Below are 46444 nucleotides of genomic sequence, written 5' to 3'. Positions count from 1 at the left end.
ACTTCGGTACCGGCAGAATAAGTCTGGCCGTCAACTTCAAAGCTCACTACGCTTAAATCTGAATCAACATCGCTGTCGTTATCTAATACGTTTCCGGTGGCGGCAGTATCTTCTGCAACGCTATTGCTGTCATTAACAAGTACAGACGCATCATCAACAGGCGTAACTTCAATCGTTAGTGTCGCGGTAACACCAGTATTGGTGGTATAGGTGATGACAGGGACTTGGCCATTCCAATTTTCATTTGGCGTGAACGTGTACGAGCCATCAGCGTTAAGAACTAAAACACCGTCATCCAGAGTCACTTCGGTACCGGCAGAATAAGTCTGGCCGTCAACTTCAAAGCTCACTACGCTTAAATCTGAATCAACATCGCTGTCGTTATCTAATACGTTTCCGGTGGCGGCAGTATCTTCTGCAACGCTATTGCTGTCATTAACAAGTACAGACGCATCATCAACAGGCGTAACTTCAATCGTTAGTGTCGCGGTAATGCCAGTATTGGTGGTATAGGTAATAACCGGAACTTGACCATTCCAATCTTCATTAGGAGCAAAAGTAAAAGAACCATCAGGATTGATAACGAGCACGCCACCTTCAAGCTCGATTTCTGTACCTGCAGGATAGGTTTGACCATCTACTTCAAAACTGACTACGCTTAAATCTGAATCAACATCGCTGTCGTTATCGAGTACATTGCCAGAAGCAACTTGATCTTCGTTAACTGTAATGACGTCATTTAATAAAATCGATGGGGAATCATTTTCGATAAGAATTTCTTCTTGAGTCACTGCTGTTGGGGCAGCAGTTTGTCCTGTCGTGTCGTAGCCTGCATTTGCAATTGTCTCGTCACCATCTCGTGTTACAGCAACATAACCAGAATCACCTTGGTTGGCAGTTGGGGTGCCAGCGGCAGTTTCTGGTAAATCTTCAGTTGGGTCTTCGCCAGATGCAATCAATGCCTGTAAGGCTTCTATTTCATCTAAAGATTGTTGATCTGCTGCTTGTCCAACAATGGCATCATCATTGGTATCAGCTGGTGTTATGAGTGATTCATCATTAGGAGTATTAGCACTATTAAAAATAGTACCGTCATCAAAAGTTATAACAAAACCAAGCTCATCACTGCTAGCGACTATTGCGCCTGCCGGAGCTGTCTGACCAAGTTGTAGTTCCTTGGTTTCATTGTTAATAGTTATTGTCACCGAACCTTCTGAAGCAGAAAGTATTCCATTCTTTGATGTAGTCATCGATCCCATTTGAAGCTCCCAACAGCTTTGATAAACTTAAAATATAATAGGTTAATATGCAAGAATCTGCGTATTAACCTATCAGTATTAGCATTAAAATAAATTTAGAAACAATCTACTAATAATAATATCATTGGTTGCTAAGATAGTCAATTTTTTGACGTTTAATAGATTGTTAACTAAACTGTTGAATTTAATATATAAAAAAGATCATTATAATGATTATTCTAACAATTTTATACGTTTTAAGTCATGAAAAGTTCACTATTTTGGATTAACTCTTCTGTCTTTATATCGGCCCAACAAACAAAAAGTTAACAAATTTAACAAAAAAAGCCTGCAAATTGCAGGCTTTAAGTGTGTACCAAATAATAAAATCACTGTTTACATGATATTAGCCGCGTTGCGATAGCTATGGGCCGCAGTAGAGTTTTCACCCAACTGTTCTTGTGCTTGCGCCAACGCGAGCCATGATTGATGAGTGGGTGCTATGCGACATACGTTTTGCCAATGAATTTTGGCTTGTTTAGTGTCACGGCTTTGAATGGCAAGTTTTGCTAGGCACATTTGATAGTCAGCATCATTTTCATGAGAGGTTTCTAATCGGCCGAGTAATTTACGTATATCTTGATCTTGTGCACTAATTAAATCTGGTATTGCCGAAAATAAAGCCGCCGATGGCGAAGCGTTAACTTGTTTATGAATTAACTTTATCGCTTGTTCTTTGTGACCATACTGAATAAGGCCATGAGCATAAGCTAATATTAATTCATCTTGTTTACGTTCTGACTTATTTAACCAATGCCAACATTTATTCAACTCTGCTTCAGAGGTTTTTGCTGCATTCAACATTAAAATATTGTTCGTTTTAGTGTTTAATTGACTCCACTCCGTTTCAGCTAACAATTGGCGCTTTTTCAAAATAGGTAACAGCAACTTTAATGCCTGCCAATCCTGTTGCTGTAGATATAATTCTTGAGCCAGTTTCAACACTGGGGCACTGCTTTTACTTGTGGGGCTGAGTGTATCTAGTATTGCACGGGCTTTAACGAATTCACCCTGCTTGATTAAATAACGAGTACGCGAAGTATATACCGCCGTTTTTGCGATAGGGTGGACCTCTGCTTGAGTTAAATAATGATCCCGCGCGGTGATATCACCTTGATAGTGTGCTGCTCTGGCCGCTGCAAATAAGTTTAATACTGGAATTTCACCTTTTTCAGCACCTTTAGCCATGGCTCGTTCTGCCGCTGGCCAATCTTCTTCTGCCAGTGCTAAAGCGCCGATTAAAGTATGTTTTTTAGCCGCTTTTCTTCGCCATTCTTCTGGAAGATATCGGCTGCTTAGTACGATATTTAATAGAAGGACGATTAACCACTCGAGTAATTGCAGCGCAAAATAAAATACAATTAATCCAATCACTCCTACTACTAAACTGGTTTCGACTTGGTAGTCGCCAATCGCGATATACACGTAACCACTTTGCCCAACAATAAGTGGACTGAGACACAGTCCAATTAAAATGAGCACCACATAAACTAGCGTCTTAATCATTGTGCAGGCTCCTCAGTAGGCATAATCTCACCATAGATAACGAGTTGCTGCAGTAGTGGCGATGCTTGAAATTTATTGAGTGTAATTTTGTCAATCTTAACCTTGGCAAGTTTATCTAAAGACTTAATCGTTGCTTTGGTCTTTGGATCCCTTAAATCAAAGTACTGTTGTAACCACTTGTCTGCTAAAGAAATAGACTGTTGATAATTCACTTGATCAAAACGGTACAATGCTAATTGTGCTTGCAGTAATTTGTTGCGAATGTTTTCGACCAAATACCACTGTTGATCCGGTGACAATAGCGGTTCTAAATCAGTAGTACGTTTACGGATAGTGATGAAGCCATCAGTTAAATCATGCCAAGTACGGGCCAGGTTCTGTTGCCAGTCGTCAATTGAGTCCGTTACTGGAGGGGTATTTTTGGTTGCAGCAAAATTTTCATCAACACGATTTAACGTTAATTGTGTTAAGCCATCGATAAGGATATCTAGGTCAAAAATAGTATTGGTTACGTCTGTGGTTTTTAATGCTTTAACGTTGGTGATGTCATCAGCTAAGGCCTTACGCAGAGATGTTAATGCAGGATCTTTCATGGCGCTGATGCGCTCATCTGCTGACTGTAATAAACCAATTGCAGTTTGTGGATCATTTTCTAACCACAGCTTTCGGCCCGCCATGCGCACTAGGTATTCCGCTTCTGATGCCATCCAATGGTTAGGACTGCGCTGGGCAATAATGGCGACGCGTTCTTGCAATTGTTTAGTTGATTGCTGCAGATCGGCCAACTTCGCATAAGCTTTGGTATCGTTTGACTGTTGTTGATCTAGTGTACCAATGCGCTTATTGGTTGCCATTGTCGTTTGTTGTAATTCATCTTTTAACGATTTATTTTGTGTTACTTGCTCAGTGAGACTTTGTTCCAACTGAGCTTGGTCATTGCCTTGTTGATCAAGCTGCAAATAGAGCCAATAACAAGCTGCGATAGCAATAATTGCCACGATTAAACTGAACAAGACTCCAAGGCGGATCCACCAAGAGCTAGGTTTAGCTTTGCGTCGGCTCTTATTTACAGGAGAATTTACAGGAGAATTCACAGAGGATTTTGCAGAGGGATTGGACTGATTATTATTGGTTTTGTCAGCAGACTGCTGGCTGGTCGCATTGCCTTTTTTGGCCTGTGCCGGATTGTCCGTTGGACTTGGCGCAGGAGACATAACGTTCTCATCCTTGTGTGCTGGCGAGTTTGGATCTTTTTTATTGTTTTCCATGAACAGTCCTTGAAAGCAAAAATACAACCAATAAAAGCAATATTAATAAATGCGTGTCGATGCAACATAACAATACAATAACAAATTATAAAGCAAGACTCGTTAGTATAGCTTGAGTATTGGCTCCATTTGCATTGGTAATATGGCTCAATCCCATTGCTTTAGCTTGTAACTCGACGCGATTACTGGGGACTATGATATGACATGCACGTAACCATGCAAATAATTCTTTTGGTACAAGCTCGATTAAATTGGATAATGTTTCACCACTGGTAATCACAATGGTATCTATCCCAAACGATTTCCAGTGTTGAGTTATCTCTTTGCCGTCAAGTTTTGGTAGCGCGCGTTGGTAGACCTGCCAGTAGCTCACATTGGCGCCACGTAGTTGTAACTGTTCAGCGAGTGTTTCTCGTCCGCCTAAGCCTCGAACAATAATAAATGATTGTTTTTCGACATGCTGTAATTGGGGCAGTGACAATAAGCCTTCGCTATCTTGACTGTCTTCTGGCGAGCTAACGGCATGGATATTATATTGGGCTAGGCTATCTGCCGTTGCTTGACCGACAGCAAAATAACGGCAATATGAGGGGAAATTGTTGTGGAGTTTTTTTGCCGCAAAATCGACGGCATTGGTACTAATAAATAATAAATTATCAGTTTGGTCTAGTACGGCGTTAGTAATCGATTCGTTTGTATCAATGATCGCTAAAAGTGGAGTAACAAGATAAGCAACATCTCGACGTGAGAGTTGCTCCTCCATTGCTTGATTGCGCCCGAGTGGGCGCGTTAACAAGACTTTCATCGTCTGTTATCTTGATGACAAAATATTAACGGGCATACACAGCATCTAAAATAGTTTTAGCGCCGCGACTGATTAAATCTTCCGCAAGAGATTTACCAAGCGCTATACCATCCTGCTTAGCGCCCGATACTGTGCCATGGACTATTTGGCTACCATCAGGATTACCGACTAAACCTCGTAAGGTTAAGGTATCACCGTTAATTTCAGCAAAAGCACCAATAGGGACTTGGCATCCGCCTTCTAAACGGGAATTCATTGCTCTTTCAGCAAGCACTCTATAACGGGTTTCTAAATGTTCAAGTGGCGCTAATAATGCCTTAACGCGCTCATCATCGGTACGGCACTCAATACCCACCGCACCTTGGCCATTAGCTGGAAGTGACTCTTCGGCAGAGATAAAACCTGCAATACGGTCATTCAATTTTAAGCGTATTAATCCTGCAGCTGCCAAGATAATGGCTGCGTAATCACCGCTGTCGAGCTTGGCTAAACGGGTGCCAACATTACCGCGTAAATCTTTGATCACTAAATCAGGGCGAGCGGCTCTAATTTGGCACTGTCGGCGTAAACTTGATGTGCCTACCACCGCGCCCTGAGGCAATTCGCTGATAGATTTATAATTATTTGATACAAAAGCATCGCGTGGATCTTCACGTTCGCAAATAACTTGAAGCCCTAACCCTTCTGGAAAGTCTACCGGCAAGTCTTTCATTGAATGCACTGCAATATCGGCACGATTCTCAAGCATGGCAACTTCAAGCTCTTTAACAAACAGTCCTTTGCCACCGATTTTAGCCAACGGAGTATCTAAAATGACATCACCTTTGGTGCTCATCGGCAATAGTTCAACGGTTAATCCAGTGTGAATGCGTTCAAGTTCAGCTTTGACAAATTCAGCTTGCCACATTGCCAGTGGACTTTTACGTGTTGCGATACGAATTATATTTTCAGACATTGTAGTAGATCCATCAGATAGCCTCATTGAGGTAATGCTATCATTGCTCAAGCGATGATGTAACAAATCGATGGCAATTGTTTGAAGTCTGTAGAGCTTATTCTGGGCCTAGATCCTCGATTAACTTCTGGCGAAACCAAAAAAAAGTGCTACCATTATCACTGTTTTGGCGAAAACGTGAGGTTGGTTGGCTTTATTGGTGGTAATTGTAATAATAAATTAGTTTCTTATAATTATTTGTTATTAACGGTTTGTTTTTAAGCGTTTGTATTAGCCAAAGTATAAAGGATGTGAGTCTTGACCGATAAAACGGCATATTATCAAAAGGATCTAGCTGAGAAACTAAATAGCATCAGATTGACTAGAGTGCTTAATGTGTTGCCTGATTTACAGCAACATTTATTTCATCTCATCCCATTTTTAATTCAATATAATCAAATAGATGTTTCTGACATTATTGATCCTAAGACGCCGTGTGGAATACACAATTTTATATTGTCAGACGCGATGATTTCAGCATGTGATGCCTTGAGTTTACCTATTTCGGAGGCTATTGATTCAAGTGCTACGGCTTTTGAAGGCATATATGCCATGGGTAGCACTGCCAGTTTTGGACAAAACCCGCAAAGTGATATAGATATCTGGTTGGTTTACAACAGTAATCTTACCCAAGACCAGCTTAACTTAATCGAATATAAGAACAAACTCATTACTGACTGGTTTGCCGGTTTTGAGTTTGAAGTTAACTTTTATCTTGTGCATCCCATGCAATTTAGAGAATGCAGCGCATTTGATAATTGCCAGTCAGTAGGCATAGAACACAGTGGTAGTAGCCAACATTGGCTATTGTTAGAAGAGTTTTACCGCTCTCACATTCGACTCGCAGGCAAAGTTGTTGCTTGGTGGCCCGATGCGGATAGTCAAGATACTGAATCTGATCCTAACTTACTGTATCTTGGCGATGTCAATTCATTGCCAGCAGCAGAGTATTTTGGCGCCTCATTATGGCAGCTTTATAAGGGCTTAAATAACCCCCATAAAGCCTTGTTAAAAGTATTATTACTGGAAACATATGCTTCGGAATATCCCCATACCACGCTAATAAGCCAACAAATTTGGCAATATTGTCAACAACAAGATTTTAGTGTTGAAAATGATGCCTATTTACTGCTTTATCAACGTATTGAAGCCTACTTGATTGCTCAGGGAGATAGTAATCGTTTAGAAATTGTCAGACGTTGTTTTTACTTAAAGTCTGGCGTTACGTTATCGTGTGTATCACCTCATAGTGCGACAGACTGGCGGGTTGAAAAAATTAACAGTCTCGTTAAGCAATGGGGGTGGAGCCATGAGTTAGTTGCCACATTGGATAATAGCCCTTATTGGCATGCCGGCCAGTTAAAATGGTTCAATCAGCAGCTCAGTGAACTGCTATTAGTCAGTTACAAGAATCTATTAAAATTTGCCTCGAAACAAACGCTAAGTGAACGTATGCGGGTTGAAGAACTCGGCTTGTTGGCGCGTAAATTACACACTTATTTTAGTCATGATGACCATTTGTTGCAGCCTCTAAATCGTTTATGGAGTTTATCGACCGCGGAAAAGTCGTTAACGATCCGCCATTGCTTAAAGACATCACGATTTTATTTATATCGTCAACCTTATGACGAACTGGATCAATTTCAAGTCGATACTCGTTATCAACAAAACGCCTTTGATAATCATGCTATACACGATGCTGACAACATATGCAGCCTAGTTGCGTGGTCAGTGATGAATGGTCTGGCAACTTCAGAGACTCATTGGTTTCAAGTTGGGCGCAATAAAATGCGCGCCGACAAGCTAGGCTACCTTTCGCGTAAATTGATCCCTATCATGCATCATGTGCCCACGGTGTCTAAGCGCGATTTATGTGAGCCATGGTTTTATCAAAAAATTGTGTTTATTGCGAATATGGATGGTGATCCGACGACTCAATGGTTTGGACCTGAATCGATGCTGGATCATGCAAATGCCACTGTTTTATCCCTAGGTCAAACTAAACAGAATATGTTGTCATCAGTTGCAATCGTTTGCTTAGACAGTTGGGGTGAATGGCAATGTCATCGTTTTAACGGTCACACCGCATTACTTGAAGCGATTTCATTTATTATATTGGGATTAAAGCGTTCGAATGAACAAGTTGATTTATCGATTATTAGTTGCTCAGCCAAGTTAAAGCAACAGATTTTCAATCAGCTCAAAACACTGCTGTTACGTTGTTATGGTTTAATGAAGAAGGCGGATCAGACGAATACATTGATGCATTCAATAACGATTGGTGATCAACGATACCGTCTGTATTTTAATTCTTTAGGGATGATGTATCGTAAACGTGACTCGATGGCTCATAAAAAGAGTGATGAAACTTATGTGTTGCCGCGGCCTGATTTAGCGGATGATCCTCATTCGAGTGCGCCATCGGTGATCTACCAATATACAGTGATGGGTGCGAAACAGTACTTTTTACATAAACGTAATCAAATGCTGGATGTGTATATCGCGGATGAAATTAATCAGCTTGAGCATTTACAATATCAACATACTCACATCAATGATTTTGTTGCCCAAGAAAGTCACTTATACGTATTTGACGAGAAAAAACAACGACATCCTGTTTTTAATATGCCGCAGTTTTTCCAACTTGTACGCATAGAAGGTGAATTAACCGTTATGCCCTTTGGTTTGTCAAAAGATGAGATGGGCTCAGCATTTTAAGCATAAGCCCAATATCAATCACTATTTAATAACTCACTCAATCGCTATCACAAACTCAAACAATGGGACATTTATGGGTTTATCTTGAGCACAATACCGCTTTGCTTGTTAATTGCATCAATCACGAAAGGCATAAATTCCAACCCATTACGGGTATCTAACCATTTTTCGTCATTATAATTAAAGTGATAGCCACCAGATTTCGTGGCTAGCCAAATTTCATGAAGCGGTTCTTGTTTATTGATGACGATTTGCGAACCATCTTCAAAAGCCAACTGCAAAACATTGCCGCTTGCATTGATATCGACATCGGCATCTTGCTCGTCAATTGCTTTTTCTACCGCGTTTTCTATCTCGGCAAACATTTCATCGGCTAATCGATGAAATTCAGTATCTGTAATAGCCATGTATTTCTATCCTTTGCTTTCTGCGTTATGAATGCGATTATAAGTCCATTATTAACTAGATGCACAGATGTTGAGAAAAATGAGACTGCTTTTATTTATTATGCTTGCTAGCCTATTCGTAACCGCATGTGGTCAAAAAGGGGTTTTGTACAAAACACCTGAGCCAGTGGTCAATAAAGTCGCCCCAAAATCTGCCAGCACAGATGTGCTAAAGCAAACAGAGGAACTCGACTCTCAATCCTCAATTTCACAACAAGAATAGCATTTATAAGGGACCGTATTTTGGATTACTTTTCTTATCAAAATAATTCACTATTCGCAGAAGACTGCGATGTAGCTAAATTGGCCAAGATTCACGGCACGCCGCTGTACATATATTCTCGTGCCACGTTAGAGCGTCATTGGCATGCCTTTAATAATGCCGTTGCTGATCATCCTCATCTTATTTGCTATGCAGTGAAAGCCAATTCAAATCTTGCGGTATTAAATGTATTGGCCCGTTTAGGCAGTGGTTTTGATATTGTCTCTGGCGGTGAGCTCTCGCGTGTACTGCAAGCGGGCGGCGACCCTAACAAAGTGGTTTTTTCTGGTGTGGGCAAAACCGTTGCCGAAATGGAGCAAGCTCTCAACATCGGAATTTACTGTTTTAATGTTGAGTCGAGTGCCGAACTTGAACAGCTCAATGATGTTGCCGGGCGATTAGGGAAAGTGGCACCTGTTTCGTTGCGAATTAATCCTGATGTTGATGCCGGTACTCATCCTTACATTTCGACAGGTCTTAAAGAAAATAAATTTGGCATCGCAATGGATGAAGCCGAAGTGGTTTTTGCCCGTGCGGCTCAATTAGCTCATTTACATGTTAAAGGGGTTGATTGTCATATTGGTTCTCAGCTCACTGAAATAAAACCTTTCTTAGATGCGATGGATCGCATGCTTGCGTTGATAGACCGTTTAGGTGAGCTAGGTATTGAGATAAAACATTTTGATGTAGGTGGCGGCTTAGGCGTGACTTATAACGCTGAAACCCCGCCACATCCCGATGCTTATGCTGCAGCATTACTTGAACGATTAAATGGACGTAAGTTAACGTTAATTTTTGAACCGGGTCGTGCGATTGCGGCTAACGCAGGTATTTTCGTCACTCAAGTGCTTTATTTAAAAGAAAACAGCGATAAGCGTTTTGCGATTGTCGATGGGGCAATGAATGATCTTATTCGTCCATCACTTTACAGCGCATGGCAAAATATTATTCCGGTACAACAAAATGATGCGCCAACGTTTGCTTATGATATCGTAGGCCCAGTGTGTGAGACCGGTGACTTTTTGGGTAAAGACAGGCAGTTAGCGGTAAAAGCGGGTGACTTCTTAGCGGTTCGCTCTAGTGGCGCTTATGGTTTTGCGATGGCCTCAAATTATAATTCTCGCCCAAGAGTCGCTGAAATTATGGTTGATGGTGGTGATGATTTTGTTGTTCGTCAGCGCGAAACGCTACAACAACTTTGGCAAGGCGAACATTTATTGCCATAGGCAGTAAGCTAGCGGCATAACGTTTTATAAGGAAACTTTTGTGATCCATTTCACTAAGATGCACGGACTGGGTAATGACTTTATGGTTGTTGATGGCGTAACACAAAATGTGTTTTTTTCGCCTGAGCAAATTCGCCGTCTTGCAGATCGCAATTTTGGGATTGGTTTTGATCAACTACTGTTGGTCGAGCCGCCCTATGATCCTGATTTAGATTTCCATTATCGCATCTTTAATGCCGATGGCAGTGAAGTTGAACAGTGTGGCAACGGTGCTCGCTGTTTTGCTCGTTTTGTTCGAAATAAAGGCTTAACCCAAAAAAATAAAATTCGCGTGAGTACTAATTCAGGCAAAATCACTTTACGGATTGAGCGTGATGGTAACGTGACAGTCAATATGGGTGTACCTGTTATCGAGCCAAGCCAAATTCCGTTTAAAGCCAAAAAAAGCGAAAAAACATACTTACTACAAACCTCAATGCAAACTTACCTATGTGGCGCTATTTCAATTGGTAATCCACACTGTGTCATCGACGTCGAGGATGTGCAAACCGTGGCCGTTGATGAAATTGGTAGTATGTTAACCCGTCATGAGCGCTTTCCTAAAGGCGTGAATGTGGGCTTTATGCAAGTCATTACCCCTGGACATATTAAATTACGGGTATATGAGCGTGGTGTGGCAGAGACGTTAGCTTGTGGTACAGGAGCCTGTGCCGCTGCAGCGGTTGGGCAATTACAAGGTAAGCTTGATAAGCAGGTGAGAGTTGACTTACCTGGTGGTAGTTTAGTGATCAATTGGGACGGTGAGGGTAAACCTCTGTGGATGACTGGACCGGCTGAACACGTATATGACGGACAAATACAATTATGAGTGACATTACCACTGAAGCCAGTTTAACCAATGAGGCCACTGACGATACTGTTAGCAGCGCTCAAGCAAAAGATATTAATTCAATTGGCCAAGATCTTGGTGCCGATATGATGGTGAGTATGCAGCAAGCGCCGTTTGATGAAATGTTGATCCGCGAATACTTATTGGATAATCCTGACTTTTTTAATCGCTATCCTGAGCTGTTAGTCGCCATGCGTATACCGCATACTGAACGCGGCGCGGTATCATTAGTTGAACGCCGACAAGAGCTATTGCGTCAACGAGTGGGTCAGCTCGAAGAAGAAATTACTTCGCTAATGAATATTGCGACTCATAACGAGAGAATATTTAAATTTAATACTGAGTTATCGTTTAAAATGCTTGCGAGCCAAGACTTGGGTGAGCTGCGTCTAGTGCTGTCAGAGGGGTTAAAAACCGAGTTTGGCTTTAGTCATGTCAGGTTGATTACTGTGCACGATATCGACAGTGAATTAGCTAAGATTTGGCGTCATCGAGTCCAAAACGGTTATTACTTTGGCCGGTTAACCCAGTCAGAATCTAAACGTTTGTTTGGTAGCGAAGTCGGCTCTGTGGCATTAACTAAATTATCTGATGAAAATGGTCAGGTGATATTTGCCATCGCAAGTAAAAATCCAACCCATTTTCATCCCGACATGGATTCGTTGTTATTTAGCCAATTGCGTCGTTTGCTGGACCATATGTTGCCGCAACTGTAATCGTTAATGCCAAGTGTATTGTTTAGGATACACGGATTAGGTCAATCGTTTGTAACCACTTAGTCGCCATTCTAATTTGAGATGTTGGTATCAAAATGTAATCTAAATGCTCAGTACTAAGTCATTTATGCTTAGTTCAAGGCAAAAAAGCGTAGTTTAGTGTGTTAAACGAGCATTTTTCAACAATGAAATAGGCTTAAATGGCGACGGCCTGAGTCGTTACAATCTGGGAGTACCTTGATGAAGCCAACAGACTGGCAAACGATATTTAGCCAACATTTGACCTCAGAAAGACAGCTTTCAGCCTATACCGTGCGTAACTATATGTTTGAACTGCGTCGAGTTGAAGCCATCTTAACGGAACCAACCAACCTCATAGATGCCACTCGTGAACAACTGCAATCTGTACTGGCAAGGTTACATCGTAAAGGATTGAGTCCTCGATCCTTGTCTTTGTGTTTGTCTGCCTTAAAACAGTTTTTTGATTTTTTATTGCGCGAAGGTGCCGTAACGGTAAACCCAGCACAGACATTAAGTGCGCCAAAACAAAATAAACCCTTACCAAAAAATATGGATGTGGATGCCGTTAGTCATTTATTGTCCATAGCGGGCGATGATCCTTTGAGTTTGCGTGACAAAGCCATTATGGAATTATTTTATTCAAGTGGCTTACGTTTAGCCGAGCTAGCCAGCTTAGATCGCGCTGACATCAAGTTTGATCAACGTGAAGTTAAAGTCATGGGTAAGGGCAGTAAACAGCGTGTTGTGCCTATTGGTAAGCTAGCCTTACAGGCATTGACCGCTTGGCTGAATTGCCGTAATCAACTACCTTGCGCTGAAGTCGGAGAGGCGTTATTTGTCAGCAGTCAAGGCAAACGATTGTCTCATCGTAGTATTCAAGCGCGTATGGCTAAGTGGGGACAAGAGCAAGCCATGGCGGTCAAAGTTCATCCGCATAAGTTGCGCCATTCGTTTGCAACCCATATGCTTGAATCAAGCCAAGATTTACGTGCCGTACAAGAATTACTCGGTCATGCTAACTTATCGACGACACAAATTTATACCAGTTTAGACTTTCAACACCTTGCCAAAGTGTACGATAACGCGCATCCAAGAGCGAAAAAAGACAGGGGGAAATAATGATATCGCCATTGCCTAAAGCTTCAATAATCCAATATCAGCGTCTACAAACGTTTAGCGCGATTAGTTTTGACTTAGACGACACGCTGTACAATAACCTTCCTTATGTAATGCATGCCAGTGAGCAACTGTTTTGGTTCATTAATCAAACCTATCCCGCTACAACAGCATGGAATGTCGATCAATGGCAGCAACTCAAACATGCGCTGTTTACGCTACACCCAGAGTTAGCTCATGATACCAGTGCCGCCCGCTATGCCATGTTGCACCAAGGTCTTTTACACTTTAATTATAGCGAAGTTGAAGCCAGTAAAGGGGCACAAGATGGGATGACCTGTTTTCATCATCATCGTAGTAATTTTACCATTGATAATAATGTGATGCAGCTGCTAGAACGTCTCAGTCAACGCTACCGACTTATCGGTATCACCAATGGTAATGTCGACACCCAACGTATTGGGTTAGATAAGGTGATGCAATTTGTATTACACCCAGGTCATGGTGTTAAAATGAAACCTGCAGCCGACATGTTTACCCTCGCTTGCCGCCAGTTAGATATTAGGCCGTCGGCGTTATTGCATGTGGGCGATCATCCGCTGTCCGATATTGCTGGGGCGAAAATGGCGGGCTGCCAAAGTGTCTGGTTAAATCCATGTATGCAGCAACGGCATAAAAAAGCACAACCGGTATTACCGCATATTGAAATCAACCAATTGGATTTACTGCTCGAGTTACTTTAGCGCGGATTTAGCCTTTTAGGTCGATACCTGCTTTAAGGCTCATTTGTTCCACTTGCTCGCGGCTAGCATGCATATCAGCATCACCTACACGAAAGTAGGTGCCGCTATAAGGATCGGTGCCGACGTAGATAGGTCTTATTTTTACGTCGACGCAGGGTACATGGATGCGAATAAGCTTTTTAGACATGATTTCGATAATTTGCACATCAGTCGGCGCTAAAATATTGTGACTGATTTTTTTCGGATTTTGTAAAATTGTCCAAATTTCACTGAGCATCGGCATCGGATTAACAATCCCTTCAATCGTAAAATCACCATGCTGTTCTTTTACGCCTAAAATAATTTCACCGCCTAAGGTATTGGCAAAAGCGCTGTAACTTTCCCACATGCCTTCGGGCAAAGTACCCTTGCCGTCTCGTCCACCCGCTAACTTAAACTCTACTTGGGCAGACTCATGTAAATTGGCGATGTCGTCTAGGGCAAATGTTGGGTAATGATGAGGGGACATACTGACTCCATAATATTGCTGGCAATGTTACTGTATGAAGTTTCGCTAAAAAAAGGAAGCAAATCCGCTTGGGTTAAGTCGGCGTTGCTTCTCAAGAAGGGGATTTGAGCAAATTATAGCGCTAATGTTTTGGGGAACAATAGGGTGTTTTCAACATCAATATGAGTTTGTAAGTCGGCATCAAATTCAGCCAAGGTGCGATAACATGCTTGCCATGTGTGGCAAACGCCTGCAGGAATAGTGTAGTCATTGGTTAAGCGTCGAATAGTATGAAGCATGAGGTCGGCATTATCATGCTCGTGCAACATCATGTTAATCGGGTTGCCAATATGGCCAAAACAGCCATTGACAGGCTGACCTAAGCTGAGGGATTTAATCGCTGGAAACAGGATCTGTTCTTCTTTCATCAAGTGGGGCATTAATTCATCAATTAGCTCGCGTACACATTGCGCCAATGGTTTGATCTCATCATGATCATCACCATGAGCACGAAGCATTTTTTCGGTGTACTCAATCAATAATGGCGCTGTTTCACGGATATACCTATGGTGAGTCGCTTCAATATGATCGATTAAATCAACCAGCGATAATAGTGATAACTGTTCAGTTGTTTGCGGTGTTGACATGAGCCACTCCAAAGATGCACATAATTTACATGTATATTATATGCATCTTTGAATGGCTTCAATTTACTCGCAATGGTTTTGTTAGCTGGTTCACATATTCGGTGCCAATTTATACATTATTGAGTAGACGATTCAGCGCTATTTAATCTGGTTGCACTAGATTGATTTGGCTTGTTTTAGTTTAACGACAACGGAACAAGGCGATAATTATGGCTAATTGATATGTAAATAATTGTTTGGGTCCACTTCACATACCAACAAACCCTTGTTGGTATGTGGCTGCAGTTATGTCATCAACGGCAACCAGCATGTCAACAATGCAGATGTAGATGAGCATTTTTCGAGAATTTATCTGGCGTGCAATAGGCCGTCGATCGCCGCGTTACACTAAAGGCGATATCGCGCTATAGGTTATTGACAACATTTCGGGGGGCTCTTCGTTAAGCCTGTGAGTTGCTTAGCACATTCACTTAATCACCGACGAGGTGTATTATTGCTTTAAATCCGTAATGGCTAATTATTTGCTGTAAAGTTATCTTCAATATTAGTCGGTTAACCCCTGAAACCATTTAGTCGTAGGTTTTACATTGTCAGCAGAATATTCAGTTAAGCATATCCCTCACAGTTGGTTTGGACATTTGTATCAGCGCAGTGCCAATGCGCTTGAGTTAACGACAGAGGGCATCACCTTTATTTCAACTCAAGGGCAGTTTTTAGCACGATTTAGACAGACTCATCAATTGCTCAATGCTGGCCACCTATCGTGGCAGCAGTTAGATCACCCGCCAGTTTTTAGTGCCAGTTTACTCGGTAGCTTGCTAAGTGTGAATGCCGCCGGTACTTGTTATCAAATTCCATTTCTGAGCTATTTCGCTAAGTCTCAATTTAAACAACAAGTCGAATTACTCTGGGCCTTATCCCATGAAAACCAGTTATGTGATTTGATCTCTCGAATTGAAAAAGCAATATCGAGCCGCTATTTACGCCGGTCATTGGTTGACAAAATACGCCCGAGAATTGAGCGAGAATACCGCCGCTGGTTTCCCTGGAGTGACCGCGTCGAATTGCCCACAAAAACACGCGCGGCGTTAACTCAATTGCGCGATTTTTACCACTGGAATAATGCGGATGTGGAGCATATTCGTGAGCATTATATTCAATCTCAATTACTCGCGTTTGCTGACTTTTTCGATCATGTAGAATCAAACCCATTAACCGATAAACAGCGCCGTGCATGTATTATTGACGACGATAACAATCTGCTGTTAGCGGGTGCGGGAACCGGTAAAACCAGTGTAATGGTTGGCCGCGCGGGGTATTTAGTTGCCAGTGGCCAAGCTCAAGCGGATGATATTTTATTATTGGCTTATGGTAAAAAAGCCGCCAAAGAAATGGACCAGCGAATTAAACACCAGCTTGGCACCGATGATATTAAGGCGAGTACGTTTCATAGTTTAGGATTGAAAATCATTGCCGAGGTTGAAGGTGTTAACCCCAGCTTGTCACCTTGGGTAAACGATGAGCAGGCTAAAGATAAATGGGTGCACAATAGCTTACAAACCTTGATTGAAGATGAGCCTTATCGTAAACAAGTTTTTGACTATTTTAGTCATTTTTATTACGTGGAGAAAAACCCGTTCGAATTTACCACCGAAGGTGATTACTTTGAATATCTAAATGATAACGACATCCGCTCATTAAAAGGCGAAAGAGTGAAAAGCTTTGCTGAGCTGTATATCGCCAATTGGTTATTTATTAATGGCATTGAATATCAGTATGAAGCCAAATATGAATATGACGTCAGTACAGTTGATTTTCGTCAGTATCAAGCTGATTTTTATCTTCCACAACATCACGTTTACATTGAGTATTACGCTATCGATGGCGCCAATAATACTGCGCCTTATATCGATAACGCTGCGTATTTTGCATCAATGGAGTGGCAACGTCAGTTACATAAAAAACATCAAACTAACTGCATTGAATTATTTTATTATCAGCACAAAAAAAATCAGTTAATCAACAGGCTCGAGCAGGCCTTAACGGTATTTAAAGTTAACTATTCGCCATTGCCTGACGACGCCATATTGGCAACCCTTCATAAGCTAGGACGAGTGACTGAGTTGGCTAAACTGTTCAGTCAGTTAATCGGCTTATACAAAGCGGCTTGTGTTGATGAAAAAGGCTTAGAGCAGGTATTTGCCAATGCTGGCGATCCTCAACAAACCCGTAAAGCGTTTGAATTGTTGCAGCCCATTTTACAGCAATATCAGCAGCATTTATCTGCGAGCGGTGATATCGACTTTGAAGATATGATCGCTAAAGCGCTCGGTTATCTGCAAAGCGGCCAATATGTTAGCCCGTGGCGATATATTATGGTCGATGAGTTTCAGGATATTTCAGAACCTAGAGCGCGTTTAGTGCGTGCCCTGCGAGATTCGAGAGCGAATACGAGCAACACTGATACCTCACTATTTTGTGTTGGAGATGATTGGCAGGCCATCTATCGCTTCAGTGGTGCGGATGTCAGCTTAACGACTCAATTTTCGCGGTATTTTGGCAATACTACCGAAACATATTTAGACCTTACATTTAGATTTAATAACCGTATCGGCGAAGTAGCCAGTGCCTTTGTGAGCAAAAACCCTAATCAAATCAACAAAAATATTCATTCGTTAGTACAGGTTGTCGATCCTGCGATATCAATACTTCGCCGCGGCGCCAATGAGGGCGCAACCAAAGATGAACCGAGTAGCAATGCATTAGAGCAAGCCTTGAATGCGCTGTCTGTCCGCGTAGCTAAAGCCACTGATAAGCCCACAACTAAACCGACAGTATACTTACTGGCACGCTTTTGGTTTCAGCTGCCAGATAAAGATCTGCTGCGTCAGTTAACGGTTAACTACCCCATGTTAGTGATTGAGTGTTTATCGTTTCATGCATCCAAAGGTAAAGAGGCTGACTATGTGGTGATCATGGGGCTGACACAAGGCATACATGGGTTTCCGTCAAAAAAAATGACCCCACCAATACTCGACGCTTTCTTGCCTCAAGCTGAAGATTTTGAATTTGCCGAAGAACGGCGATTATTTTATGTCGCACTGACTCGAGCAAAGCATCGGGTTTACGTGTTAGCCGATATGACCAATGCCAGCCCATTTTTGGTCGAACTTATTCAGCAGCACTATGCCATTGAACAGAATGAATTCAGTAGGTCTTTGGTGCAAACACTGTTTGAGCAGATCAAATGTGCTCAATGTACTACGGGCACGCTAATACCGGGAACCGGCAAGTTTAAGTCATTTTTCTCCTGCTCACATTCTCCATTATGCGATCACAAACAAGCAGGCTGTGATCTCTGTGGCAGCCCAATGACTCGCAAACGCGCTAAAGGTTTCACTATTTGCTTAAACGATAATTGTGGTCACATGGCACCATTGTGCAACATATGTGGCGCTGATATGACCTTAAGAGAAAGTGCCCGTGGGGCTTTTTGGGGCTGTAAAAATTATCGAGGTAATAGTGGGCTCAGCTGTAGCCATACCATTGCTACAGAGAAAATCACTCGGCTACAGGCACATTAGTCATTAAAAAGGGATGTTTCTCATCGTCTTTAACGCTTGGTGATAAGTGGTGTGTCATTATGGGGGTAACGGATAAAACAAAACGGGCTTTCCATTGCTGGAAAGCCCGTTTCACTACAAAAACTTAGACGCTAAGTCTTAGTTCATGCCATATTTCTTTAATTTCTTACGTAAAGTACCACGGTTGATACCTAACATATTAGCAGCGCGCGTTTGGTTGCCACGAGTGTGTTGCATGATGATGTCTAGTAAAGGCGCTTCAACTTCGCACAATACCATTTCATATACTTCAGAAGCTTCCTGACCGTCTAACTGTGAGAAGAAGTTAGTTACGGCACGTTTAACTGCGTCACGTAATAACTGCGGCTTGATAGTGCCGTTTGCTGTTTCGATTTTGCCTACGGTAAGCTGGTGAACTTCTGTGTTAGTTGTCTGATCAAACATTCTATTCTGCTCTTTATTAAATTCTAAACTAATTCATCAAAATAACATTCTACGAAGGAATGTTGCTGGGCAGCGGTTTCAAGCCTATTGAAGTCAGCACGAAATTGACGCTGTTCCTCATGGTTTAGGTACCACCCGACATGCTTTCTAGCAAATCGGACACCTTTGTATTCGCCATATAAGTCACAAAGTTTCTTAAGGTGTTCAAGCATTACTGTGCGTTGCTCTTCTGCCTTAATTGGCGCTAACTTTTTACCTGTTTCCAGGTAATGTAGGATTTCTTTAAAAATCCATGGCCTTCCTTGTGCACCTCTTCCTATCATCAGGGCATCGGCGCCAGTGTAGTCAAGTACAAACTTGGCCTTCTCCGGTGTGTCGATGTCCCCGTTGGCGATAACAGGAATTGAGACAGTCTGTTTAATTGCTTTGATAGTGTCGTACTCGGCAAAGCCTTTGTACATGCATTGTCTTGTTCGGCCGTGAACGGCGAGCGAGGCAATACCACAATCTTCAGCAATTTGGGCTATTTCAACACCATTACGATGTTCAGGCTCCCAACCTGTGCGGATCTTTAACGTTACTGGTACATCCACTGCTGCGACCACGGCTTGTAAAATCTCTTTTACTAAGCTGGGGCTTTGCATTAGCGCCGAACCCGCAAATTTTTTATTCACTTTCTTTGCTGGGCAGCCCATATTGATATCAATGATGTGCGCACCTTGTTCAACGTTGAACTTAGCGGCATTGGCCATTAAATCAGGATCTGCACCTGCTATTTGTACCGAGCGTATCCCTTCTTCGCCAGAATGCATCATGCGCTGACGGCTTTTATCGCTGTCCCAAACATCGGGATTCGACGAAAGCATTTCTGATACGGCCAAAGCTGCGCCATAGCGTAAACAGAGATTTCGGAAGGCTTGATCGGTGACACCTGCCATTGGTGCGGCAATCAGCTGATTAGACAGTTGATACGGGCCAATTTGCATTATGTACTTCACCTTGCTCTCCAAAGGGGCGCTATAGTAGCCCTTTTTCACGGCTGTGAAAAGGTCAATAAATGACCTAAATGCAACTTTTTTGCTTGACTTTCATTAGCCGTCACATCTTTGACTAATAAATGAGGTTTTTCGACTATTTTTGAGCACTGGTGCGAGTTGCAGAGAGACTTTTTCTGTATCTAAGTGTCAATAATTGATGTTAATGACCTGTAAACGAGGACTGACGCACTCAATTATGGTTAATTGAGTGCGATTTTTCTGCGTGTTGGCTACTTACGTACCCCAGTTAAGCGGCTCCAGTCTTCCTTGTTGCTAACGGGATCCATGATGAACCATTGGCTGTAGAAGTCGGATACATCTTGGGCTTGTTCTTGTAATAAACCCGAGAGTGCTAGTTTGCCACCCACTCTCACTTTTTCGGCTATCAATGGCGCGAGTTCTTTTAATGGGCCGGCAAGTATATTAGCGACTAAGACATCGGCCTGTAGGTTAGCGGGTTGATCTTCTGGTAAATACAGTGCCAGTTTATCGACTACGTCGTTACGTTCAGCATTGGCTTTTGAGGCGTCAATGGCTTGATAATCAATATCAACACCAGTGACTTTCTTGGCACCGAGTTTAATGGCTGCAATGGCTAAAATGCCTGAGCCGCAACCAAAGTCGATGACTTCTTGGTTTGATAAATCAAGGCTATCTAACCATTCTAAACATAAGGCCGTTGTGGGGTGAGTGCCAGTACCAAACGCTAAACCGGGGTCGAGAATGACGTTAACGGCCGTCGGATCTGGAATTTTACGCCAGCTAGGACATATCCATAAGCGTTCACCAAATTGGATAGGGTGGAAGCTGTCCATCCATTCGCGTATCCAGTCTTTGTCTTCTACTTGTTCAATTTTATGCTGAAAACCTTTTCCTAGAAATGGCATAGATTCTAAAAATTCGATTGTCGGCGATAAATCTGTACCTGCATCAAATAATGCAATCATTACAGTATCTTGCCACAGCGGAGTTTCTCCTAGCTTGGGTTCAAAAATAGGTTCGTCTTGGCCATCTTCGTAAGTGATACAAATAGAACCTTGATCCATTAATAAGTCGCCAAGCATGTCGGCGTTATCGCGATGAGTGTGAATGCGTAATTGGATCCAAGCCATGGGATTTTCCTAACTGTGGTAAAAGTAATATCAAATTGGCGCTCATTATACGCAAGTTATTTTAAGATGCTCGTGTCCATGAGCGTTTATTGGTTTTTAGCTCGGCGCAAAGGGGCACTTTACGGTTAAGTTTATGGAGCAAAAAATGGCAATTGATGCAAAAGCATCTAGCCCGTAAATTTTTAAGCTAAAGAGTGGTCGCTTTTACTTGGATCACATTTCAGAATTATTCTTTCGATTATTTCAACTGCTGAATGCTAGTGACTATAGTTAGTTAAGTGTCAGTATTATTTGACTGTTTATTTGATTCTTTGTGTGATCGGCTTCTAACTCCAGCCTAATAGTAGGTGAGCATTATCACGGTTTGATTGTCGTTATTTGCAGCTATGCAACAACTCTTGATATGGTCAATGCTTGCTATTGTGCCTGACTGGAAGTGATGATTTATGGCTGCGAATTCTTTGCAAACTAAAGCCGGCAGTGGTGCCAATACTGCTAAAGGGTTTGCTAATCCCGTTTGGGCTGATCTAATAGATAAACTGCAAAGTCTATCTGGAGTGGTGCTTGGGCTTTTTTTAGTGATGCATCTGCAGTTTGAGTCGAGTCTTTTACTCGGTAAAGAAGCTTTTTATCAAGTGGCACAATTTATAGAAGGTGGCGTGTTCAGTGAAACCGATCATGGCTACTCTCTGTTGACGCAAATATTTTTCTGCTTTATATCATTAGTCGTCTCGATCCATGCGGTCCCAGCCTTGTGTCGTTTCCCTACTCAAATTGGACAATGGCGAGCTTTACGTAATCAAATGCGTTTTTTACCCCATGAAGAAACTAAAATCTGGTTTTGGCAAATGATCACTGGCTTTTTGTTGTTCTTTCTCGTCCCGATCCACTTTTTTACCATGATGACCCCCCCTGAGACTGGCCCGTATCTTTCTGCTGAGCGGGTATATCACTTTAATACATGGGCGTCATATGTGTTGTTATTGCCCATCGTCACGATTCATGCGGTGTTTGGTTTATATCGAGTAGTGGTGAAATGGGGTTTGGTTGCGCACCGTTTTGCCATGCTCAAGTTTGCTAAGATGCTGTTTGGCTATTTAATGCTGTTAGGGATGGCAAGTATGCTGGTTTATATTATTCTCGGCCGTTCTCTGGGGTTACCTGAGGTGCCATATGTGTCGACGTTATAGGCAATGAAGATTATTCATATCGTCATTCAGTCAGGCACAAGCGCGAATAAGAGCGAAAGCTGGTACACGGTAGCAAGCGGTAAAGCGAATCAATAGCGAATAAGAGCTAGGTGCTAGATCGCTTCGCTGCTAGATGCTATAGGAGCTAAAGCAGGTAAATGGTAGCTAGCGGTAGAATACGATATCAAGCGGTCAAAGCGATGAATAGCGATAGCAAACGGTAAAGAGACTAAGAGACTAAGAGCTAGGTGCTTACGAGCTAAAAGCTAAAGCTGAAAATCGATATCAAGCGATGATAGCGATCGCTTCGTTTACTGAAAAAACGAGATGCAGATTGATTTAATCGCTGGAAGCGTACTAGTAGGACGTAGTCCGCTGCAGTTTCTAGCTACAGCTTATTATTATTTAAACAAAAAAATGCCGCTAAAGTAGCGGCATTTTTGTAATGATTTGGCGATTCAGTAAATAATTACTTCGCGCGTTTCATTGCGGTAAAGAATTCTTCGTTCGTTTTGGTCATAGCCAACTTATCGATTAAGAATTCCATTGCAGATACCTCATCCATTGGATGAAGAATTTTGCGTAAAATCCACATTTTCTGAAGTTCTTCAGCTGTGGTTAATTTTTCTTCACGACGTGTACCTGAACGATTGAAATCAATCGCTGGGAACACACGCTTTTCTGCCGCCTTACGAGAAAGGTGTAACTCTTGATTACCTGTACCTTTAAATTCTTCGTAAATGACTTCGTCCATTTTCGAACCGGTATCAACAAGTGCGGTAGCGATAATAGTTAAACTGCCACCGTGTTCAATGTTACGTGCAGCACCGAAGAAACGCTTTGGACGGTGAAGTGCGTTGGCATCAACACCACCGGTAAGGACTTTACCTGATGATGGGATAACGGTGTTGTATGCACGAGCTAGACGGGTGATAGAGTCTAATAAAATGACTACGTCTTTTTTGTGCTCAACTAAGCGCTTGGCTTTTTCAATAACCATTTCAGCAACTTGAACGTGACGACTTGCTGGCTCATCAAAGGTTGAAGCAATAACTTCACCTTTAACCATGCGCTGCATTTCGGTCACTTCTTCAGGACGTTCGTCAATCAGTAATACCATCAACACCACATCCGGGTTGTTGTAAGTAATACTTTGAGCAATGCTTTGCAGTAATAATGTTTTACCGGCTTTTGGCGGCGCAACAATCAAACCACGTTGGCCTTTGCCTATCGGTGAACAAAGATCAAGGATACGCGAGGTGATGTCTTCTGTTGAACCATTACCACGTTCCATACGAAGACGTTCTTCAGCATGAAGTGGGGTTAAGTTTTCAAACAGGATTTTGTGGCGAGAGCTTTCTGGTTTATCAAAGTTGACTTCACTGACTTTTAAAAGTGCAAAGTATCTTTCGCCTTCTTTCGGCGGTCTGATTTTACCAAAAATACTGTCACCAGTACGCATGTTAAAACGGCGAATTTGGCTTGGTGAAACATAAATATCGTCAGGACCCGCAAGGTATGAGCCATCTGAACTTCTTAAAAATCCAAATCCGTCTTGGAGGATTTCTAATACACCGCCACCGAAAATGTCTTCTCCGCTTTTGGCGTGAGCTTTCAAAATAGAGAAGATGATATCTTGTTTACGGGTACGAGCCATATTTTCCAGATTCATGCTTTCAGCAAGAGAAACTAGATCCGAAATTGGCGTGTCTTTTAATTCTGTTAAATTCATGTATGGGAGTCTTGTGTTGCGCGACGAAGCTAACCGCAATCAATCAGTAGGATTGAAAAGATATTTTATGATTGATAAGCGAGAAGAGGTTAAGTTGAAAAGATCTGATGAATAAATTAGCACTATATACGTTGGGCGTCCACAAATTTAGGCTAAATATTATTTTAAAGCGGCACAAACTGTTTAAAACTTGTGCCGATTAACATTTTTAGGCTATTTCTACTTAGATTTTAGTGTCGATAAACTCTTTCAGTTGTGTCTTTGAAAGTGCGCCAACCTTGGTTGCCACTAGTTCGCCACCTTTGAACATTAACAATGTTGGAATACCGCGGACGCCGTATTTCGCTGGTGAAACGCTGTTTTGGTCTACGTTTAGTTTTGCCACGGTCAGTTTGCCTGCATACTCTTCAGCAACGTCGTTTAGGATTGGGGCAATCATTTTACAAGGACCACACCATTCCGCCCAGAAGTCGACTAATACGGGTGTTTCAGACTTTAATACGTCGTTTTCAAAGCTGTCATCGCTTAGGTATATAATTTTATCGCTCATGTTGTTCTCCGGATTTGGTTCCATTGCTAGTTTATTAATGGCTTACGATGTATATTGGGTCAGTTAAATAGCTTTTCAAGAGACCGTTTTAGTAATGTAGCTATTTCAAACGATCGAATCTTTTTTTGCAACCCCTACAGGTATGCTTGTGCTATGAGCCAAACACATTTATCGACCCAGAAATTCGCCGACTTCCCTTTAAAGCCCGAAGTACTAGCGGCGTTAAACGAGAACGGCTTTGAGTTTTGTACGCCAATACAGGCGTTATCTTTACCTATTTTACTTAATGCAAAGGATATTGCCGGACAAGCCCAAACAGGTACCGGTAAAACCATGGCCTTTTTAGTGGCCACATTTAACCATTTATTAACCGTTGCTGCACCTGAGGGGCGCAAAGCAACCGAACCTCGCGCTATTATTATGGCGCCAACACGCGAGTTAGCAATACAGATTGCTAAAGATGCCAACTTATTAGCGGCACATACAGGCTTAAGAGTCGGTATTGTTTACGGTGGCGAAAGCTATGAAACTCAACGCGCTGTATTGGATAAGGGTGTTGATATTTTAATTGGTACCACTGGACGTATTATCGATTACGTGCGTCAAGGTGTCATCAGTTTAAGCCACATTCAAGCCGTGGTGCTTGATGAAGCTGACCGTATGTTCGATCTGGGCTTTATTAAAGACATTCGCTTTTTATTCCGCAGAATGCCTGATGCTAAGTCACGCTTGAATATGCTGTTTTCTGCCACGCTGTCGATGAAAGTGCAGGAATTAGCTTATGATCATATGAATGATCCTGAGAAAGTTGAAATCGAACCGTTAGAAAAAACCTCTAAAAATATTAAAGAGGAGATTTTCTATCCGTCGATGGAAGATAAGATGCGATTATTATTGAGCTTAATCGAAGAAGATTGGCCTGATAAAGCAATTGTGTTTTCGAACACAAAACACAGCTGTGACAAATTGTGGTCTTATTTAGAAGGTGACGGTCATCGAGTCGGTTTATTAACTGGCGATGTACCACAAAAGAAGCGTATTCGTATTCTTGAGCAATTCACCTCTGGTGCTATCGACGTTTTAGTGGCAACAGATGTCGCCGCGCGCGGGTTACATATTTCTGACGTTTCACACGTGTATAACTATGATTTACCAGATGATTGTGAAGATTATGTTCATCGTATTGGTCGAACAGGTCGGGTGGGACAAAAAGGCGTTTCAATTAGTTTTGCTTGTGAAGAATACGCAATGAATTTACCTGAAATTGAAACCTTCATTAACCATTCGATTCCCGTTTCTAATTATGATCGTGATGCACTATTAGATGATATTCCGCCTCCGGCACGTATTCATCGTAAGCCTCCTACATCTCGTACGCGTGATGGCGGAAGTAAAGGTGCGCATCGAAGTGGTGGTAATACTTCGCGTCCACCACGTCATAGGACTCGTAGACCATAGTCAATGCCATTGCTAACTGTATCTCAACCCTATGCGGCGATAACGCTAGGCTCTAACAGTTTTAATATGTTGGTGGCTAATTCGGTAGGTAATAAACCGATTGTTATCGCTAAATATAAACGTAAAGTTCGCCTTGCCGAAGGTATTGGTGATGATGGCATTTTGTCTGAGCATGCTATGCAGCGTGGCTTAGCGTGTTTGGCTATGTTTGCTGACATGCTGGCGCAACATCATATTAATAGTGATAATGTGGCTGTATTTGCTACAGCTACCTTGCGGGTTATCCGTAATGCCGATGAATTTCACCAAAGAGCGATGCCTATTTTTCAGCATCAAATTGAGGTCATTTCGGGGTTGCGAGAAGCTGAGCTTATTTATCAAGGTATGGTTGCCACGACTAAAGGTAAGGGACGCCGTTTAGTTATTGATATTGGCGGCGCGAGTACCGAGTTTATTATCGGTGATGGGAGCCAGGTGCTGTTTAAAACCAGTTTGCCAATGGGCTGCGTGCTATTTAATCAACGATTTTTTAGTCAAGTGCCAGTTAACATCAGCGACTTTGAACAGGCTATAGATTACGTTAATACCATGTTGGCACCACATCGTCCTCAATTGCTCGACTTAGGTTGGCAAAGTGTTGTGGGGGCTTCTGGAGCCGTTCAGTCAGTGGTGTCGGTGTTACAGCATCGACAGCTCTCCGAGGTGATGACTCTAGATGTTTTGTATGCTTTTCGAGATGAAGTATTATCGCAATCGGATGCCAGACTTCGAGGGATTAAAGGCTTAAATGCCGAACAAGCGCCCACTTTTTCCGCGGGAGTGGCGATATTAATTGCGTTGTTTGAAAGTTTATCGATTAGTCGCTTACATCTTGCTGGTGGTGCACTTCGCGAAGGCGTGTTGCAACTGCTAGCCGATCGTATTGCTGCATCAGCCAGAGGTTGAATGCAAGATAATATAATGGCCGTAATTGAATAAAAAAAGGTCGCACTTATGCGACCTTTTTTATGCTTAAACGATTAACCATTACTGTAATATTTTGACTAAATCGGCTTCTAAACTGACCGTAGGTCGTTCAACAATACGGCCCATTTCTTTGCCTTGTTGATGCACAATAAAGGTTGGAATTCGGCTGAATGCATATTTTGCCGCAAGCCCTTCAGGATCCTGCTTATTGCGATCGACGCCAATGTATTCAACTTCAATGTTGGGATTGGCTACGGTTTCAATAATTCGCATAAAGTGCGGTGTTTCTCGATGGCAATCAGGACACCAAGTGCCAATGATAACCACAATTTTTGTCGGTTCTTTGATTGCCTTAAGTACATCAATTGCACTTGCATCAACTTGATAGTTAGCAAAGCCTTCAGCATAGCCTGGCAATTCACTCGCTATCGTTTGTGATTGGATCACGCCGGTTAAAATCACTTCTTGTTTCTCCTCGCTGCATGTGGCAATAAAGCCTTGTTGATCTTTTTCAAACGCGCAACCTGCATTTGCAGATACGACCATAGGTAACATTTGAGTACTGAAAAAGAGTGCGGTTGTTGCCAATAAAGTTCTAACGCTATTGTTCATGATAATGTCTCATTTAAGAAGTGAAGACTGTACTGTAAGGCATACTCAGTATGGAGTAATAAATACTTTTAAAACAGCTATTTGCATCTCTTTTGCGCAATCCATTGACCTGTTGTCGGGTCATTTTGCCTTGTTAGCAAAACGAATGACAAGTTTGATATGAAATAGGTCAAATATTGTGATTTTAGCTTGCTTACTCCACCCCGTAACCCAATTTGAGGTTAAGTATTCAAGCATGCTTAAACCTGAGTGTTAAGGGGACATGTTTGATGATGCAAACTAGATCACGTTAATGAGCCGATAGTGGTACAAGATGAAAAAGCCAATCCGATAGAGATTGGCTTTAGCAGAACTTAAACGGTTGAATTACTTTTGCTCTTTCAGCCACTGTGCTGCACGTTTAGCAAAGTAGGTCAGAATACCGTCTGCCCCAGCGCGTTTAAAGCAAAGTAATGATTCCATCACGATGGCTTTTTCGGCTAACCAACCGTTTTGAATAGCGGCCATGTGCATGGCGTATTCACCGCTGACTTGATAAGCAAATGTGGGTACGGCTAATTCTGTTTTGACCCGGTGTACTATGTCTAAATAAGGCATACCAGGCTTAACCATCACCATGTCAGCTCCTTCTTGGATGTCTAATGCGACTTCATGCAATGCTTCGTCGCTATTAGCGGGATCCATTTGGTAGCTGTGTTTATTGCCGCCTTTTAAATTGCTAGTTGAGCCGACTGCATCACGGAAAGGACCATAATAGTTTGATGAATATTTAGCCGAGTAAGCCATAATCTGGGTATTAACAAAGCCATTTTCTTCAAGGGCTTGGCGAATTGCACCAATACGACCGTCCATCATGTCTGATGGCGCGACAATATCTGCACCCGCAGCAGCATGTGATAGGGCCTGTTTAACTAAAACCTCAGTGGTGATGTCATTTAGGATATAGCCAGTATCATCGATGATACCGTCTTGGCCGTGAGTGGTATATGGATCTAAGGCTACATCAGTCATGATACCAAGCTGCGGGAATGCTTGCTTTAATTCGCGTACAGCACGCTGTACCAAGCCATCGGGATTATAAGACTCTTCAGCAAGTAAGCTTTTCTTATCGACAGGTGTAACGGGAAATAGTGCGATAAGCGGAATGCCTAGTTCAACAAGTTCGGCGGCTTCTTTTATCAATAAATCAACCGAGAAACGCTCAATACCTGGCATTGAGGCGATTTTTTCTGAGCGTTGAAAACCTTCTAAGACAAACATCGGATAAATAAGATCGTTAACCGTTAAGGTATTTTCAGACATTAAACGACGGCTAAATTCATGTTTACGCATGCGGCGCATTCTGCGCTGTGGGAAGGCACTGGTAATAATATTCACTTTCGACTCCTGGTTTAGATCTGGTCTGTTTCGAGCTGGTAAGAGCAGACTTTATTTCGGCCGCTGCGTTTAGCTTGGTACAGGGCTTTATCTGCTTGTTCTAGTAATAATAATGGATGTTGATCACTGTCTATAATCGCCTCGCTCACACCAATACTGACCGTCATTGATATCGTGTGCCCATTATGGACAACGGCGAGTTCGCTAATGGAACGGCGAATTTTCTCTGCAACGAGTAAGGCGCCTTCTTTATCAGTGCAAGGTAAAATAATAGCAAACTCTTCACCGCCAAAACGTGATACGAGATCCGTTGGACGCTTTAAATATTCACTCAGTGTATTCGCAATCGCTTGTATTGTGAAGTCACCGGTAAGATGACCATATTGATCATTAATATCCTTAAATTTATCGATATCAATCATTAACAAGGACATTGGTGACTGCTGACGACGACTAATACGACCTTCGGCGATTAAGCGTCGGTCAAAAGCACTGCGGTTTTTTACACCTGTCAGGCCATCAATGGTATTTTGTTCCGTCAACTTTTGGTTGGCCTCATTGAGCTCACGTAAGGTCATCTCTAATTCCAAGGTGCGCTCTTGTACCATCTGCTCAAGTTTTTCATTATTTTCGGCTTCACTTCGCAGGGCTTCTTCGCGAGTTTCACGAAGTCGTTGAGCTTGTGCTAATGCCTGTTGTTGGATTTTAAATTTGGCCTTACGTTCGTCATTGTAGCGCAAGGCGAGCACTGCAGCCATGGTGAGCACTTCAAAGGTGAGTCCTATCATGATGGGCGTTTGTGGCGACATATCGGGGGTGAATAAGCCGATATAAATTAATCCGGTAATAATGCAACCAATCATTAATCCCATACGACCTATGGCATATAAAGGTGCATTTCGTTGGCCACCAAAGGCTTGAATTAATGAGAAAGCCATTAAAATGGTACAGATAGTTAACACCACAAAAGCCAATATGTATAACGCAGAGCTGTAATTAATAAACGGCATAATGACCGTTAAACTGAAACAAAGTACAGCCATGATACGACAAAGGTATAGCATTTTTAAATTATGATATTTGAGCTGCAATACTTTTTCAGTAAACATCAATGAACATCCCAGTGTAAGTGGGATCACAATGATAAAAATATATTGTTGCATAAAGGGCCATTGAGGCCACAAATACCGAAAGGAGACGCCATACAGAGACGCCGTCAATAATGTTAACCCCAGTACATAACCGCTGTAATAACTGTAACTATATGATGTAGATGCAAGTGCGATAAATAAACTGAACAGACAAATAGCGAGTAATAATCCTATTTGCATGCCATTAAATAAGTTTTTAGTTTCAGTAATTTGAGTCAGGTCATTGGATGACCACAATACCAGAGGTAGCCTAATACTGCCTTTACTGTCTATTTTGATGTAAAAAGTGTGGGTTTCACCTGGCTTAAACTGGACAGGATATAAAAAAATATTACTTTGTAATGGACGGTGTTTAAACGCAAGTGTGTCACCCATTATTTCTGTGCTGACGAGATCACCATCAATCATATGGTATATTTTGATACTGTCGAGCAAAGGGTTGTCTAAAGCAATAATGCGTGACAAATGGTCATTGGGGTTAAATATACTAAAACTCAGCCAATAATTTTCAATGCCTATCTTGTATGGTTGTTTAGGGTTGAGTTTTTGCCAGGTATTTCCAGGTTGTTGTAATAATCTGGCTAACGTTTCAATATCATCACTTTTGTTGGCGTAAACCCAGTCTTGCAGTTCAATTTTGCTAATCGAATCCGACGTGAGCCTCAGTGGCATAGTGGTTAATGTATCAGCCCAATTGCTGTGGCTAATCAAGATTAAACACATCCCAATTAATACCCTTGGCTTATATCGATTAAGTTTGCGCAAAACCTCAGCTATTATGGTGTTCATAAATGGCTGCTCAGGTGTTTATTTGCGGGTAATTGGAAAAAATCACGACTATTTTTATAGCATGCTTGCGCTAATGATGTAGGCGATTGCTGGCGTAAATTTGCCATATACTCAACAATATAAGGTAAGTATTGAGGTAAGTTTTTACTCGATTTAGGTTTTGGTCGCATACTGCGCGGTAGTAAATAGGGACTATCTGTCTCTACCATTATACGGTGGTCGGGGATCAATGGTACTAGTCGTGCTAGTTCTTGTCCTCGGCGCTCATCGCAAACCCACCCTGTAATACCGATATGCAAATCAGCCGCTAAGCATTCGATTAACTCATCTTTACTGCCAGTAAAACAGTGTAATAAGGCATTAGGGAGTAGAGCTCTGTACTCATTTACAATGGCAATGAAGTCCGCATGTGCTTCACGACAATGCATCAGCACTGGCATATTGAGTTCACAAGCCAGCTCTAATTGCGCTGCAAATACTTTTCTTTGGGCCGGACGCGGTGAAAAATCGCGATTATAATCAAGCCCACATTCACCAATAGCAACCACAGTGTCTTGCCGAGCGAGTTGTGTTAAACGCGTTTTGCTGTGTTCGTTCCAAGACGATGCATGGTGTGGATGAATACCTGTGGTGCAGTAGAGCTGTTGTGGATATTGTTGGCAGGTGGTTATTGCTTCGGCACTTTCATTGAGATCGCTGCCAATAACAATTAACGGCGAAACATGGTGTTTCGCCGCGTCATTGATAATAGTGTCAATGTCGTGCTTAAGTCTGTCACTAAGCAGATTAACTGCAATATCGATGTATTGAGTCATGAGATCAAAGTGCTGTAGTTACTTTAATCGTCTAACTCGGGTCGTCGCATTACGATCATCAGTGCCTAGTAGAAATGAATTCAAGGCACCGGTTTCAATAAAGATGCGTTGACCTTTATCGACTTTATAACGCTCAGGACTACTTTGTTTCCAAACTTGACCATTAGTAAAGGTGATGATTAATTCGCCATATGGCGCTTTTTTAACTGCAGATACTTCAAAATAAACTTTATCGACTTCATCTTCTACCACTTTCGTTTTTAAGCCAAAATCATCAACACTGAGTACTTGAGGGCTTGCAACTAATGGTGCTACAACATTAGGTGTAGCTGGCGGTTTTGGTACCTCTGATGGAGCAACCTTAGTTGTATTTGTCGTCGTCATTATATGAGCGCTAGGTTTAGCATTAGCGGCTAACTCGTCATAACAAATTAGCCGCTCGAGCTTGTCCGTTTTAGCGGCACAGTTAGACAATTGCTGACCAAGATTAGTATTGGCATATGCATTAGCCGACATCAATATGATCCCAGCAACAATTAAACTTAAACGCATTTATTCTTCCTTATTATTTGCTTCTTAGCCCGTAGAGGCTTCCTTTATCGCTTAATCATCAGCTTTTTCATTTTCTTGCTCGTCTTCTTTTTTGCTGTAAAAACGTGCGGCTATTAGGCCACCTTCAAACAATAACAACATTGGTATTGCTAGCATAGTTTGCGAGATGATATCGGGTGGCGTCAGTATCATGCCAACAACAAAAGCTCCTACAACAATATACGGACGTTTCTGGCGTAACTCATCTGGTGTGGTGACACCCGCCCAGCAGAGTAAAACCACGGCTACGGGGATTTCAAAGGCTAAACCAAAAGCAAAAAACAGTTTTAGAATAAAACTTAAATAACTGCTGATATCAGTAGCGACTTCAACACCGTCAGGGACTACGCTGGTAAAAAACCCAAAAACAACAGGGAAAACAATATAGTATGCGAAGGCAATTCCAAGATAAAACAGCAGGGTACTGCTGGCTAATAAGGGAAAAACCAAACGTTTTTCATGTTTGTATAACCCAGGTGCAACAAAAGACCACACTTGGTAAAGTACATAGGGAATTGCAATGAAGAATGCCAACACGAGTGTTAGCTTGAACGGTGCAAAAAAGGGAGCTGCAACATCAGTTGCAATCATACTGCCCGTTTCAGGTAGAGATCGCATCAATGGTAGGGCGATATAGTGATAAATATCATTAGCCCAATAAACCATAGTAATAAAGACGATTAACACACTGCCAATGGCTTTGAGCAATTTGTTGCGTAATTCAAGCAAATGGCTAATAAGCGGTTTCTGTTGCGACATGAATTACCCGTTAGATTTAGGAGTTGAACTGCTTTCGCTGGTCATTTCGGATGACTTAGCTTCTGCGACAGAAGGAGACTTGTCAGGTGATGATTTTGGCGCCACAGGGGATGTGTCTTCAACTTTGTACGGTCGATTCACAGACTCAGCGGCTTTCTTCAACTGATCAATTGACTCTTGTAACTCGGGAGACAAATTGGCTAAACCTTTGCTTTCAGCTTTTTTTAAATCAGCATGTAACTGATCAATTTTAAGCTCTTGTTCAAGTTCATCTTTGACAGAGTTAGCCATGCGCTTAAGCGCGCGGATCCAACCTGTTATTGAACGTACTGCAACCGGAAGTCTTTCGGGGCCAAGTACTACTAGCCCCAAAATACCGATCAGCAGCAGCTCCATAAAGCCGATACCGTCAAACATAATAAATTACGCCTGTTTATCTTTAGATTCAGGTTGCTTTTCTGCAGCCTGTTGCGAAGTCGCTGCAGTCTGATCATTGCCTTCTAATGATTTATTTTCATCTTCTAATGATTTCTTATCATCGTCTAATGATTTATTTTCATCTTCTGGAGTCATGGCGTTTTTAAAGCCTTTTACTGCTCCACCTAAATCACCGCCCAAAGAACGCAATTTCTTAGTACCAAATAATAAAATGACAATTAACGCTACAATTAGAAGCTGCCAAATACTGATGCCGCCCATGAAGATTATCCTCTTTAAATAAAAAATAGTTTTTGTATAAAAGTTATTTCAAGGTTCACAATACCACCCAATTCTTTAAGTATTATGAACCTCTAATTATATAGTGCTAGCTAAAATTTACGATTCTTTGGCATAGATCGCCATCCTATCGCCCAAAATAGGCAGCCAGAAGCAATGCAGGTGTATGCTAGCCACAGTGTAGCGTTTTGAGTAAATAATATTGTGCCGCAGATCAACAAAACTGCGGACGTGATTAACAGGTAGTTGCTTTTGTGTGATTTATGCTGGTATTTCAGGTATTTATCTAGCATTTGTTGCTGAGTTCCGAGTAATTTACGACCTAACTTTAAGTTGTCGTAAATCAATTCAGGAAACTCGGGGAGTTTGTCCGCCCAAAACGGTGCATTTGATTTTACTTTGTTGAACAGAGCTTTAGGACCAACCTGTTCAGACATCCAGTTTTCGAGGAACGGTTTTGCGGTTTGCCATAAATCTAATTGTGGATATAACTGACGGCCTAAGCCTTCAATATAAAGTAAGGTTTTTTCCAGCAACACCAGTTGTGGTTGCACTACAATGTCAAAGTGGCGCGCGGTTTTAAAAAGTTCCAGCAATACATGGCCAAATGATATTTCATCTAGTGGCTTGTTGAACATAGGTTCGCATACCACTTTAACAGCTTGTTCGAAGGCGATGATGTCTGTGTGTTCAGAGACCCATCCGGATTCAATATACAACTGGGCAATACGGTGATAATCGCGATTAAAAAAGGCTAAAAAGTTTTCCGCAAGGTAGCGTTTATCAACCTCGGTTAAGGTGCCCATAATGCCGCAATCTAGACCAATATAAAATGGGTCGTCAGGATGTTCGCGGCTGATAAATATATTACCAGGGTGCATATCGGCATGGAAAAAATTATCCCGAAACACTTGAGTGAAAAACAATTCAACACCGCGCTCGGCTAGCAGTTTAAAGTTGGTGCCTTGGGCGCGTAGCGCTTCTGTGTCAGAGACAGGAATACCGTAAATACGTTCCATGACCATTAATCGTTTGTAGCTATGTTCTTCGTAAACAAAAGGCACGTATAAGGAGTTTGAATCAATGAAATTATTGCGCAGTTTTATGGCGTTAAGTGCTTCGAGTTTAAGATTAAGCTCGCCTAAAATGGTGGTGCGGTAATCTTCAATCACTTCAGCAGGACGTAAGCGATTACCATCACCTAGTAATGTCTCCAGTATGTTAGCTGTTTGGATCATTAACTGTAAGTCAGCTAGAATTTGCTGCTCAACATTTGGACGTAAGACTTTAAGTACTACGTCTTTGCCGTTGGATTTTAACGTCGCGGTATGGACTTGTGAAATAGAGGCTGACGCCAATGGGGTGTCGTCAAAATCATCAAAATAAGTGCTGATTGGTGCTCCAAGCTCCGCTTCGATGGCTTGACGTGCTAACGCTGAATCAAATGGTGGCACTCGGTCTTGCAACATGGCCAATTGGTAAGCCCATTCGTCGTCAAGCAAATCACGGCGAGTCGACAGCATTTGCCCTAGTTTGATGTATACCGGACCTAAATCTTGCATCGCCAGCTTTAAGCGTTCGGCAGGTGATTTATTTTTATGTTTATTACGGATCCAAAATAAACCGTTGCGCAGAATTGAGAAATACCATGGCTTTTTGTGTCGAGGAATTAAATCATCTAAGCCAAAATGCAGAATGGTCTTAATGACATGGTAACCACGCCTGATACTTGCAGTTGTCATTTAATGATTTGATCTCTTAATTTGGTTATCTTTGCTTCGATACGTTCGGTTTGGCTTACCAGTTCATCCAGATTATCACGAAAATGCAGCCATTCAATTTTATGCGGTGCCAGACGATATTCTTCGGTTGTTAACTGGCTGATGTGCGACCGAGTTTTTTGTATAACCTGCTTTATATCATGGCTAAATTGTTTGGCGCTAGTGACAATTCTATGGGTCGGAGCATCACCTATGTAGCGTGATAATGGTTCGGCAAAATCAATATGAATGTTCTGTAAATAGTGGCTTAACGATTGAAGTAATTGAATATCACCTTCCAAACTGAGTTTATCTTGTTTGATGAGCTCAGTTAAGTTAGCGCCTTCAGTGAGCTGATATAAGGTGGATACATCAGCCCGCACCGTCACGGCTACGTCACCTTCATAATGGTTGAGTACTTGAATTTGCTTAGCAAATACTAAATAAAGCGGCCAATCTAGCTGGCTCAACTGGATACAAAAAACTTTGCCGTGCAATGATTTCTGGCGAGCATAGTCATTTTTAGCCTGTGCTGGCAGCTGGTTAAAAGCGGTTTCAATGGCTGCACAAGTTAACAAAGCAAAGTGATTAGGCATCATTAAAACTTATAACCTCGATGTAATGCGACAACACCGTCTGTCATATTGGTGTAGTCAACTTGTTCAAACCCAGCATCTATCATCATTTGTTTAAGTGTTTCTTGATCAGGGTGCATACGGATGGATTCGGCAAGGTATTCGTAGCTGTCGGCATCTTTAGTGATTAGAGCGCCCATTTTTGGCAATACCTTAAAGCTATACATGTCATAAACTTTACGCATTAATTCATGTTTAGGCGTAGAGAATTCAAGCACTAATAGTTTTCCGCCAGGCTTTAATACTCGTTGCATGGAGCGTAATGCGGCATCTTTATCGGTTACATTACGTAAACCAAAAGCGATAGTAATAATATCAAAATGGTTATCTGGAAACGGTAATGCTTCAGCATTTGCTTGCACATAACTGACGTTGTTGACGATGCCTTTGTCACGTAATTTGGTTCGACCGACTTTGAGCATAGAATCATTAATATCGGCAAGAACGACTTGACCTCGATCGCCTACTAAATGGGAAAACTTAGCAGTAAGGTCACCCGTTCCACCGGCTAAATCAAGTACTTTCATACCTGGTCGAGCAGCAGCGACTTCAATGGTGTGACGTTTCCAAAAACGGTGAATACCAAAAGACATCACGTCATTCATAATGTCGTATTTTGCCGCGACGGAATGAAACACGTCAGCGACTAACTCTGCTTTTTTATCGGCTTCGACAGTTTTATATCCAAAATGAGTATTTTTTGGTTCGCCTTCAGACATCGGTATATTCCTATAATGAGCGATAATTAATAGTAAGTGTATGCCATTGCTAATGATTGCTGAAATGCTCTAGTGTGATAGTGTGACAACTATCAATTAGCGGTCTCACTTTACACCCGATGTACATTTCACATCAACTTGAACGCAGCAATGATCTTCGTGTCGATTAGCCCCAGTATACATCAGCAGTTAAGGCTAAAAAATTGCCCTGCATTAGAGCATATAATTAGCATTTAATGAATAGCGTCCACAGATCCTAATTCAAACAAGTTAATCTTCCCTGAATATAAGCATAAATTAGCTCACTAAGAGCTTGACCTGCATCACGATAACCCGCTTCTACCCCCGCGTGATGGCATGCTGGGGCGGTTTCTGCAAAATGAGCGTAATAGCATGGACAATGCCTAGCAATATAATGCACATAATGGCATGCATCGAGTAGTGGAATACCGGCAAATGTGGCCGCGCTGCTGGGCATATTGGTGATGACATCGACATCGAGTTCTAGTGCCACTGGCAGTTGTGTTTGATTTAACGATATCGCTATTTGCTTTAATACCGTCTCGAGCGGCAGTTCACGACGAACCCAAATTTGTTGAAAGCTATGCCATGTGGCGCCAAAAAGACTTAGTTGTTCAAGGGTGACTTCGCTGTTTTTTAATTCATGTAATCCGAGAATATGATAATGATCGAGGGCGCCATTGGCGGCTGCATAACTAAATCCATTACCGCTGTGGCGACCTTCTCGTGGTCTAAAGTCACTGTGCGGATCCAGATTGACCGCTGCGACAGGTAACCCTGTGGTGGCTTTTGTGGCCATTAATAAACCGTAAGCGTTATTATGCCCGCCGCCAATGACGATGGGTTCTAACCCTGCTTGCATGATTTGACTGATCGCAGCAATGACGATGCTATCTAATTGCGCTGTTGCTTGACGTAATTGTTCGATAGTCGCTGTTGCAGGCAATGGCGTGTCGAGACTGATTTGGCCCAAAATGGCACATTCGTTGCCATTAAGAAATCGATTGGACTGTAAATTAAGCAACTGCTTCATGCTGGTGACAAAGGCATCATCTGCTCCACCTCGGCCTAGATTGGCCCGTGGTCCTACATCTTCTGCAATGGCAATAATGGCAAACTGTGCGCCAGAAGACTTAGCATCGAGCGCATTTTGCCCTAATGACAGTTCTGCGGATGCCAGATAAACCTGTTGGCCTATTTTTGTTTCATTAGGGCGTAAGTTTAATAATGTATCGCAGTGCTGTTGAGTAAATGCGCTAAACATGATTGTTCTCCAAATTACAGCCATAAAAAAACCAGCATAGCTGGTTTTTAAAGAAATAGTCTGCCAGCTTTTACAAAGCGAAGTTGGCTATGACGTTGTTATTCAATATCTAATGGTTCTGGAGATAGAATAACACCGGTATTATCAGCGTAAATATGGTCACCAGGTAAGAAGGTCACTCCACCAAAATTAACTGGAATTTCGATTTCACCCACACCGTTACTTTCAGCACCGACAGGGATCGAAGCAAGCGCTTGAATACCAATATCAAGTTCTTCAAGGGCGTCAACATCACGCACTGAACCGTAAATGAGAATACCTTCCCAGTTATTGGCAACCGCTATTTCAGCAATTCTAGCGTCAAGGAGCGCGCGTCGTAATGAGCCACCACCATCAACTAATAATACTTTACCTTCACCGTCATCTTGTAGAGCATCAGCAATAAGGCCATTGTCTTCAAAACACTTAATCGTACTGATTGAGCCACCGAAGGAGCTGCAACCACCATAGTTACTGAACATTGGTTCGACGACATCGACTACATCTATATACGTGTCGCAGAGTTCTGAGGTGTTGTATTCCATATTTCACTCCTGTAAGACAGCAAAGGTAAATTGCTGGGTAAAGCAAAGTTAAATGAATTATATGAGCTTTTTATGAAAATAAAAGTCTTATTAATCACTGGATTGTTATAAATCAACTTATGGTGTTACTTATGCGCAGATGACACATTGACCTAAATAGAGAACGGGGATCAGATTTGGAAGTAATTTTCTTTCAAATTGAACAGATTAGCCGATATATGTTGATATAAGTCATCATAATACGTTTTTTAATTACATTTATGCTCGCCAGTTTGTTAGCATATTGATAAATTAATTAATGTAAGTTTACAAAATAATGCTAGCTTTAGGGGCACGGAATCCTCGTTACGCTTACGGAAGGCAGAGGGCCTGAAATAGAGGTTCTTATGGAAAATATCAATATTATTGAAATCTTAGGTTATGCTGCATCCGTTATGGTGGCCATTTCACTAATGATGAAAGACATCGTTTTACTCAGATGGTTAAATTTTGTCGGTTGTTCTTTTTTTGTCGCCTACGGATATGCAATCGAAGCTTGGCCAGTTGCGGGCATGAATGCTTTTGTAGCATGTATTAACATTTTTCACTTAATTAAGATTTATCGTAATAAAAGCGCAAAGTCGCAAACTGCATAAATGGCACAGAAAGTGTTTCTGTATCGTTTACGATAAACAAATGCTGTTTATGTCTCCTCTTAATATGAATAAGAGGGGGCATTTTTTATATCACCCATCCGCGTCTTCGCAATACACTTGGTTTATATCATCACTTCTCGACTCACTTAGCTGTCATAAAACTTTAGACTAACTGTCACCTCGTGTTCATTATCCCTGTCTATTATCTAAACTGTTAACAAATTAATAACGTTAGTCGGGCAATTATGACCGGGTAAAGATAGAGTAATTGATATTCCTGACGTTTGGCATGGAGTTAAGCATGAAGATGAATATCAGCCAGTTAGATAAATATTGGTTTTATTGGGTCGTGCAATTTAGCCGAGATAACGGCCTAAATCAGGCCGCTAAGCGCGTATCTGCAACAGGTGATGGCCACTATTATGTTTACTTATCTGTTGCGCTATTGTTTTTTCATCCTAACGGTCAGTACTTCTTTAATTTAGTGTTGGGCAGTTTTGTGGTTGAGTTTCCGTTGTATTTACTGCTAAAAAACAGTATTCGGCGTCATCGTCCTTGTCACGCTTTAGTGGGCTTTGAGTCAGGTTTTGAGCCGTCGGATAAATTTAGCTTACCTTCAGGGCACACTGCTGGTGCCTTTGTATTGGCTAGCGTGGTGGAGCTGGTGTTTCCTGCCTTAGCACCAATAGCGTTTGCTTGGGCTTGTTTTGTCGGCTCATCGCGAATCGCCCTAGGGGTACATTATCCTTTGGATATTATTGCTGGCGCAGGGCTGGGTATGGGATCCGTATTACTTGTTGAGCAACTCATGTTTTGATAACTCATGTTTTCATCGCTCATGCAGTAATGAGTGCAGCATGTTTCCATCTTGATAATTCAGCCGTTGAGGATTGTAAGCCGAAATGAAAATTTTGTATGGAGTTCAAGGCACCGGGAATGGTCATATCAGCCGCGCGCGCGTGATGTCTAAAGCGCTTAAGCAACATAATATCGATGTCGATTTTCTATTTTCAGGCCGTACACCGCAATATTACTTTGATATGCAATGTTTTGGCGATTATCAGACCCGTAATGGCATGACATTCGTGACCGAAAATGGTCGCGTTAATACAATGAAAACTGCCAGATGCAATTTAACGACGGCCATTTTTTCTGAGATTAAGCACTTAGATTTAACGGGTTACGATTTAGTGTTAAATGATTTTGAACCCGTGAGCGCCTGGGCTGCGAAACAACAACATGTGCCTTCGATAGCCATTAGTCATCAGGCTGCATTACAATATCCTGTGCCTAAACAGGGTAACAATTGGTTTAACGAGTTTTTACTGAATCATTTTGCGCCTGTCGATATTGCTTTAGGTTGTCATTGGCATCACTTTGGTTTTCCTATTTTACCTCCTTTTGTTGAGGTGTCGCCCAATGGTGGTGATCATAGCCATCAAATTTTAGTGTATTTACCGTTTGAAGATGCCGATCGTATTGCGGCATTTTTAGCTCCATTTGATCAATATCACTTTTTTGTTTACCACAGCATGCAACCTTTGCAAGAATTAGCCGAGCATATTCATTGGCATGGCTTTGATCGTGAGGGTTTTAAACAACACATGGCCCAATGTGGTGGGGTGATCGGCAATGCTGGCTTTGAGTTAGCCAGTGAGGCGATGACCTTAGGTAAAAAATTATTGGTGAAACCTTTACTGGGGCAATTTGAACAATCGGCTAACCTTGCTGCGTTACAATTACTTGCGGTGGCAGAGAGTATGCAAACTTTAGATCCAACCGTGCTTAAGCGTTGGTTAAAAAGCCCATCACCTAAGCCGATTGCGTATCCACAGGTGGGCGATGCATTGGTGGCCTGGTTAAAAATGGGCGATTGGCATCAGCCGCAAGATTTATGTCAACATTTATGGTCACAAGTTGAGCTGCCTGAAAACTGGCATAAACGGCAATAACCTTAGGTGTAATCAAGGGATCCGCATTAAAAAGTGCGTAACAAATCGCACTTTTAATGGGCTGCCTCAATTAAGGAAGACGTTGGTAAAGGAGTTCTAGAAGCTCATCTTCTAATTCGAAACGCGACTCCATGGCTTGTGCTAAATGAGATAAATCGTTGTCGAGCTGATACAGCACTTGTTCGTCAGATGCATCGGTATATTTATCATAAAAATCCAACGCAGTATCTGTGCTTTCACTAATGCGCGGTAATAAGCCATTGGCTGTTTCTATGCTCGACTCACCAAACCTTTCACAAGCTTTAACAACGTTGTTGTATACCTCAAAGTGGCCTTCAGAAACATAATCAACTAATTGGGCACAAAACTGTTTCACTTGATCCATTTTTGGAAGTGATTTTTCGCTGCGAGAATAGGGTGCTAATCCTGCAACAATAAAATATTGGATCAATAATTTGCGGCGATTACTTATCCATTGATCGATTAAATTATGAGCACCGCCCCAGCGTCTTTCTGCTTTTTCTAGTTTTGTTAGCATGTCTTCTCTCTAATTGGCAGTCTTTATGTAACCACTAATGTATTGGACAACGTGTATTATGATCAACTGTTTTATTTATATTTGCAGTGGACCGACCCTTTAGGATGAAAAAAGAAACGGCATAACGTGGATAATAAAAAACCCCATGATAGGCATGCCATCACGGGGTAACTAAGTTTTCAAAGGCTCGATTTGTCGTGCTTCTTGATTGTTCTTGCTAGCGCATACTTTTTATACCAAACCCCATTCCTTGGCGCAACTTTTAATCCTATAAATTGCGATTTACACATCAGTATTGTGTGTTTTGTGAGCGGATAAGGCGGTTATGTTAATAAAATCGACACTAGATTTAGGAATAGCTCACATAAATTCTGCATGGGTGGTTACATTAATCAGGTAAGTGCTAAACTAGCGCCCAGCAGAAATCATAGAAATCATAACAGTCTAGGAAGAAAGCCCACATGGCAGAATTAAAGAATGATCGTTATTTACGTGCGTTACTGAAGCAACCTGTTGATGTCACTCCAGTATGGATGATGCGTCAAGCGGGACGTTATTTACCTGAGTATAAAGAAGTTCGTGCTCAAGCAGGTGACTTTATGTCTTTATGCCGTAATGCTGAATTGGCTTGCGAAGTCACTTTACAACCATTACGTCGTTATGATTTAGATGCTGCGATTTTATTCTCAGATATCCTGACTGTGCCAGATGCTATGGGCCTAGGTTTGTATTTTGAAGCCGGTGAAGGTCCACGTTTTGAGCGTCCGACTGACACCATAGATGCGATTAAAAAGTTATGTATTCCTGATCCTGAAGATGAATTAGGCTACGTGATGCGTGCCGTAAGCACTATTCGTCGCGAACTAAATGGCTCAGTGCCGTTAATTGGTTTTTCGGGATCGCCTTGGACACTGGCCACTTACATGGTTGAAGGCGGTTCAAGCAAAACATTCGAAAAAATTAAGCGTATGGCCTATGCCGAGCCCGCTGCATTGCACATGTTATTAGACAAGTTGGCAGACTCAGTGGTGTTATACCTTAATGCGCAAGTTGCAAACGGTGCACAATCGTTAATGATTTTCGATTCTTGGGGTGGCGCATTATCTCACCATGCTTATCGCGAGTTCTCATTGCGTTACATGCAAAAAATCATTGATGGCTTAACTCGCTTTGCTGACGGCCGTAAAGTACCTGTTACCTTATTTACTAAAGGTGGCGGATTATGGTTAGAGTCTATGGCTGAAACAGGTTGTGATGCATTAGGTTTAGATTGGACTGTTGATATTGGTGATGCCCGTCGTCGTGTTGGCCATAAAGTGGCACTACAAGGCAACATGGATCCATCGATGTTATATGCCACACCTGAACGTATTCACCAAGAAGTGGACCAAATTCTAGCCAGCTACGGCGAAGGTAATGGCCATGTATTTAACTTAGGCCATGGTATTCACCAGCATGTCGATCCAGATCATGCCGGTGCATTTATCAATTCTGTGCATGAGTTGTCTGGTAAATACCACAAGTAATTCAGTGGTATTGGCTAACAAAAGCGGATCTTCGGATCCGCTTTTTTGTTGCCAAAATTTAAAGTTGTTTTATGTTTTTCCAACACAGCCATTTAAAATTTACTTATCATTTTTGAGTAGGCTCTGCGTTTATCATAGTTATTTATGACTATAGAATGAAAAGGTTAAACATAATAAAATTACCCATCATTACATTTGATCTATAGATTGTGATTTAAACATAAAGTTTATTTAAAATGTGCGCTTAATAAATCAAGGAAGATATTATGCCAATTGAAATTAGTATTTGCCCTAAAGGGCGGATAACAGGTCTTACCCCCAATACACCACCATCAATCTTAGACGCACCTTTTCAGGCTCCAGGTGTTCCACAAGTTAACTTCATGGATAGTTTTAACACAGCATATGCTCAAGACCATTTATTGAATAACGAATTAGGTAAATTTAAAACTAAACCGTTACATCAAAGACAAGCCATTGCGCAGGTTAACGAAGCTGTTGGGCCTGATATGCTTTTAGCACTATCTGATTTTTATGATCAACAGTTAGATAGTTTACCAAAAGATTTTTTTGCAGAGCAGAATAAAGCAATGATGGGAGCATCCATCGGTGCAATGGGTCATCATTTATCACAATTACAAAGCGTAATAAAAGAATACCAAATGGCGCTTGAAAAAGTGCGTAATGCTTACCGTTCAAAAATGCCAAAGTTAGAAGTCCTTAAGTTTGAACAAACGGCGCGGCAGTTACATAGTCGGTTAAATTCACAGTTTCACAATGAAATTTCAAAACGACTAGCTAGCTCAAGAGCTCGTAAGGCTAGCATTTGGAACAATGCTGATCGTGGTCTTAATCAGGCTAAAAGTGCTAGAACGACAAAACCAATCTAAATTTCGTCTGCAAAAGAGCTTCGAACATTGAATAAATTCGCTGGTGTTGCAAAATTTGGCGGTAATGGTTTAGTGCTGCTGGATGTCCATTCTCGAGCGACAGCGGTAAGAGATACCTTCGAGAGCGGCGGTAATTGGGAGAAACAAGCTTTGCAAGAGACTGTCGGTTTTTCTATGGGTTTCGCAGCCGGGACAGCCGTAACAACTAGTGTTTATGGCGTCGCAGTAGGCATTACATTAGCGTTTACTCCCGTAGGATGGGCTGTGGTAATTGGTATCGGTGTGGGAGCTTCTGCTGGATTCTTAGCTGGTTATTTAGCTGACCAGTTTGGGAAAGGTATAACAGGATCTGTTTATGAATTAAGCAGTGGTTGGTGATTGTAAATGTTTGAGTATAAAGATTTATTTGTGATCATCAGTATTTTGGTAATGATAAATTTTGGTGTGTCACTGCTAATTTTTGCACAATTGACTGTTCATCCTTTAGAGAAAAAAATTAAGAGTTCTGGAGGAGAATTACCCAAATGGGACAACATGGGAATTCGTATATCGAGTTATGCTTTATCTCTGATGTTTAGTATCAAAGCAAAATCAGCGCAAATGGTAGATGAAGATTCGGTACGAAAGTTTGCAACTAAAAATGATCGTATCAGAGCTATTTATACTATAGCCTCTCTTGCCATTTTTTTATTATTTGCAATATTCTATTCGCTTTTTTTTGACGAAAACTAAAAACTAAACAGGTAGAAATTTATATGCTTATTGCAATTATTAGTGGTTCCGCTTAAGCACTGGTTCAACTCAGATTGGTTTTTTTCTGCAGGTTTCGCGGCTGGAACTGTCGCAGCAGGTAGTGCTTATAGCATTGGAGTTGGTATTGCGCTGGTATTTACACCAGTTGGATGGGCTGTTGTGATTGGAGTTGGTGCAGCCGCCTCTGTTGGTTTTCTTGTTGGATTGGGTTTCGATACAGCAGGTAAAAAAATTACGGGTAAACTTTATGATGCAAGCAGTAATTGGTAATTTATGATGGAAAATTATGAAAGTATATTTTGGTTGTGTTGCAGTATTCCGTTAGTCAATTTCTTTATAGCTTATTTGGTTTTTGCGCAAATGACCGTACACCCTATAGAGAAGAAAATTAAGGCTTCAGGTGGAAGCATACCGCAATGGGATAATATGGGGATGAGAATTCCGAGTTATGCTGTAGCAATGCTCTTACCGGTTAAAGTAAAGGCTGCACAAGCTATAGATGAAGATTCTGTTCAGAAGTTTACTTCCAAAAGTGATAAAAAAAGAGCTATATATTTTATGTGCTCGTTTGTCATTATATTAATACCAGTGATGGTTGGGTACTTTGTATTTGGTCCCAATTAGAGCCTGAGAAATTCATTAATTATAAGTATCTTTATAACGCTCAAATTTTGTGTATCACTACTTTCCATACACAGAAAATGTGGTGATCCATGGATTGGACTTTTGAGCTATAGGGCAATATATAGTTGCATTTGGGAAGTCTTATCCCATATTCACTTGTACTGTAGACTCTTATTCGCCACCGTCTATCATGGTCATTAAGATGTTAAATCACAACAAATTCAGCTCTAACCCTGCGTTACAAGCTCTATCTTAAATTCACTGCCGACGCCCGGTTGGCTGTCTATTTCAATTCTGCATTTCAATAATCCCAATAACTGCCTGACGATGGCGAGTCCGACGCCGAGTTGTGGCAGACTTTGATTCGCTTCAAACGACAATGTGGTCATCGATAATTGTTTCAGGGCGTCAACTTCATGCTGGTGCATGCCAGCGCCTGTCGGTGTTTTTCAAGGTAGTTGGCACTCTTTACTTAAATTTTAAGCTGCATTTCTTGTTTCTGTTTCAGACTTCTTAT

At 41.7% G+C, this 46444-nt stretch carries 48 protein-coding genes; 20 read left to right on the top strand and 28 right to left on the bottom strand.

Going from position 1 to position 46444, the window contains the following annotated elements:
* The 5 genes from AAEY93_RS16180 to hemC all read right to left on the bottom strand — a co-directional run.
* The coding region (locus AAEY93_RS16180) for a retention module-containing protein (protein ID WP_351078324.1) at window positions 1–1259 on the bottom strand (1259 nt) is incomplete at its 3' end.
* Window positions 1260–1634: 375 nt separating this feature from the next.
* Window positions 1635–2804, bottom strand: a complete 1170-nt coding sequence (locus tag AAEY93_RS16175; RefSeq protein WP_101032988.1) for a heme biosynthesis HemY N-terminal domain-containing protein — start codon at window positions 2802–2804, stop codon at window positions 1635–1637.
* Window positions 2801–4072: a uroporphyrinogen-III C-methyltransferase gene (locus tag AAEY93_RS16170; protein ID WP_124014049.1), complete on the bottom strand. Its 1272-nt coding sequence runs from the start codon at window positions 4070–4072 to the stop codon at window positions 2801–2803. Before AAEY93_RS16170 ends, AAEY93_RS16175 begins: the two co-directional genes overlap by 4 nt.
* 85 nt (window positions 4073–4157) lie before the next feature.
* Window positions 4158–4877 (bottom strand): uroporphyrinogen-III synthase, encoded by a 720-nt coding sequence (locus AAEY93_RS16165; RefSeq protein ID WP_101032986.1) that lies wholly within the window; start codon window positions 4875–4877, stop codon window positions 4158–4160.
* A 25-nt stretch (window positions 4878–4902) separates the two neighbouring features.
* Window positions 4903–5832: a hydroxymethylbilane synthase gene (gene hemC / locus AAEY93_RS16160; protein ID WP_101032985.1), complete on the bottom strand. Its 930-nt coding sequence runs from the start codon at window positions 5830–5832 to the stop codon at window positions 4903–4905.
* A gap of 297 nt (window positions 5833–6129) precedes the next feature.
* On the opposite strand from hemC, the gene AAEY93_RS16155 reads away from it, so the two are divergent.
* Window positions 6130–8589, top strand: a complete 2460-nt coding sequence (locus tag AAEY93_RS16155) for a class I adenylate cyclase (RefSeq protein ID WP_351078319.1) — start codon at window positions 6130–6132, stop codon at window positions 8587–8589.
* Between the two features lie 71 nt (window positions 8590–8660).
* Here AAEY93_RS16155 and cyaY read toward each other — a convergent pair whose 3' ends face one another.
* Window positions 8661–8996 (bottom strand): iron donor protein CyaY, encoded by a 336-nt coding sequence (cyaY, locus tag AAEY93_RS16150; RefSeq protein ID WP_101032983.1) that lies wholly within the window; start codon window positions 8994–8996, stop codon window positions 8661–8663.
* A 79-nt stretch (window positions 8997–9075) separates the two neighbouring features.
* On the opposite strand from cyaY, the gene lptM reads away from it, so the two are divergent.
* From lptM to AAEY93_RS16120, 6 genes are all read left to right on the top strand, one after another.
* Window positions 9076–9258 carry an LPS translocon maturation chaperone LptM gene (gene lptM, locus AAEY93_RS16145; RefSeq protein WP_198554847.1) on the top strand — a complete coding sequence of 61 codons (183 nt, stop codon included), beginning with the start codon at window positions 9076–9078 and terminating at the stop codon, window positions 9256–9258.
* 20 nt (window positions 9259–9278) lie between these two features.
* A complete protein-coding gene (gene lysA, locus AAEY93_RS16140; RefSeq protein ID WP_335688240.1) occupies window positions 9279–10523 on the top strand; it encodes a diaminopimelate decarboxylase in 1245 nt (414 codons plus the stop codon).
* Between the two features lie 40 nt (window positions 10524–10563).
* On the top strand, window positions 10564–11391 hold the full coding sequence (dapF, locus tag AAEY93_RS16135) for a diaminopimelate epimerase (protein WP_101032980.1): 828 nt from the start codon (window positions 10564–10566) through the stop codon (window positions 11389–11391).
* A gap of 107 nt (window positions 11392–11498) precedes the next feature.
* Window positions 11499–12128 (top strand): DUF484 family protein, encoded by a 630-nt coding sequence (locus AAEY93_RS16130; RefSeq protein ID WP_101034757.1) that lies wholly within the window; start codon window positions 11499–11501, stop codon window positions 12126–12128.
* A 240-nt stretch (window positions 12129–12368) separates the two neighbouring features.
* Window positions 12369–13268 carry a tyrosine recombinase XerC gene (gene xerC, locus AAEY93_RS16125; protein WP_351078313.1) on the top strand — a complete coding sequence of 300 codons (900 nt, stop codon included), beginning with the start codon at window positions 12369–12371 and terminating at the stop codon, window positions 13266–13268.
* A complete protein-coding gene (locus AAEY93_RS16120) occupies window positions 13268–14008 on the top strand; it encodes an HAD-IA family hydrolase (RefSeq protein WP_335688243.1) in 741 nt (246 codons plus the stop codon). The genes xerC and AAEY93_RS16120 overlap by 1 nt, the downstream gene beginning before the upstream one ends.
* Before the next feature lie 7 nt (window positions 14009–14015).
* Here AAEY93_RS16120 and AAEY93_RS16115 read toward each other — a convergent pair whose 3' ends face one another.
* On the bottom strand, window positions 14016–14516 hold the full coding sequence (locus AAEY93_RS16115; protein ID WP_351078310.1) for an AlbA family DNA-binding domain-containing protein: 501 nt from the start codon (window positions 14514–14516) through the stop codon (window positions 14016–14018).
* A 113-nt stretch (window positions 14517–14629) separates the two neighbouring features.
* The gene (locus tag AAEY93_RS16110) at window positions 14630–15142 is read right to left on the bottom strand and encodes a hemerythrin domain-containing protein (protein ID WP_335688245.1); all 513 of its coding nucleotides are present in this window, start codon (window positions 15140–15142) and stop codon (window positions 14630–14632) included.
* Between the two features lie 587 nt (window positions 15143–15729).
* Between AAEY93_RS16110 and AAEY93_RS16105 the strand changes: the two genes are divergently transcribed.
* Entirely contained in the window at window positions 15730–18726 is a 2997-nt protein-coding gene (locus AAEY93_RS16105) for a UvrD-helicase domain-containing protein (protein WP_124014056.1), read from the top strand.
* A gap of 138 nt (window positions 18727–18864) precedes the next feature.
* On the opposite strand, the gene fis is transcribed toward AAEY93_RS16105, so the two are convergent.
* The 3 genes from fis to prmA form a co-directional block, all read right to left on the bottom strand.
* A complete protein-coding gene (fis, locus tag AAEY93_RS16100; RefSeq protein WP_011635942.1) occupies window positions 18865–19170 on the bottom strand; it encodes a DNA-binding transcriptional regulator Fis in 306 nt (101 codons plus the stop codon).
* Window positions 19171–19193: 23 nt separating this feature from the next.
* Window positions 19194–20156: a tRNA dihydrouridine synthase DusB gene (gene dusB, locus AAEY93_RS16095; RefSeq protein ID WP_124014067.1), complete on the bottom strand. Its 963-nt coding sequence runs from the start codon at window positions 20154–20156 to the stop codon at window positions 19194–19196.
* Between the two features lie 281 nt (window positions 20157–20437).
* Window positions 20438–21319, bottom strand: a complete 882-nt coding sequence (gene prmA, locus AAEY93_RS16090; RefSeq protein ID WP_124014057.1) for a 50S ribosomal protein L11 methyltransferase — start codon at window positions 21317–21319, stop codon at window positions 20438–20440.
* Between the two features lie 446 nt (window positions 21320–21765).
* Between prmA and AAEY93_RS16085 the strand changes: the two genes are divergently transcribed.
* Window positions 21766–22509 (top strand): fumarate reductase cytochrome b-556 subunit, encoded by a 744-nt coding sequence (locus AAEY93_RS16085; protein ID WP_351078305.1) that lies wholly within the window; start codon window positions 21766–21768, stop codon window positions 22507–22509.
* A gap of 469 nt (window positions 22510–22978) precedes the next feature.
* On the opposite strand, the gene rho is transcribed toward AAEY93_RS16085, so the two are convergent.
* Both rho and trxA read right to left on the bottom strand, forming a co-directional pair.
* Complete coding sequence (gene rho, locus AAEY93_RS16080; RefSeq protein WP_101032971.1) at window positions 22979–24241, bottom strand: transcription termination factor Rho; 1263 nt, start codon at window positions 24239–24241, stop codon at window positions 22979–22981.
* Window positions 24242–24464: 223 nt separating this feature from the next.
* Window positions 24465–24791, bottom strand: a complete 327-nt coding sequence (gene trxA / locus AAEY93_RS16075) for a thioredoxin TrxA (RefSeq protein ID WP_101032970.1) — start codon at window positions 24789–24791, stop codon at window positions 24465–24467.
* Between the two features lie 153 nt (window positions 24792–24944).
* On the opposite strand from trxA, the gene rhlB reads away from it, so the two are divergent.
* Both rhlB and AAEY93_RS16065 read left to right on the top strand, forming a co-directional pair.
* Window positions 24945–26249, top strand: coding sequence for an ATP-dependent RNA helicase RhlB (gene rhlB / locus AAEY93_RS16070; RefSeq protein WP_101032969.1), 1305 nt, complete (start codon window positions 24945–24947; stop codon window positions 26247–26249).
* Window positions 26250–26252: 3 nt separating this feature from the next.
* On the top strand, window positions 26253–27194 hold the full coding sequence (locus AAEY93_RS16065) for a Ppx/GppA phosphatase family protein (protein WP_101032968.1): 942 nt from the start codon (window positions 26253–26255) through the stop codon (window positions 27192–27194).
* Between the two features lie 81 nt (window positions 27195–27275).
* Here AAEY93_RS16065 and AAEY93_RS16060 read toward each other — a convergent pair whose 3' ends face one another.
* The 13 genes from AAEY93_RS16060 to rraA form a co-directional block, all read right to left on the bottom strand.
* Entirely contained in the window at window positions 27276–27827 is a 552-nt protein-coding gene (locus AAEY93_RS16060; protein ID WP_101032967.1) for a thioredoxin family protein, read from the bottom strand.
* Between the two features lie 366 nt (window positions 27828–28193).
* Window positions 28194–29204 carry a porphobilinogen synthase gene (hemB, locus tag AAEY93_RS16055; protein ID WP_101032966.1) on the bottom strand — a complete coding sequence of 337 codons (1011 nt, stop codon included), beginning with the start codon at window positions 29202–29204 and terminating at the stop codon, window positions 28194–28196.
* Window positions 29205–29218: 14 nt separating this feature from the next.
* Window positions 29219–31144, bottom strand: a complete 1926-nt coding sequence (locus tag AAEY93_RS16050; protein ID WP_101032965.1) for a sensor domain-containing diguanylate cyclase — start codon at window positions 31142–31144, stop codon at window positions 29219–29221.
* Window positions 31141–31959, bottom strand: a complete 819-nt coding sequence (locus tag AAEY93_RS16045; protein ID WP_351078298.1) for a TatD family hydrolase — start codon at window positions 31957–31959, stop codon at window positions 31141–31143. The genes AAEY93_RS16050 and AAEY93_RS16045 overlap by 4 nt, the downstream gene beginning before the upstream one ends.
* Before the next feature lie 18 nt (window positions 31960–31977).
* A complete protein-coding gene (locus AAEY93_RS16040; protein ID WP_101032963.1) occupies window positions 31978–32511 on the bottom strand; it encodes a hypothetical protein in 534 nt (177 codons plus the stop codon).
* A gap of 51 nt (window positions 32512–32562) precedes the next feature.
* Window positions 32563–33309, bottom strand: a complete 747-nt coding sequence (gene tatC / locus AAEY93_RS16035; protein ID WP_351078296.1) for a twin-arginine translocase subunit TatC — start codon at window positions 33307–33309, stop codon at window positions 32563–32565.
* Between the two features lie 3 nt (window positions 33310–33312).
* Entirely contained in the window at window positions 33313–33726 is a 414-nt protein-coding gene (tatB, locus tag AAEY93_RS16030; protein WP_124014061.1) for a Sec-independent protein translocase protein TatB, read from the bottom strand.
* 6 nt (window positions 33727–33732) lie between these two features.
* Complete coding sequence (gene tatA, locus AAEY93_RS16025; protein ID WP_101032960.1) at window positions 33733–34008, bottom strand: twin-arginine translocase TatA/TatE family subunit; 276 nt, start codon at window positions 34006–34008, stop codon at window positions 33733–33735.
* A gap of 110 nt (window positions 34009–34118) precedes the next feature.
* Window positions 34119–35768 (bottom strand): ubiquinone biosynthesis regulatory protein kinase UbiB, encoded by a 1650-nt coding sequence (ubiB, locus tag AAEY93_RS16020; protein WP_101032959.1) that lies wholly within the window; start codon window positions 35766–35768, stop codon window positions 34119–34121.
* Window positions 35765–36385, bottom strand: coding sequence for a ubiquinone biosynthesis accessory factor UbiJ (locus AAEY93_RS16015; protein WP_335688268.1), 621 nt, complete (start codon window positions 36383–36385; stop codon window positions 35765–35767). The genes ubiB and AAEY93_RS16015 overlap by 4 nt, the downstream gene beginning before the upstream one ends.
* The gene (gene ubiE / locus AAEY93_RS16010; protein WP_101032957.1) at window positions 36385–37140 is read right to left on the bottom strand and encodes a bifunctional demethylmenaquinone methyltransferase/2-methoxy-6-polyprenyl-1,4-benzoquinol methylase UbiE; all 756 of its coding nucleotides are present in this window, start codon (window positions 37138–37140) and stop codon (window positions 36385–36387) included. The genes AAEY93_RS16015 and ubiE overlap by 1 nt, the downstream gene beginning before the upstream one ends.
* A gap of 256 nt (window positions 37141–37396) precedes the next feature.
* Window positions 37397–38425 (bottom strand): formimidoylglutamase, encoded by a 1029-nt coding sequence (locus AAEY93_RS16005; RefSeq protein WP_351078289.1) that lies wholly within the window; start codon window positions 38423–38425, stop codon window positions 37397–37399.
* Between the two features lie 98 nt (window positions 38426–38523).
* Complete coding sequence (gene rraA / locus AAEY93_RS16000) at window positions 38524–39009, bottom strand: ribonuclease E activity regulator RraA (RefSeq protein ID WP_101032955.1); 486 nt, start codon at window positions 39007–39009, stop codon at window positions 38524–38526.
* A gap of 386 nt (window positions 39010–39395) precedes the next feature.
* On the opposite strand from rraA, the gene AAEY93_RS15995 reads away from it, so the two are divergent.
* From AAEY93_RS15995 to AAEY93_RS15985, 3 genes are all read left to right on the top strand, one after another.
* Window positions 39396–39644, top strand: coding sequence for a YgjV family protein (locus AAEY93_RS15995; RefSeq protein ID WP_101032954.1), 249 nt, complete (start codon window positions 39396–39398; stop codon window positions 39642–39644).
* Window positions 39645–39945: 301 nt separating this feature from the next.
* Entirely contained in the window at window positions 39946–40461 is a 516-nt protein-coding gene (locus AAEY93_RS15990; RefSeq protein WP_351078285.1) for a phosphatase PAP2 family protein, read from the top strand.
* Window positions 40462–40546: 85 nt separating this feature from the next.
* On the top strand, window positions 40547–41596 hold the full coding sequence (locus AAEY93_RS15985) for an MJ1255/VC2487 family glycosyltransferase (RefSeq protein ID WP_124014065.1): 1050 nt from the start codon (window positions 40547–40549) through the stop codon (window positions 41594–41596).
* Between the two features lie 70 nt (window positions 41597–41666).
* Here the strand turns inward: AAEY93_RS15985 and rsd are convergent, their stop codons facing one another.
* Window positions 41667–42134 (bottom strand): sigma D regulator, encoded by a 468-nt coding sequence (gene rsd / locus AAEY93_RS15980; RefSeq protein WP_101032951.1) that lies wholly within the window; start codon window positions 42132–42134, stop codon window positions 41667–41669.
* Window positions 42135–42595: 461 nt separating this feature from the next.
* On the opposite strand from rsd, the gene hemE reads away from it, so the two are divergent.
* The 6 genes from hemE (at window position 42596) to AAEY93_RS15950 (ending at window position 45927) form a co-directional block, all read left to right on the top strand.
* Window positions 42596–43660, top strand: coding sequence for a uroporphyrinogen decarboxylase (hemE, locus tag AAEY93_RS15975; RefSeq protein WP_124014066.1), 1065 nt, complete (start codon window positions 42596–42598; stop codon window positions 43658–43660).
* Window positions 43661–43926: 266 nt separating this feature from the next.
* Window positions 43927–44550, top strand: a complete 624-nt coding sequence (locus AAEY93_RS15970) for a hypothetical protein (RefSeq protein ID WP_351078280.1) — start codon at window positions 43927–43929, stop codon at window positions 44548–44550.
* A 27-nt stretch (window positions 44551–44577) separates the two neighbouring features.
* Entirely contained in the window at window positions 44578–44928 is a 351-nt protein-coding gene (locus AAEY93_RS15965) for a hypothetical protein (protein ID WP_351078277.1), read from the top strand.
* Between the two features lie 6 nt (window positions 44929–44934).
* A complete protein-coding gene (locus AAEY93_RS15960; protein WP_351078275.1) occupies window positions 44935–45282 on the top strand; it encodes a hypothetical protein in 348 nt (115 codons plus the stop codon).
* Between the two features lie 30 nt (window positions 45283–45312).
* Window positions 45313–45573, top strand: coding sequence for a hypothetical protein (locus tag AAEY93_RS15955; protein ID WP_101032947.1), 261 nt, complete (start codon window positions 45313–45315; stop codon window positions 45571–45573).
* A 3-nt stretch (window positions 45574–45576) separates the two neighbouring features.
* Window positions 45577–45927 carry a hypothetical protein gene (locus tag AAEY93_RS15950; RefSeq protein ID WP_157822219.1) on the top strand — a complete coding sequence of 117 codons (351 nt, stop codon included), beginning with the start codon at window positions 45577–45579 and terminating at the stop codon, window positions 45925–45927.
* Window positions 45928–46154: 227 nt separating this feature from the next.
* Here the strand turns inward: AAEY93_RS15950 and AAEY93_RS15945 are convergent, their stop codons facing one another.
* Window positions 46155–46355, bottom strand: coding sequence for an ATP-binding protein (locus AAEY93_RS15945; protein ID WP_351078271.1), 201 nt, complete (start codon window positions 46353–46355; stop codon window positions 46155–46157).
* Window positions 46356–46444 lie beyond the last annotated feature (89 nt).

This window comes from Shewanella sp. CAL98-MNA-CIBAN-0140 (assembly GCF_040309905.1).
Lineage (GTDB): Bacteria > Pseudomonadota > Gammaproteobacteria > Enterobacterales > Shewanellaceae > Shewanella > Shewanella psychromarinicola.
Note: the sequence above shows the minus strand (reverse complement) of the source record. Positions and strands in the feature narration are given on the sequence as shown.

Bases quoted from the DNA above. Each gene is read 5' to 3' on its own strand.
- AAEY93_RS16175 (WP_101032988.1), bottom strand. From the start codon at position 2,804: ATGATTAAGACGCTAGTTTATGTGGTGCTCATTTTAATTGGACTGTGT.
- AAEY93_RS16170 (WP_124014049.1), bottom strand. From the start codon at position 4,072: ATGGAAAACAATAAAAAAGATCCAAACTCGCCAGCACACAAGGATGAG.
- AAEY93_RS16165 (WP_101032986.1), bottom strand. From the start codon at position 4,877: ATGAAAGTCTTGTTAACGCGCCCACTCGGGCGCAATCAAGCAATGGAG.
- hemC (WP_101032985.1), bottom strand. From the start codon at position 5,832: ATGTCTGAAAATATAATTCGTATCGCAACACGTAAAAGTCCACTGGCA.
- cyaY (WP_101032983.1), bottom strand. From the start codon at position 8,996: ATGGCTATTACAGATACTGAATTTCATCGATTAGCCGATGAAATGTTT.
- lptM (WP_198554847.1), top strand. From the start codon at position 9,076: ATGAGACTGCTTTTATTTATTATGCTTGCTAGCCTATTCGTAACCGCA.
- AAEY93_RS16130 (WP_101034757.1), top strand. From the start codon at position 11,499: ATGATGGTGAGTATGCAGCAAGCGCCGTTTGATGAAATGTTGATCCGC.
- xerC (WP_351078313.1), top strand. From the start codon at position 12,369: ATGAAGCCAACAGACTGGCAAACGATATTTAGCCAACATTTGACCTCA.
- AAEY93_RS16120 (WP_335688243.1), top strand. From the start codon at position 13,268: ATGATATCGCCATTGCCTAAAGCTTCAATAATCCAATATCAGCGTCTA.
- AAEY93_RS16115 (WP_351078310.1), bottom strand. From the start codon at position 14,516: ATGTCCCCTCATCATTACCCAACATTTGCCCTAGACGACATCGCCAAT.
- AAEY93_RS16110 (WP_335688245.1), bottom strand. From the start codon at position 15,142: ATGTCAACACCGCAAACAACTGAACAGTTATCACTATTATCGCTGGTT.
- fis (WP_011635942.1), bottom strand. From the start codon at position 19,170: ATGTTTGATCAGACAACTAACACAGAAGTTCACCAGCTTACCGTAGGC.
- dusB (WP_124014067.1), bottom strand. From the start codon at position 20,156: ATGCAAATTGGCCCGTATCAACTGTCTAATCAGCTGATTGCCGCACCA.
- prmA (WP_124014057.1), bottom strand. From the start codon at position 21,319: ATGGCTTGGATCCAATTACGCATTCACACTCATCGCGATAACGCCGAC.
- AAEY93_RS16085 (WP_351078305.1), top strand. From the start codon at position 21,766: ATGGCTGCGAATTCTTTGCAAACTAAAGCCGGCAGTGGTGCCAATACT.
- rho (WP_101032971.1), bottom strand. From the start codon at position 24,241: ATGAATTTAACAGAATTAAAAGACACGCCAATTTCGGATCTAGTTTCT.
- trxA (WP_101032970.1), bottom strand. From the start codon at position 24,791: ATGAGCGATAAAATTATATACCTAAGCGATGACAGCTTTGAAAACGAC.
- rhlB (WP_101032969.1), top strand. From the start codon at position 24,945: ATGAGCCAAACACATTTATCGACCCAGAAATTCGCCGACTTCCCTTTA.
- AAEY93_RS16065 (WP_101032968.1), top strand. From the start codon at position 26,253: ATGCCATTGCTAACTGTATCTCAACCCTATGCGGCGATAACGCTAGGC.
- AAEY93_RS16060 (WP_101032967.1), bottom strand. From the start codon at position 27,827: ATGAACAATAGCGTTAGAACTTTATTGGCAACAACCGCACTCTTTTTC.
- AAEY93_RS16050 (WP_101032965.1), bottom strand. From the start codon at position 31,144: ATGAACACCATAATAGCTGAGGTTTTGCGCAAACTTAATCGATATAAG.
- AAEY93_RS16045 (WP_351078298.1), bottom strand. From the start codon at position 31,959: ATGACTCAATACATCGATATTGCAGTTAATCTGCTTAGTGACAGACTT.
- AAEY93_RS16040 (WP_101032963.1), bottom strand. From the start codon at position 32,511: ATGCGTTTAAGTTTAATTGTTGCTGGGATCATATTGATGTCGGCTAAT.
- tatC (WP_351078296.1), bottom strand. From the start codon at position 33,309: ATGTCGCAACAGAAACCGCTTATTAGCCATTTGCTTGAATTACGCAAC.
- tatB (WP_124014061.1), bottom strand. From the start codon at position 33,726: ATGTTTGACGGTATCGGCTTTATGGAGCTGCTGCTGATCGGTATTTTG.
- tatA (WP_101032960.1), bottom strand. From the start codon at position 34,008: ATGGGCGGCATCAGTATTTGGCAGCTTCTAATTGTAGCGTTAATTGTC.
- ubiB (WP_101032959.1), bottom strand. From the start codon at position 35,768: ATGACAACTGCAAGTATCAGGCGTGGTTACCATGTCATTAAGACCATT.
- AAEY93_RS16015 (WP_335688268.1), bottom strand. From the start codon at position 36,385: ATGATGCCTAATCACTTTGCTTTGTTAACTTGTGCAGCCATTGAAACC.
- ubiE (WP_101032957.1), bottom strand. From the start codon at position 37,140: ATGTCTGAAGGCGAACCAAAAAATACTCATTTTGGATATAAAACTGTC.
- AAEY93_RS16005 (WP_351078289.1), bottom strand. From the start codon at position 38,425: ATGTTTAGCGCATTTACTCAACAGCACTGCGATACATTATTAAACTTA.
- rraA (WP_101032955.1), bottom strand. From the start codon at position 39,009: ATGGAATACAACACCTCAGAACTCTGCGACACGTATATAGATGTAGTC.
- AAEY93_RS15995 (WP_101032954.1), top strand. From the start codon at position 39,396: ATGGAAAATATCAATATTATTGAAATCTTAGGTTATGCTGCATCCGTT.
- AAEY93_RS15990 (WP_351078285.1), top strand. From the start codon at position 39,946: ATGAAGATGAATATCAGCCAGTTAGATAAATATTGGTTTTATTGGGTC.
- AAEY93_RS15985 (WP_124014065.1), top strand. From the start codon at position 40,547: ATGAAAATTTTGTATGGAGTTCAAGGCACCGGGAATGGTCATATCAGC.
- rsd (WP_101032951.1), bottom strand. From the start codon at position 42,134: ATGCTAACAAAACTAGAAAAAGCAGAAAGACGCTGGGGCGGTGCTCAT.
- hemE (WP_124014066.1), top strand. From the start codon at position 42,596: ATGGCAGAATTAAAGAATGATCGTTATTTACGTGCGTTACTGAAGCAA.
- AAEY93_RS15970 (WP_351078280.1), top strand. From the start codon at position 43,927: ATGCCAATTGAAATTAGTATTTGCCCTAAAGGGCGGATAACAGGTCTT.
- AAEY93_RS15960 (WP_351078275.1), top strand. From the start codon at position 44,935: ATGTTTGAGTATAAAGATTTATTTGTGATCATCAGTATTTTGGTAATG.
- AAEY93_RS15950 (WP_157822219.1), top strand. From the start codon at position 45,577: ATGATGGAAAATTATGAAAGTATATTTTGGTTGTGTTGCAGTATTCCG.
- AAEY93_RS15945 (WP_351078271.1), bottom strand. From the start codon at position 46,355: ATGCACCAGCATGAAGTTGACGCCCTGAAACAATTATCGATGACCACA.